The 57,671-nt window shown below is 44.9% G+C and carries 55 protein-coding genes, 1 tRNA gene, 1 other RNA gene and 1 pseudogene (1 of these 58 running past the window's edge); 7 read left to right on the forward strand and 51 right to left on the reverse strand.

Translation table 11 applies throughout. The features are described from left to right. Positions 1 to 748, forward strand: a 748-nt coding sequence (locus GK047_RS26520; RefSeq protein WP_163953410.1) for an IS3 family transposase, incomplete at its 5' end; no start/stop codon positions are given. Between the two features lie 139 nt (positions 749 to 887). Here the strand turns inward: GK047_RS26520 and GK047_RS26525 are convergent. The 5 genes from GK047_RS26525 to GK047_RS26540 form a co-directional block, all read right to left on the reverse strand. Further along, positions 888 to 1,214: a helix-turn-helix domain-containing protein gene (locus GK047_RS26525; RefSeq protein ID WP_163953412.1), complete on the reverse strand. Its 327-nt coding sequence runs from the start codon at positions 1,212 to 1,214 to the stop codon at positions 888 to 890. Positions 1,215 to 1,562: 348 nt separating this feature from the next. Further along, on the reverse strand, positions 1,563 to 3,449 hold the full coding sequence (locus GK047_RS26530; protein ID WP_163953414.1) for a hybrid sensor histidine kinase/response regulator transcription factor: 1,887 nt from the start codon (positions 3,447 to 3,449) through the stop codon (positions 1,563 to 1,565). Positions 3,450 to 3,585: 136 nt separating this feature from the next. Continuing rightward, positions 3,586 to 4,926, reverse strand: a complete 1,341-nt coding sequence (locus GK047_RS26535) for an erythromycin esterase family protein (protein WP_163953416.1) — start codon at positions 4,924 to 4,926, stop codon at positions 3,586 to 3,588. Between the two features lie 394 nt (positions 4,927 to 5,320). Then, a complete protein-coding gene (locus tag GK047_RS29915) occupies positions 5,321 to 5,560 on the reverse strand; it encodes an S-layer homology domain-containing protein (protein ID WP_346010396.1) in 240 nt (79 codons plus the stop codon). Further along, entirely contained in the window at positions 5,539 to 5,955 is a 417-nt protein-coding gene (locus tag GK047_RS26540) for an S-layer homology domain-containing protein (protein WP_240344297.1), read from the reverse strand. Before GK047_RS26540 ends, GK047_RS29915 begins: the two co-directional genes overlap by 22 nt. Before the next feature lie 570 nt (positions 5,956 to 6,525). Here GK047_RS26540 and GK047_RS26545 point away from each other — a divergent pair. After that, positions 6,526 to 8,622, forward strand: a complete 2,097-nt coding sequence (locus GK047_RS26545) for a discoidin domain-containing protein (protein ID WP_163953418.1) — start codon at positions 6,526 to 6,528, stop codon at positions 8,620 to 8,622. Positions 8,623 to 8,783: 161 nt separating this feature from the next. On the opposite strand, the gene GK047_RS26550 is transcribed toward GK047_RS26545, so the two are convergent. Both GK047_RS26550 and GK047_RS26555 read right to left on the reverse strand, forming a co-directional pair. Next, positions 8,784 to 9,362: a hypothetical protein gene (locus tag GK047_RS26550; protein WP_163953419.1), complete on the reverse strand. Its 579-nt coding sequence runs from the start codon at positions 9,360 to 9,362 to the stop codon at positions 8,784 to 8,786. A gap of 64 nt (positions 9,363 to 9,426) precedes the next feature. Further along, positions 9,427 to 9,897, reverse strand: coding sequence for an ATP-binding protein (locus GK047_RS26555; protein ID WP_163953421.1), 471 nt, complete (start codon positions 9,895 to 9,897; stop codon positions 9,427 to 9,429). Between the two features lie 498 nt (positions 9,898 to 10,395). On the opposite strand from GK047_RS26555, the pseudogene tnpC reads away from it, so the two are divergent. Then, a pseudogene (gene tnpC, locus GK047_RS26560) lies at positions 10,396 to 10,989 on the forward strand (IS66 family transposase); the annotation flags it as partial. 20 nt (positions 10,990 to 11,009) lie between these two features. Here the strand turns inward: tnpC and GK047_RS30775 are convergent. The 4 genes from GK047_RS30775 to GK047_RS26580 all read right to left on the reverse strand — a co-directional run bounded on the left by GK047_RS30775 (position 11,010) and on the right by GK047_RS26580 (position 13,607). Continuing rightward, positions 11,010 to 11,381 carry an IS3 family transposase gene (locus tag GK047_RS30775; RefSeq protein WP_481856061.1) on the reverse strand — a complete coding sequence of 124 codons (372 nt, stop codon included), beginning with the start codon at positions 11,379 to 11,381 and terminating at the stop codon, positions 11,010 to 11,012. 173 nt (positions 11,382 to 11,554) lie between these two features. Then, entirely contained in the window at positions 11,555 to 11,875 is a 321-nt protein-coding gene (locus GK047_RS26570) for a helix-turn-helix domain-containing protein (protein WP_163953424.1), read from the reverse strand. Next, positions 11,802 to 11,990, reverse strand: a complete 189-nt coding sequence (locus GK047_RS30780; protein WP_163953426.1) for a helix-turn-helix domain-containing protein — start codon at positions 11,988 to 11,990, stop codon at positions 11,802 to 11,804. Before GK047_RS30780 ends, GK047_RS26570 begins: the two co-directional genes overlap by 74 nt. Before the next feature lie 114 nt (positions 11,991 to 12,104). Beyond that, positions 12,105 to 13,607: an alpha/beta hydrolase family protein gene (locus GK047_RS26580; protein WP_163953428.1), complete on the reverse strand. Its 1,503-nt coding sequence runs from the start codon at positions 13,605 to 13,607 to the stop codon at positions 12,105 to 12,107. A gap of 296 nt (positions 13,608 to 13,903) precedes the next feature. On the opposite strand from GK047_RS26580, the gene GK047_RS26585 reads away from it, so the two are divergent. Beyond that, positions 13,904 to 14,209, forward strand: a complete 306-nt coding sequence (locus GK047_RS26585; protein WP_163953430.1) for a response regulator — start codon at positions 13,904 to 13,906, stop codon at positions 14,207 to 14,209. Positions 14,210 to 14,379: 170 nt separating this feature from the next. Beyond that, the gene (locus GK047_RS26590) at positions 14,380 to 14,832 is read left to right on the forward strand and encodes a hypothetical protein (RefSeq protein ID WP_163953432.1); all 453 of its coding nucleotides are present in this window, start codon (positions 14,380 to 14,382) and stop codon (positions 14,830 to 14,832) included. A 309-nt stretch (positions 14,833 to 15,141) separates the two neighbouring features. Here GK047_RS26590 and GK047_RS26595 read toward each other — a convergent pair whose 3' ends face one another. The 19 genes from GK047_RS26595 to GK047_RS26685 form a co-directional block, all read right to left on the reverse strand. Further along, positions 15,142 to 15,384, reverse strand: coding sequence for a helix-turn-helix domain-containing protein (locus GK047_RS26595; RefSeq protein ID WP_163953434.1), 243 nt, complete (start codon positions 15,382 to 15,384; stop codon positions 15,142 to 15,144). Between the two features lie 464 nt (positions 15,385 to 15,848). After that, positions 15,849 to 17,531, reverse strand: a complete 1,683-nt coding sequence (locus tag GK047_RS26600) for a glycoside hydrolase family 13 protein (protein ID WP_163953436.1) — start codon at positions 17,529 to 17,531, stop codon at positions 15,849 to 15,851. 36 nt (positions 17,532 to 17,567) lie between these two features. Further along, positions 17,568 to 18,386, reverse strand: coding sequence for a carbohydrate ABC transporter permease (locus tag GK047_RS26605; protein ID WP_163953438.1), 819 nt, complete (start codon positions 18,384 to 18,386; stop codon positions 17,568 to 17,570). After that, a complete protein-coding gene (locus GK047_RS26610) occupies positions 18,386 to 19,252 on the reverse strand; it encodes a carbohydrate ABC transporter permease (RefSeq protein ID WP_163953440.1) in 867 nt (288 codons plus the stop codon). Before GK047_RS26610 ends, GK047_RS26605 begins: the two co-directional genes overlap by 1 nt. 62 nt (positions 19,253 to 19,314) lie before the next feature. Continuing rightward, the gene (locus tag GK047_RS26615; protein WP_163953442.1) at positions 19,315 to 20,589 is read right to left on the reverse strand and encodes an ABC transporter substrate-binding protein; all 1,275 of its coding nucleotides are present in this window, start codon (positions 20,587 to 20,589) and stop codon (positions 19,315 to 19,317) included. A 318-nt stretch (positions 20,590 to 20,907) separates the two neighbouring features. Continuing rightward, positions 20,908 to 21,915, reverse strand: coding sequence for a LacI family DNA-binding transcriptional regulator (locus GK047_RS26620; protein WP_163953444.1), 1,008 nt, complete (start codon positions 21,913 to 21,915; stop codon positions 20,908 to 20,910). 477 nt (positions 21,916 to 22,392) lie between these two features. After that, positions 22,393 to 23,073 (reverse strand): hypothetical protein, encoded by a 681-nt coding sequence (locus tag GK047_RS26625; RefSeq protein ID WP_163953446.1) that lies wholly within the window; start codon positions 23,071 to 23,073, stop codon positions 22,393 to 22,395. A 121-nt stretch (positions 23,074 to 23,194) separates the two neighbouring features. Further along, positions 23,195 to 23,560, reverse strand: a transfer-messenger RNA (tmRNA) gene (gene ssrA / locus GK047_RS26630). A gap of 173 nt (positions 23,561 to 23,733) precedes the next feature. Beyond that, entirely contained in the window at positions 23,734 to 24,216 is a 483-nt protein-coding gene (gene smpB, locus GK047_RS26635; protein WP_163953448.1) for an SsrA-binding protein SmpB, read from the reverse strand. A 90-nt stretch (positions 24,217 to 24,306) separates the two neighbouring features. Continuing rightward, positions 24,307 to 27,321 carry a ribonuclease R gene (gene rnr, locus GK047_RS26640; RefSeq protein ID WP_163953450.1) on the reverse strand — a complete coding sequence of 1,005 codons (3,015 nt, stop codon included), beginning with the start codon at positions 27,319 to 27,321 and terminating at the stop codon, positions 24,307 to 24,309. A gap of 33 nt (positions 27,322 to 27,354) precedes the next feature. Continuing rightward, the gene (locus tag GK047_RS26645; RefSeq protein ID WP_275901721.1) at positions 27,355 to 28,161 is read right to left on the reverse strand and encodes an alpha/beta hydrolase; all 807 of its coding nucleotides are present in this window, start codon (positions 28,159 to 28,161) and stop codon (positions 27,355 to 27,357) included. A gap of 115 nt (positions 28,162 to 28,276) precedes the next feature. Continuing rightward, positions 28,277 to 28,513, reverse strand: coding sequence for a preprotein translocase subunit SecG (gene secG / locus GK047_RS26650; RefSeq protein ID WP_163953454.1), 237 nt, complete (start codon positions 28,511 to 28,513; stop codon positions 28,277 to 28,279). A gap of 119 nt (positions 28,514 to 28,632) precedes the next feature. Then, the gene (locus GK047_RS26655; RefSeq protein WP_163953456.1) at positions 28,633 to 29,349 is read right to left on the reverse strand and encodes a M50 family metallopeptidase; all 717 of its coding nucleotides are present in this window, start codon (positions 29,347 to 29,349) and stop codon (positions 28,633 to 28,635) included. Positions 29,350 to 29,395: 46 nt separating this feature from the next. Further along, complete coding sequence (eno, locus tag GK047_RS26660) at positions 29,396 to 30,688, reverse strand: phosphopyruvate hydratase (protein WP_163953471.1); 1,293 nt, start codon at positions 30,686 to 30,688, stop codon at positions 29,396 to 29,398. Positions 30,689 to 30,722: 34 nt separating this feature from the next. Continuing rightward, positions 30,723 to 32,261: a 2,3-bisphosphoglycerate-independent phosphoglycerate mutase gene (gene gpmI / locus GK047_RS26665; RefSeq protein WP_163953473.1), complete on the reverse strand. Its 1,539-nt coding sequence runs from the start codon at positions 32,259 to 32,261 to the stop codon at positions 30,723 to 30,725. Position 32,262: 1 nt separating this feature from the next. Next, positions 32,263 to 33,015 (reverse strand): triose-phosphate isomerase, encoded by a 753-nt coding sequence (gene tpiA, locus GK047_RS26670; protein WP_163953476.1) that lies wholly within the window; start codon positions 33,013 to 33,015, stop codon positions 32,263 to 32,265. Positions 33,016 to 33,105: 90 nt separating this feature from the next. Further along, positions 33,106 to 34,287, reverse strand: a complete 1,182-nt coding sequence (locus GK047_RS26675; protein WP_163953478.1) for a phosphoglycerate kinase — start codon at positions 34,285 to 34,287, stop codon at positions 33,106 to 33,108. 115 nt (positions 34,288 to 34,402) lie between these two features. Next, complete coding sequence (gap, locus tag GK047_RS26680; RefSeq protein ID WP_163953480.1) at positions 34,403 to 35,407, reverse strand: type I glyceraldehyde-3-phosphate dehydrogenase; 1,005 nt, start codon at positions 35,405 to 35,407, stop codon at positions 34,403 to 34,405. A gap of 74 nt (positions 35,408 to 35,481) precedes the next feature. Beyond that, positions 35,482 to 36,504 (reverse strand): sugar-binding transcriptional regulator, encoded by a 1,023-nt coding sequence (locus GK047_RS26685; protein WP_163953482.1) that lies wholly within the window; start codon positions 36,502 to 36,504, stop codon positions 35,482 to 35,484. 239 nt (positions 36,505 to 36,743) lie between these two features. Here GK047_RS26685 and GK047_RS26690 point away from each other — a divergent pair. Beyond that, a tRNA-Arg gene (locus GK047_RS26690) sits at positions 36,744 to 36,815 on the forward strand. Positions 36,816 to 36,979: 164 nt separating this feature from the next. After that, positions 36,980 to 37,561 carry an ATP-dependent Clp endopeptidase proteolytic subunit ClpP gene (gene clpP / locus GK047_RS26695; protein ID WP_163953484.1) on the forward strand — a complete coding sequence of 194 codons (582 nt, stop codon included), beginning with the start codon at positions 36,980 to 36,982 and terminating at the stop codon, positions 37,559 to 37,561. Between the two features lie 77 nt (positions 37,562 to 37,638). Here clpP and GK047_RS26700 read toward each other — a convergent pair whose 3' ends face one another. The 21 genes from GK047_RS26700 to lgt all read right to left on the reverse strand — a co-directional run. Continuing rightward, entirely contained in the window at positions 37,639 to 39,402 is a 1,764-nt protein-coding gene (locus GK047_RS26700; protein ID WP_163953486.1) for a copper amine oxidase N-terminal domain-containing protein, read from the reverse strand. Between the two features lie 351 nt (positions 39,403 to 39,753). Further along, positions 39,754 to 40,023, reverse strand: a complete 270-nt coding sequence (locus GK047_RS26705; protein ID WP_028555561.1) for an HPr family phosphocarrier protein — start codon at positions 40,021 to 40,023, stop codon at positions 39,754 to 39,756. Between the two features lie 151 nt (positions 40,024 to 40,174). Beyond that, on the reverse strand, positions 40,175 to 41,104 hold the full coding sequence (gene whiA, locus GK047_RS26710; protein ID WP_163953488.1) for a DNA-binding protein WhiA: 930 nt from the start codon (positions 41,102 to 41,104) through the stop codon (positions 40,175 to 40,177). 5 nt (positions 41,105 to 41,109) lie between these two features. Further along, the gene (locus tag GK047_RS26715) at positions 41,110 to 42,093 is read right to left on the reverse strand and encodes a gluconeogenesis factor YvcK family protein (protein WP_163953489.1); all 984 of its coding nucleotides are present in this window, start codon (positions 42,091 to 42,093) and stop codon (positions 41,110 to 41,112) included. A 31-nt stretch (positions 42,094 to 42,124) separates the two neighbouring features. After that, entirely contained in the window at positions 42,125 to 43,012 is an 888-nt protein-coding gene (rapZ, locus tag GK047_RS26720; RefSeq protein ID WP_163953491.1) for an RNase adapter RapZ, read from the reverse strand. 80 nt (positions 43,013 to 43,092) lie between these two features. Further along, positions 43,093 to 44,040 (reverse strand): ROK family glucokinase, encoded by a 948-nt coding sequence (locus GK047_RS26725; protein ID WP_163953493.1) that lies wholly within the window; start codon positions 44,038 to 44,040, stop codon positions 43,093 to 43,095. 165 nt (positions 44,041 to 44,205) lie between these two features. Next, positions 44,206 to 45,153 carry a thioredoxin-disulfide reductase gene (gene trxB, locus GK047_RS26730; RefSeq protein WP_163953495.1) on the reverse strand — a complete coding sequence of 316 codons (948 nt, stop codon included), beginning with the start codon at positions 45,151 to 45,153 and terminating at the stop codon, positions 44,206 to 44,208. A gap of 97 nt (positions 45,154 to 45,250) precedes the next feature. Next, positions 45,251 to 46,987 carry a tetratricopeptide repeat protein gene (locus tag GK047_RS26735; protein ID WP_163953497.1) on the reverse strand — a complete coding sequence of 579 codons (1,737 nt, stop codon included), beginning with the start codon at positions 46,985 to 46,987 and terminating at the stop codon, positions 45,251 to 45,253. Positions 46,988 to 47,077: 90 nt separating this feature from the next. Continuing rightward, positions 47,078 to 48,028, reverse strand: coding sequence for a ribose-phosphate diphosphokinase (locus tag GK047_RS26740; RefSeq protein ID WP_163953499.1), 951 nt, complete (start codon positions 48,026 to 48,028; stop codon positions 47,078 to 47,080). Between the two features lie 83 nt (positions 48,029 to 48,111). Further along, positions 48,112 to 48,918, reverse strand: coding sequence for a histidinol-phosphatase HisJ (gene hisJ, locus GK047_RS26745; protein ID WP_163953501.1), 807 nt, complete (start codon positions 48,916 to 48,918; stop codon positions 48,112 to 48,114). A gap of 26 nt (positions 48,919 to 48,944) precedes the next feature. Further along, positions 48,945 to 49,634, reverse strand: a complete 690-nt coding sequence (hisIE, locus tag GK047_RS26750; RefSeq protein ID WP_163953503.1) for a bifunctional phosphoribosyl-AMP cyclohydrolase/phosphoribosyl-ATP diphosphatase HisIE — start codon at positions 49,632 to 49,634, stop codon at positions 48,945 to 48,947. Beyond that, positions 49,631 to 50,389 carry an imidazole glycerol phosphate synthase subunit HisF gene (gene hisF, locus GK047_RS26755; RefSeq protein ID WP_163953505.1) on the reverse strand — a complete coding sequence of 253 codons (759 nt, stop codon included), beginning with the start codon at positions 50,387 to 50,389 and terminating at the stop codon, positions 49,631 to 49,633. The genes hisIE and hisF overlap by 4 nt, the downstream gene beginning before the upstream one ends. A gap of 72 nt (positions 50,390 to 50,461) precedes the next feature. Next, positions 50,462 to 51,196 (reverse strand): 1-(5-phosphoribosyl)-5-[(5-phosphoribosylamino)methylideneamino]imidazole-4-carboxamide isomerase, encoded by a 735-nt coding sequence (hisA, locus tag GK047_RS26760; RefSeq protein WP_163953507.1) that lies wholly within the window; start codon positions 51,194 to 51,196, stop codon positions 50,462 to 50,464. Between the two features lie 18 nt (positions 51,197 to 51,214). Next, positions 51,215 to 51,820 (reverse strand): imidazole glycerol phosphate synthase subunit HisH, encoded by a 606-nt coding sequence (gene hisH, locus GK047_RS26765; RefSeq protein WP_163953509.1) that lies wholly within the window; start codon positions 51,818 to 51,820, stop codon positions 51,215 to 51,217. Continuing rightward, on the reverse strand, positions 51,821 to 52,429 hold the full coding sequence (hisB, locus tag GK047_RS26770) for an imidazoleglycerol-phosphate dehydratase HisB (RefSeq protein ID WP_163953511.1): 609 nt from the start codon (positions 52,427 to 52,429) through the stop codon (positions 51,821 to 51,823). After that, the gene (gene hisD / locus GK047_RS26775; protein ID WP_163953542.1) at positions 52,422 to 53,717 is read right to left on the reverse strand and encodes a histidinol dehydrogenase; all 1,296 of its coding nucleotides are present in this window, start codon (positions 53,715 to 53,717) and stop codon (positions 52,422 to 52,424) included. The genes hisB and hisD overlap by 8 nt, the downstream gene beginning before the upstream one ends. Positions 53,718 to 53,768: 51 nt before the next feature. Then, on the reverse strand, positions 53,769 to 54,407 hold the full coding sequence (hisG, locus tag GK047_RS26780) for an ATP phosphoribosyltransferase (RefSeq protein WP_163953514.1): 639 nt from the start codon (positions 54,405 to 54,407) through the stop codon (positions 53,769 to 53,771). A gap of 78 nt (positions 54,408 to 54,485) precedes the next feature. Continuing rightward, entirely contained in the window at positions 54,486 to 55,691 is a 1,206-nt protein-coding gene (locus tag GK047_RS26785; protein WP_163953515.1) for an ATP phosphoribosyltransferase regulatory subunit, read from the reverse strand. A 226-nt stretch (positions 55,692 to 55,917) separates the two neighbouring features. Then, the gene (locus GK047_RS26790) at positions 55,918 to 56,412 is read right to left on the reverse strand and encodes an acyltransferase (RefSeq protein ID WP_163953517.1); all 495 of its coding nucleotides are present in this window, start codon (positions 56,410 to 56,412) and stop codon (positions 55,918 to 55,920) included. Further along, positions 56,409 to 57,068, reverse strand: coding sequence for a pyrophosphatase PpaX (gene ppaX, locus GK047_RS26795; protein WP_163953519.1), 660 nt, complete (start codon positions 57,066 to 57,068; stop codon positions 56,409 to 56,411). Before ppaX ends, GK047_RS26790 begins: the two co-directional genes overlap by 4 nt. Then, on the reverse strand, positions 57,046 to 57,671 hold the 3' portion of the coding sequence (gene lgt, locus GK047_RS26800) for a prolipoprotein diacylglyceryl transferase (RefSeq protein WP_163953522.1). Its footprint extends 349 nt past the window's final position; 626 of the gene's 975 nt are visible here — the last part of the coding sequence; its start codon lies beyond the right edge, outside the window; the stop codon is at positions 57,046 to 57,048. Before lgt ends, ppaX begins: the two co-directional genes overlap by 23 nt.

Here is a 57,671-nt window from a genome sequence, read left to right on the forward strand (position 1 = left end):
ACCTAGTGCTCGTGAGATGGAGAATGAGCAGCTGGTACAGGTGATGATGACCATCTACGAGAAAGTTGAGCGTATCTTTGGCTATCGTCAATTAACCCTGCATATGCGCAAACAAACCGGAAAAGTCATCAACCATAAGCGTGTGTACCGGCTTATGAAGGTGAAGGGAATCCAGTCCGTGATACGTAGAAAGAAAAAGAAATATGTGCACTCCACACCGCAGCAGGTAGCCGATAACCTGTTAAATCGTAAGTTTCAAGCAGCAGTACCTAATGAAAAGTGGGTAACAGATGTAACAGAATTCAAGTACGGCAATGGTCAGAAAGCGTATCTAAGCGCAATTCTTGATCTTCATGATAAATCCATCGTCTCCTACGTATTGGGACATTCCAACAACAATCCACTGGTATTCCAGACATTGAAACTAGCCTTGCAAGCTGCTCCAGGAAGTCAGCCGATGCTTCATAGCGACAGAGGATTTCAATACACGTCGCTGGACTTCAAAGCGCTCTTGGACGAGAACAAGCTGTCTCAGAGCATGTCTCGAGTTGGGTGGTGCATCGATAATGGCCCCATGGAATCTTTCTGGGGGACACTAAAATGCGAGAAGTATTATTTACACACGTACCATACCTTTGAGGAACTCGAGAAGGACGTAACTCCCTATATCCACTTTTACAATACCGAACGATTACAAGCAAAACTAAACGGCCTCAGTCCGAAGGAATTCAGGACCAAGGCCGCTTAATTAATTTTTATTTTTTGTACTGTCTACTTGACGGGGTGCAGTTCATACACCAGCTGCCGCTCTTTATGTTCGGTCAGTAATCTCCTGTTGTTCATTAGAAAAATCTTTTAAAAAAGCGAACTGAAATATTCCCCGTAACTTATTTATCTTTTTTTACTCTTAATATTTTGAACTCCAAGAACTCCAATACTTCATTTCTTATTAAAGGATCAAGATTCCGAAACTTTTGTAATAATTCATATTCTATGGAATTATGCTCCTCATAAATATCGCCCATAATAAGCCAGTCTAAATCAATATCAAAATGTTTCTTTATTTCATAAATCATATCAAATGAAGGCTTTGCTTTCCCTGCTTCAATTTCACTTAAAGTTCCTTGGGCAATACCCATTGCACTGGAGAATTCAATTTGGGTCATGTTATTGGTTTTTCGAATAAGCTTAATTCTTTGACCAATGTTATTCACTTCACAACTTCTCCTTATGTACAATAACTGATATACAAAAAAAGCCCCTTCAGAGGGACTTTTTTTGTATGGGTACCTTCTACGCACACATTAAAGCAAATGTTTGCCACGAGTTTATTAAAGCAAATGTTTGCCATAGCGGCAAAGTTATGCTTTAACTCTCATGACATAATAAGCCCCTTTCAAAAGGAATTGTTGTAGCAATTATAGCAAAAATCCACAACCTCAAGGTTGTGGATTTGCTGTATGGAGGTGAGCCGTGGTGTGCCACATCCACATTTCGCCTCAGATTGCTACTACGGTTGTTCGAGGGTGTTGCATAGACGACTGCTACTAATCCATGTTGGACTAGGTACGAATATGCCCGACATTGAACTCGCTTGCCTTGCCAAGCAGCCCCTCTTCTTTCGCTTTGTTTATTGCATCATCCCTGTTATTGACGCCAAGCTTCGAATAAAGGATCGATACATAGTTACGAATCGTGCCTTCCGAGAGGATCATGTTGGCAGCGATGGTTTTGTAACGGAGTCCCTGGTAAAGCTGCTCCAATATGTCCAACTCGCGTTTTGTTAATCCGTACGGATTAGTTCCTTCAGATCCTCCTCCCTCCATTAGACGCAACCTTTGCTGCTTCATCTCCTCAAACACCTGTTCCGCGATTTCTTGTGTGATAGACGTACCCCCCATATGTATGAGCCGGATCGTTTCTATTAATTCTTTAGGCTGGATCGACTTCAGCAAATAGCCGACTGCTCCGTTCTGAAGAGAGGTCACCGCTTGTTCTACCTCACTGAATGTGCTCATGATAATAACTCGAAGATCGGGCCACTTGTCTTTTATCACTTGTAAAGCTTCAATTCCATCCATTTCAGGCATTCGGACATCCATTAAGATGACATCGGGATGAGCTTGTTCGCACAAGTCGATCGCAGCTTTCCCATTTTCCGCCGTACCTACAACCTGCAAATCCTCTTGATCATCCAGTATCATCTTAAGGCTGTCTACAATTAACTTTTGATCGTCTACGAGCACAATCCGAATCTTGCTCTGCAGATGTTTATGTCTTGGCACTGTACACAGGACGACAGTCCCTTCATCAAGATGAGAATGGACAGACATTTGACCTGACAGCTCTAGCATCCTTTCCTTCATTGTAGAAAGTCCGAAGCCTGGCAGAAGCTGTTCAGTGCCTTTCCCATTATCTTGAATTTGAAGCCGCAATTGATTATTTTCGAAGTGAAGATGAACCTGAATAGACGATGCTTGCCCGTGACGAGCCGCGTTCGTTAACGCTTCCTGAAGACAGCGGTACAGCGCCAGTTTAATTTGATTAGGCACGGAATATTCATCGCCCAATGTACGAAACTTGACTTCTACGCCCGTTGTATCCTGAAATTTGTTCACCAGCTTTTGCAGTGATGAGGTAAAAGATGCATGGAGGCTGGGCATCGACATCTGATGCAGATGTTTCCGAACCTCATCAAGTCCATTGCGGGAAGAGTGCAGGAGGGCGTCCAATCGCTCCGAGTATTCGCCTGTGACCGCTGGACGTACCGACTCCATCCCCATAATAATGGAAGTCAGCGTATGGCCGATCGTATCATGCAACTCCTTCGATAGCCGATTACGTTCTTCGATTAACGTCATCTGCTCGATTTGGACCACGTGTTGCTCCAGAATGCGATTCTGCTCCCTAATGATTCTCCCTTGGCTGTGAGCGAGAATAGATAATTGAAACGCATAGCCTAATGCAAAAACGATCCCGTGGTTCAGCATGACATTAAAGAGAATTTCCGTCCAGTCCTTGCCGGTTACGGAGCAGACGATAAACGGGACGACCCCAATGGACAAAATCGCTGTCCATCGATAGGACTTGTTGATGCTTAATATGCCGATAACAAAGCCAATCGGGATAAACCCCCATACACTCGATAAAGAATAAATGTTTAAGAAAACAACGAAACCACCCGATAAAACAATCTCTGAAATCAAATACCATCGCAGATGAAATTGTTGAAGCAAGAACGGTATAGAGAAAGGAACAAAGGAAAGCGCAATAGCTGCCCAAAGAGGCATAGGAATATTCGTTTGATTCATGCACAAGCCGATAACTTGCGTGATCCACCATACGATACGTATGCCAAATATGACCCAGTCCGGCCACGTCCAGCGAGTAATCAATTGTTTCATAGAAGTCCTCAATCCTTCACCTGATTTGTTATCAGATTGTATCATATTCTGTCCCCTAATAGGATCATAATGAACAAAGTTATTATTACATGATCATCCGTGTACACAAGCCGTGTTGAAACGAAGTGAGAGGGAACAATCCCGTTCCTGGTTGACCAAGAAAGGGATTGTCGTCATGCTCTTATTTGATATGGGACGGGCTTGTTTTGCGAATTTGGTAAACAATGTCGAACTGCTCTAACAGGGACGCATCAAAGTAAACCGGCGCGTTCGGGATGAGTTGTCCCCCAAGGCTCAGCAACGGTCGCTTTTCTCTGACCCATTGATTAGCCTGTCCCTTAAGATGGCGGTTATCCAACAAGAACATATCATATGAGACTTTTCCAAGCGTATAATTGGTACTGTTCACATCCTGTGGAATCGTTTCCGCCGAAGTCTTGCCAGAAGCGAAATCGCTGAATAAGGTAAACTGGCCCTCCGCCGTTGTGCTGCCAACGACGACATAATCATCACCTAAACGTTCTTTCAAAAATCTTCCTGATCCATCAGGGTATAAACTTTTATCGATAATGCCTTTGGCTACGTGGATATTGTGTGCCCATAACATCGTTTTACCGCCTAATGCCTCTTGGGCCCATATTAAATGATCGGCCATAAATTGTTCATGCAGCTTCAACAAACTTGGATAGTCACTAGGCACCATCATGGTTGTGAAGTTCTCTATCGCCTTCGCTGTTGCTTTCGCCCAGATCAGCTCAGATGAATCTTTCTCTGTATTTGCCTGTTTGGTCTTGCCATCGAGCAATCGGACCACTTTCTCAGCGTTAGCCTTGAACTTTTCTTTCGCCTCTGGAGTTAGCTTCATATAATCCTGCAAGCTTCCAGTCACAGCCGACATATCTTTATAGCTTTTTTCCACTTCTGCCAGTGCATCAGGCTGATGCTTCTTCACATAATCAATCACTTGATTATAGGTGTTTTGATCCATCCCCTTCAAATCAAGCCCGATAAATTGGATTTTCTTCTTGTTTGATGGATCGGCATTATAATCCTTCATCCAATTTAGCATGGCTATAATTTCATCGGTCGGATACAATAGTTTCAAAAATTCTCTTGGATTTCCTTTTCCTGTTTGGATGTATTCATTCAGCTTTAAACCGTCTCCCCAATCCAATTCCATTCCGATATTCGTAAAGCCCATCTGGGTGACCATATATTTCACAAGGCGAAACTTCATGGTGAAAATTTCGGAGCTTCCGTGCGTATTCTCCCCCAATCCCACATAATGTGCACTCCCAATCATGTTCTCAAACGGCTTTAGATCATCGATTGGTTGTGTCGGGTCTATCGTCTTCAACGGCTTCGCCTGTGATTCAATGGATTTGACGATATTATTTTCGCTCGGTTGAGCTGATTGGGCGACGTCTACCGGACGAGCTCCCTTGTCCCCGGCGCATCCTGCAGCTAGTATGGCTGCACTGGCCAAGACAATCATTCCACCGTACATCTTTTTCTTATTCATCTTCATTGTTTCCACCCCATCGAGTTATTTAAGCAAGATTGATCCGCAAGCTGACACAATGCATCAATTGCTTTAATCCGATTGTCACGCACGCACCATCACTTTTCATAGTAACGAACTATCATGAAATATTTTGACAAGTATCATGAGAATATGATTACTTTTCCTCACCATCGGAGATGACAGCCCGTAAATGATAATGACCTCATCAAATCGAAAACTGAGTAAATTATATGAAGAAACAATTTTTGATGAGATCGTACACAGAACCCCTCCGAACCGCTTAGATCCATAACAATAAAATCCCTTCCCCAGAGAGTATCCTCTTGGGAAGGGATTTTAGGTGATGTTTCAGTTTCTCATGGATATTGTTCTAATTACCACAGATCTCTACTTAAATCAGTCCAGACTTCTGTAATAGTCTCTGAATAATGGTTACAACCTCAGCCCTGGTCATGTAATCCTTCGGCGCAAGCTCAGAAGCGCTTCTTCCAGATATAATGCCAGCCTGGACACTGTTCGCAACGCTGCTTTGCGCCCACGCGGATACTCCAGCTGCATCTACAAACGGACGAAGTGTTCCCTCTATCGATTGAGCGGACGCCTTGCCATTCAGTCCGGTAATCGTCCTAATCCGCGAACGAGGATAGCGGCAAACTCGGCCCGGGTAATTTCCCGGTCGGGACTGAACATGCCGTTGCCCGTGCCATCGATGATCATACGAGACCCCAGGTCACCAATTGTGCGTTTCACCCAATGGTTCGTCACATCGCCAAATTCGACCGGATGCCATACGACCGAGTACACGCTGTTGGTCATACTACTTATTTTCGCGTAAGATTTGCCATTGATAATGACGACCTTAGTCGGCACAGGGCGCACTGTTCCGTCCGGTTCAATAACAACGCCTGTCATGATTTTGTTCGGATCGGTTCCGCCTGAAAGAGCCATAGTTCGTTCCACGTAGGCGTTGAATTTCGATACCTCGATTGTCTTATCTTCGTTGATGGCTCTCACCGTAAAGTCCATTGGTGACACAACTATCGTAAACTTGCCTTTCTCTCCCGCGTTCGCGATTTAAATTTGTACAAAGTATTTTATAATGTCACGTGCAAATAAGCCTAATTCCCCGACAAACATTGATAGGACTTAGGCTTGGAAATTTTCTTTATTGAACTTTATTAAATATATCTCAGTACTCCCCCAAATTTGTATATATGGAAACCCTATAAGCATCATTTATCCAGCTAACGTTCGTTGTACTTATTCTCTGCTTCCTTTATAAACATGTTCTTTAGATAGTCCTCAAATTGTATATTTTCCATCCCTCAGTTTGAGTTAATTCCTGCTTTACTGCTTCAATAATTGGCTTGACTTCTCCTCCAAATACCGGTACTACTTTATGTAGCTCGAGCCTTATATGTCTCACGGATCCGTTGCACCTCGATAGACAATGCTTCTGCTCAATTCCCTTGTGAGAAAGAGCAACGCTTGTAACGAAGAAAGTCTTATTTTTATTATATTTCTATTACATTAATACCCATTGCTATCCGATATATAATCTTTATAGAAAAAACCTAAAAAAAGAGGAGTTTAACTTTGAAAACAAAAACCGCACTATTACTCTCTATTTATGTATGTCTTATGGTTTTATTAGTACCTTCTGTTAGTGCATCTTCACTTCCTAGCATGCAAGGTGAAGCAGTGCCTAGCGGCACTGTAGTAACCGGGGAATCCTATTCAGGTAGCCCGGCAACTAACGCGATCGACGGAGATCTAACAACTTATTGGAATTCTGGGAGTTCAAGTGGAACCATTCAACTTAACTTCACATCGCCCACTCCAATTTCTGGCGTCCAAATTGCAGCTAATGCTTTTCCTGAAACAAGCGAGGTCTATACCATATATGGATTATCAAATGATAAATGGACTCGAATTAGTCCACCAACTACACTCAGTGTTAAATGGAATTCACAATACAAACCAACGATTCTTGACCCTATCTCTGTGACTCCTGGTTTTTACAGTGGCATTAAAATTCAAGTAAACGCAGCAGGCTACTCTTGGGTAGCTATCTCTGAGATCTCAATATTACGTGCTAATATATGTTCAGGATTAGATGGTGAAATGCCTCCAAAAGGTACAACAATCACAGGTACTTCCTATCCGGGCACTGAGGCTGTCAATGCAATTGATTGTAACTTATTGAGTTACTGGAATTCAGGTAGTTCAAATGGCATGCTACAATTAAATTTCCCTTCGGCTACTGCAGTGTCCTCTATCAATATTGCAGCAAACGCTTATCCCGAAACAGATGTGGTTTATACCATTTATGGCCTATTACATGGTAGCTGGAACCAAATTAGCACTTCTACAAGATATTTTGTTAATTGGAGTCCGCAATATAACCCTACTTTGTTGACCCCTATTTCTGTCACTCCTGATTATTATGATGGGCTTAGAATCCAAGTAAATGCAACAGGAACTTCTTGGGCAGCTATTTCTGAAATTACATTGTCTTCAAGCCTAGTAACTGGATTACCATCTGATAGTAAGGCAAATATTATTCCGCCAATGTCTAGCAATAATTTTCCAAGTGGACTAGTTGAGTCTAGTAACGCTAATCTTGGTGATGGTTATCAAGCATTTGATCGACAAGATAATACACAAGGATGGACTCCAAACAGTGTGCAAAATCAGTGGCTTTCCTATAAATTTGCAAGTCCTGTAGTGCTAGTAAAATACACGATAAAACCCGTAAATCATACAGTTGGACCCTCAAGAGCACCGAAAAATTGGAAATTCGAAGGATACGATGGAACTAAATGGGTAACACTCGACACGAGAACAGGAATAACTGACTGGAAAGCAACTGTAGCAAAAGATTTCTCATTTGTTAATAATACTGCTTACGATAAGTATCGAATATTTGTTAATGATAACAACGGTGATCCTCAATATCTTACAATTGGTGAAATGGAAATGATGGGGTTTGACTTGAATATTGTAAAAAACCTTGTCGCTACTCCTGGTGATCATTCAATTACTTTAAGCTGGAACCCTCTAAATACAGCCACTGGCTACAATATCTATCAAGATGGCGTTAAAATAAATCAATCTAGCGTTACAACAAATACTTATAAAATAACTGGTTTGACAAATTCTAATACTTATCATCTTGGCGTATCCGCACTTTTGTTAAGCGGAGAGTCAGCTACAACTTTGGTAATTGGCATCCCAACTCCTAGTGATTTCAATATAATCCCAAAAATGTCTAGCAATACATCTCCAAGTGGATTAGTTGAGTTTAGTAATGCTTATTACGGTGATGGATATCAAGCATTTGATCGACAAGACAATACACAAGGATGGACTCCAAACAGTGTGCAAAATCAGTGGCTTTCCTATAAATTCTCTAGTCCCAAGACCATCGTAAGATACACGATTAAACCCGTAAATCATGTAGTTGGACCTTCAAGGGCACCAAAGGATTGGAAATTGGAAGGATATGATGGAACTAAATGGGTAACACTCGACGCAAGAACAGGAATAATTGACTGGCAAGCAACTTTAGCTAAAGAGTTCACATTTACAAATAGTACCGCTTATGATAAATATCGATTATTTGTTAATAATAATAATGGTGATCCGCAATATCTTACAATCGGTGAAATGGAAATGATCGAAAAAAATTAATACCTAAGAGTCTCATCTAAATTATTGGTGAGGCTTTGTCAGAAAACCGACGAGGAGCTAATGAAACTAAATAAAGATATGCTTTTCTCCTCCATCCCTGCTACCTTTGATAAGGCAGATAAACCCCGAGGTTCCCCCCGGGGCCTATCTGCCTTATCTCTTTACTGTTTGTGAGCTTTTTTCTCCCACTTCACTTTCAAAGCATTTTCAACTTCCGCAAAAACTTGCTCCGTTGTCTTACCTTCCGTGCTAATGCCCAACTTCGCTGCTCGTTTGTTTATTTGCTCAACCTTCTTCGCTTCCTTAGCTTTTGCTAACGCGGCCCGAAGTTGCTTAGCCGTCAAGCTATCTGTAGAAACTCCGACTTTTGCTGCTTTTTCCTGCAATTTAGTAAGGGCAGCAGCTTGGAGTGCGGATCTAAGCTCTTTGCTCGTCTTGCCATCCGAGTTAATACCTAGCTTACTTGCCTTGGTTTGTAATTGAGCTAGTACTGCCGCCTGAATATCGGCTTTGAGCCGATCCGCTGATTTGATCTCGGCTTTAATTTGCTCATTTGTTTTGCCGTCTGTCGTTATACCTAGGCTTTGTGCCTTATCAACTAAAAGCTGTTTACCCGGATGAAAAGAACTGCTCTTCGTTACAACACTCGAAGCTCCTTGCGCAGTTTCAGCAAATGCAGTGACCGGAACAGATAAGGCAATTGCACCTACTAGAGCTAATCCTGTTAATTTTTTCAACATATGTATCTCTCCTCGATTCGTCGTTATCGTTGGCTTACGAACCTTATACTAGCTCATAAATATGTCATAAGTTAGTCATTGGAGAAGTAGGCAAAAAAATTAAAAAGACCGTACCCTTTCCAGTTTGAGAGTCTACCCGTATGGAGCCTCCATGTGCTTCTACGATATGCTTGCAGATGGTTAATCCAAGCCCTGCGCCAGAGCGGTTGCGGCTTTCGTCAACTTTGTAGAAGCGGTCGAACAGGTGTGGAAGTTTTTCCGGCGGAATGCCAGGACCATTGTCCCTTACCTCGATCCAACGCTCCTGTTTGATCCCATTGATTCGAATGCCAGCCGAAGAGCCCTCTGGTATGTGGTTAATTGCATTATCCAACAGATTGATAAGAACCTGCCGCAATCGATCGGCATCCGCCTTTAATTTAAAAGGTTCTTTCTCCTCCGCAACAAGCTCAATTTGCTTCCCTTTGGCTTTCATTTTTATTTGGGTAACTACGAGTGTTATGAGCTCCGCATGATAGCTCCTTTTCGTTTGCACGTTGTAACACCTCGGAGACGGTGTTGCGTGAGCATTGAATACTCGAAGCGATACTGCGCTGGCTCAGCCCCATGCTATTGAGCCTTAAAATTTCTCCCTTGTGAGAAAGAGCACTTAATATAATCTTTATAGAAAAAACCACAAAAAAGAGGAGTTTAACTTGTGGCTTCTCCCTACTTGGGTATACGCTATAAAGATAATCTTTGCCATCAGCAAAGCAATAGCTCTTAATGGATGACTTGAGGTCGGTAAAGCAGGTGGGGCTGAACATTGAAATGAAGTTATCTCGGAGTTCTTTATGTTCCAAGTGAATTTTGCCCAATGCTGGTACTTGGGACTGTATGATATATAGAGAGCGAATCAATCTCATTACCCCACTTAATAAATGCAAAAGGATTAATCCATATTGAACAGGAACAGGGCAAAACTAGCTCCTCCAATGTCACCTATCAACGGGTACAACGGTCAATATGACTAACCCCATTTTTATTCTATATTTCCAATGCGCGGCGTAAATACGATGAAGCGTTGAAAGCAGCCCCGCCAGCGACGAGAGGTAACAAGGATTCGATAGCTAGTCAAGGACTGGCTTACTGCAATGCTCTCTTCGCCATTGAGCGCGAGCTGAAGGATGCTTCGCCAGAAGAACGATATGCCGAGCGAAAGAAGCGAAGCCTTCCGATCCTGGAGGCTTATTCGGTATGGCTCAAGCAGCAGCGCTCTCAAACACTGCCGAAGAGTCTGGTTGGAAAAGCGATTGCTTATAGCCTGAATCAGTGGGAGAAATTGACTGCCTTCCTGAAGGATGGTCGGCTCGAGATCGATAATAATCGCAGTGAGCGCTTGATCAAGCCATTCGTAATCGGGAGAAAGAACTGGTTATTTGCGAGTACGCCTCGCGGCGCGAAGGCAAGTGCGGCGATCTACAGCGTCATCGAGACGGCGAAGGAAAACGGACTTCTTCCATTTCAATATTTAAAGTACCTGTTCGAGCAGCTTTCGCAGCTTCCGGATTCACAAAATCCAGAGGCTCTCGAGCCTTATTTGCCATGGTCATCTATGCTTCCGATTACTTATCGCGTTATGGGATAGGTATCGCAAAACTTTTGGTCTTAGATGGAGATGGAGCTAGTTGTACGTGATGGGACGGTTACCGACCTAATACATACGAGACAATTGTGTTGCCGTGAAGATCCAGAATGGCGTTGGGCACTCCCGTATCTAAATTCCGTTATATCCGTTAACCATTCCTCATTCGGCGCTTCTGCTCGGAACTTACGGTTCAACACATTTTCGGCAGTATGCTGGGGCGTAGAACATGCATATTTCTTTCTCTTTCTACGAATGATCGACTGGATTCCGGCCAACTTCATAAGGCGGTTTACCCGCTTATGGTTAATGGGTTGATTGGTTTGTCGACGCAAGTGAAGAGTCAATCTCCGGTATCCATAAATACCTCCAACCCGCTCGCACAGAAGAAGCATGATTTGACTAAGCCGTTGATTTTCCTGCTGATGCAAACTTGGTTTGTGGCTCAGCCATTTGTAATAACTTGACCGAGGGATCCCCGCCACTTCACAAAGCAGCTTTACGCTGAGCGAGTCTTTCTGTTGAACGGACTCGCTAGCCAGGTAATTATGCTTCTGTCGGTGCCCGCTTAGACTCGCCTCCTTTGCAATTCGTGTAACTTTTTTAGGAAAGCATTCTCCGCTCGAAGTCGCTCATTTTCATACTCCAGCTTCTTCATCTCAAGCTTCTGGCGGTCAGATTCGGTTAACTCTTCTTCTGCTTTTTTCCGTCCCCGACCATCTTGCCAAGCATCCGGACCGTGCTCCTTATACTTCTTGACCCATTGGTACACTTGATGATAGGAAACCTGATACTGTTCCGCTGTCTTCCGGTAGTCATGATCGTGGGCAAGACAGTAAAGAACAATGTCTATTCGTTCCTGATGATTGGTAGACCGCCCCTTGCTCATAGCGATGTCGCCATTTCACTAAGGTGGTAACGCTGAGGTTATGTTTTTTTGCTACTTCCACACGGCTGCTCTGTCCTGCTTTTAACTCCTGTATGATGGCTAGTTTCTCAATCACATTGTATTCGTTTTCTTCTTAGACAAAGGAAAACTCCCCTTCAAGTAGCGGTTTATTTATTAAACCTGTCTACTTGAAGGGGAGCATATCAAAATCGGTAGCCTGTTTCGTAATTTATAATAGCGAGGTTACGAACTTCATCTCCGGAAAGCGGCTATCCGGTCCTTTCATTAAGATTCCGTCTTGATTTTTCAGATACATATCGAAGAAATCCAGCATATAGGCATTGATAACGGAGTTCGCTCTTTCGGGCGCAATCTTTCCTGTAATGCCCAGCATTTTGAAAATCGGAGAAATGAACTGTACGTCGGCAAAATTCAAATGCTCCGTATTTTCGATATAGAGGACTTGTCCCCCTTCGTCGACCGTTTCGCGCATCCGTTCAAGCTCCAACTTTTTATCTTCCATTACTTGATCCATCCACTCTCTTGTTGAGCCCATACGGTTAAGCTCTGCATCCGTGTAGACCCGCTTATCCATCACCATTTTCAATTTTTCGAATTCGCTTTCCGAGTTGATGAACAAAAACGGCTTTCGCAGACCCTCTCTGTCACGCAGTCGATAAAGCCCTCCATCAAAGTCTATTCCAACCGCGATTCGCGGATCGTAAGAAGCGTCATAGGCCGTCGCTCCGCCGATGGAATGACCGAACACCCCGACATGACCGAGATCAATCCTCCCTTTTAGATGACTTGGAATCTGCCCCGATTGGATGAGCTCGAATTGGTCCAGCGCAAACGCCACATCGCCGGTTAAAACTTTTCCCAACTTGTCGCGATTTCCGCTTTCCGTCCGGTAATCATGGTCGGGCGAGAATAAGTCGTTGGTTGAGATGGTCGTGATTCGACCGTCCGGAAACTCGGTTGCAAATGTATTGTAGGTGTGGTCGATCACTGCCACGATATATCCGTGACTCGCGAGATTTTCGACTTGCGACGTGTGGAGGAACCTGGAAGAGCCGAAGCCGGGATTCGCAAGGATCAACGGGTATGAAGTCTGTGCCGAAGAGACTTCGGCCCCCGAATAAGCATGACTGGATACGTACTTCAGGTGTTGCAAAGTAAACCCGGGAAGGCCATAGTTCGCGGCCATATAACGTAAAATCTGGGTATCGGGAATAAAGGGAGCGTACTTGCCGGTGCCAGCTTGAGCCGGATACCATACCTGAACCATCAATTCTCTCTTACCATCTCTGGCTTCGCCGAAAATCTCTTCCCTATTTGTATCCACGAAATGAAAAGTTTGCGTTCCTACCTTAAATTCGCCTGCCGGTTCAGGTAGTTTAAATACAGGAAAAGCATACATGAGACCCGCTGTTACGACCAGCATTATCGCTATAGCGGTATAAGCTGAACCCAACATGAATCGTGGGATTTTTTTTTTGCCGGTTTTTTTAAAATAGCTATAACCTGAAATGGCTAAAAAAATGATCGTTATGCAATATGGGAAAAATAGCTGAACTCTGTATCCTTCCACCGTCCAATGAATGACCAGTAAAAGTGTGGCGATCCCGCTTGCAACGAATACTGGAATTCTACGCCGTCCTTTTTTTAATAGGACTGTTAATGCAAACAAGCCAATGGTTGACAAAAAAAGCAACAGTTCAAACAGCCTCATCTCGATTCTCCTTTTAAAAAATTTCTATTTTCGTTTGTTCCAATCTTATCCTGCCAGGCTGGCCTAAGCTATCGATTTGCCTTACATCTACCTTACAATTTTGTAACTCGATCTTGCGGTATTGGAGGACTCGTAAAACGGTTTCTTTTCAGCTTGAAAGAGTGCCGCTTAAGGTTATAATAGCTTACAACGGAACCTAATCCAGCCTATTCAAACCATAGAAACACAGTAAGTTCCAATCGCTCTTCGGCGAAGGCATGCTGGTGTTTTTTTAATCAGAAAAGGAGCCAAGTCCTATGTTTAGTATCCTGATTGTAGAAGACGATCTTAAGCTGGCGCAGCTGCTTCAATCATATATGGAGAAATACGGGTATCGAGCTGAAGCGGTCCAGGAGTTCGACCGAGTTATGGAGGTGTTCCAGGGCATTCGTCCGGATCTCGTGCTGTTTGCGCTCTACGCTCTGCATAACCTGCTTCATGCGCCGGTGATTCATTCGGCCATTACGGTCTGCATCGTTTTCCTTGCCGCGCAATTCCTGTACTTTCTACTGATCCGTGCCCGTTATTTAAAGCATTTGAAACAATCAGCGGACTTTAACTGACTGCCCCTACTTCTGAAAGGACCGTCGGCTTGGAACCGGATCGCAAGACTTTTCAATGGTCTCATACGACCCCAAAAAGTAACAACCATAAAGACGTCTCTTATCCAACAAGTGATATTGGAAGTTCTTATGATACAGATATCTCATTCTCTGTCGGGGTTTACGATGGTTTGACTCAATCCACGTTCACAAATAAGAAAGATTATATTGATGAGAATACACCAGCTGTATTCTACAACATGAGTATTGTAACAACTTCTTCTTATGGTGGAAAAACCTATACCAATACGACTGACTACACATATGACGAACCAAGGCGCTGGACATCACCTATTGCAACAAAGGTAACTAAGAAAGAATCAGGAAATACCAATAAGTATGTGGTTAATACATCACAGACTTATAACGACTATGGTAGTATCACAAGCGCTGTTGACGTGTTGGGTGTAACAACAACGTACACCTATGATGCAACGTCGCATTTACTTGTTGGTGTCTCGAAACCAATTTCTGCGACTCAAACACAATATACGGAATATGTACGTGATGCAGTTCATGCCAATGTGACAACAATTCGTGTTCGTGTGCAGGGTTTGACGCTTACGTTCTCCGATGTTGTATAGTGATATAAATATTTTGTTGAATCCCGAAGGTCATTTCTGAACACTCTCAAAAAAAACATCCTTCCTGAGGTTTCTACTTTTACTCTACCTTTGCCGTAAAATTAAATAAATCCGTCGTAACGCCACCCCCAGTCTACGTCTTTATTTTCATAATCTAATGGTTTTTTCACACTATGATACTCCGCTCGTAGACTATAAAATGTCTATCGGACCAATACACCAGCTGCCGCTCTTTATGTTCGGTCAGTAATCTCCTGTTGTTCATTAGAAAAATCTTTTAAAAAAGCGAACTGAAATATTCCCCGTAACTTATTTATCTTTTTTTACTCTTAATATTTTGAACTCCAATACTTCATTTCTTATTAAAGGATCAAGATTCCGAAACTTTTGTAATAATTCATATTCTATGGAATTATGCTCCTCATAAATATCGCCCATAATAAGCCAGTCTAAATCAATATCAAAATGTTTCTTTATTTCATAAATCATATCAAATGAAGGCTTTGCTTTCCCTGCTTCAATTTCACTTAAAGTTCCTTGGGCAATACCCATTGCACTGGAGAATCAATTTGGGTCATGTTATTGGTTTTTCGAATAAGCTTAATTCTTTGACCAATGTTATTCACTTCACAACTTCTCCTTATGTACAATAACTGATATACAAAAAAAGCCCCTTCAGAGGGACTTTTTTTTGTATGGGTACCTTCTACGCACACATTAAAGCAAATGTTTGCCATAGCGGCAAAGTTATACTTTAACTCTCAATCTTTAAGGTCCCCGTTGTGGGTTTGTTGTATGGAGGTGAGCCGTGGCTGTATAAATCCACAATTCGCCGACGCATGATACTGAGGTTGAGATACCTTGATCACCGGAAACTGTGGTCAGGGTGTGACGATTAACCCCCCTGAAGAGTCAATCATCCCATGACCAGATAATTAAAAAAGGGCGACATCATTAGGACTTGCGAATATGAAGCATCCCACGAGTAATCGTGTCGGTGAATCTTTTGGGGGAATTTAAATGATTTGATAGACTCGCGCTTCGTACGGGCGCAGCGTAAAGCGGTTGATCCTCTCATCTTCTGGGATATCATAGTTGCTGATTAATAAGGTATGTTTATCAATCGATACATCGGAAGGCAATTCAAAGTCAACTTCAGACTCAAAGAAATTCAATACGATCAGCAATTGTTCATTCCCTAAGGTTCTATTGTAAGCATAGATTCGTTCATTGCTCTCCAGCAATGGAGCATAATCACCATAGACCAAAATAGGGTGCTGTTTCCTCAGCTGAATTAACTTTTTATAATAATGGAAAATAGAATTGGGATCGGCTAAAGCCTGTGCCGCATTAATTTCCGGATAATTAGGATTTACGGCAAGCCATGGATTCCCTTGGGTGAAGCCGCCATGTAAGCTAGAATCCCATTGCATAGGGGTTCTAGCATTATCTCTGCCTTTCGAATAGATCGATTCCATAACATCTTGCGAATTTGCGCCATCTTGATTTACTCTTTCGTCGTACATGTTCAATGTTTCTATATCTTGATAATCATTGATAGAATCAAATTTTACATTCGTCATGCCAATTTCTTCACCTTGATAAATGTAAGGCGTCCCTTGCAGCGTATGCAGGAAGGTTGCCAACATCTTGGCCGATTCAACCCGATAATCGGTGTCATTACCAAATCTCGAAACCATTCGCGGCTGATCGTGGTTGTTCAAATATAAGCTGTTCCAACCTTTCCCCTGAAGCCCCAACTGCCACTTTGTCATGATCCGCTTGAAATCCGTTAGTTTCCATGGTGCAATATCCCATTTGCCACCGGGGCCGGAATCGACATCCATCAGCTCAAATTGGAACACCATATTCAATTCTGCACGGTCTTCGCCGACGTAGAGCGCCGCTTCTTCGGTAGTGACACCAGGTGCTTCCCCGACAGTCATAATGTCATATTTGGACAATACATGCTCATTCATTTCCTGAAGAAACTCATGGATACGTGGCCCATTCATGAAATATTGTCCCCCGAAGACGTAAGTATGTTCATTCTCCGATGGTGCGTCCGGTAATCCTTCGACTTTCGATATTAAATTGATTACATCCATGCGGAAGCCATCAATTCCTTTATCTAACCACCACTTCATCATGCTATAGATCTCTTGGCGCAGCTTCGGATTTTCCCAATTCAAATCCGGCTGTTTCTTTGAAAATAAATGCAGGAAATATTCTTCTGTTTGTTCATCGTACTGCCAGGCTGATCCGCTGAAGAACGAGCTCCAATTGTTCGGTTCCTTCCCATTTTCCCCCATTTTCCATATATAGTAATCACGATAAGGATTATTTTTGGAAGAACGTGACTCTATAAACCACGGATGCTCATCGGAGCTGTGGTTGACCACCAAATCCATGATTAACTTCATGTTCCTGTCATGCAGTCCGTTTAATAACTGCTCCCAATCCTCCAGGGTTCCGAATTCTTCCATAATCCCTTGATAATCGCTAATGTCATATCCATTGTCATCGTTTGGTGACTTATAAACGGGGCTTAGCCATACAACATCTACACCCAATTCATTCAGGTAATCCAGCTTTGAAATAATTCCCTTCAAATCCCCCATTCCATCCCCATTGCTGTCCATGAAACTGCGGGGGTAAATCTGATAAATGACACTCTCTTTCCACCATATTCTCTCCATAACCGAACACTCCTCCATATAAGTATCTTCTCTTGTCTATTTGACCGCGCCTTGCGTGACTCCGTTAATAATCCATTTTTGGGCAAACAGATAAATGGCAACCATAGGAAGCAATGCCATTAAATAAGAGGCAAAAGCAAGATTAAAGTTAGTGCTGAATTGACCTTGGAACACATATTGGACAAGCGGCAGTGTGGCCATTTCCGGTTTGCCTAAAATAATCAAAGGCAGCATGAAGTCATTCCATGCCCAAAGACAAGTTAATATCCCAACCGTGGCATTGATGGGGCCGAGCAGCGGGAAAATAATTTTCCAAAACGTTCCCCAGATCGTCGCTCCGTCCACAATCGCGGCCTCTTCCAGTTCACCAGGTATCGATTTGATATAACCCACATAAACGAAAGTATTAAATGAAAGTCCGTACACAATGTAAAGGATAATCAAACCGGATGGATTATTCATCTGCAAAGCGGTAGTTAGTTTTACAATCGGCAGCATGATGATCGGAAACGGTATAAACATGGCACTAATAAAGTAAAAGTACAAGCCTTTAAAGTACTTTTTGTTCATATTGCGGGCAACGGCATATGCTACCATTGAATTTGTTAATAAAGTTAATACGACCGTAAATATCGTAATAAACGCACTATTTTTAAATGATTGGAAAAAATTTGTAAGCTCGATCGCTTCTGCAAAATTGCTAATATGAAAGCCTGTCGGCAAAGAAAAAATAGACTGAGCCATCTCTTCCGGGTTTTTTAACGCAATAGAGACTGCCATATATAAAGGAAAAAGGATCAGCACGGAACCAAGTGCTATTAAAAGTGTCGATGTCCAATTCGTTGTACGTTTCATTACATATCCATCTCCCGTTTTTGTAAAAATTTAATTTGAAGAAAGGATATTACAATTATGACAATAAAATAAATGACCGAGTTTGCCGATTGATAGGCAAATTCTTGACCTTGGAATCCTCCAGTGTAAATCAAAAGCGCGATAGATTGAGTAACACGCCCCGGGCCTCCCCCGGTAAGAGCAATGACTTGATCAAATACCTGAAGGAAACTTTTCATCGAAAGCACCATATTGATCGTAAAAAACGGTGCAATCAGCGGAAAAGTAATGCTCCAAAATTCTTTCCATTTGCTAGCCCCGTCCAAATTGGATGCTTCGTATATATCTTGGGAAATTGTTTGCAGACCTGCCAGGTACAAGATGCTGTTAAAAGCTATGGACTGCCAAACCACTACGAATACAATTCCGAGCCATGCGTAATTCAAATCTCCAAGCAAATTGCTGGAAAGCACTTCGATACCTAACTTCTCGCCCCATAAAGGGAAAACGTTCGAGAACAAATAGTTGAAAATATATCCGACAATGAGAACACTAAGAACATTCGGAAGAAAATAAACGCCCCTGAAAAAGCTTTTAAGTTTGATCTTTGAATTTAAACCCAAAGCAATCAGAAGACTTAATGCGTTGACTAATATTGTTGTAACAATGGCAAATTTAAACGAAAAAAGATAGGAATTTAATACATTGCTATCTTTGAAAATGTTCATGTAGTTTTTTAATCCGATAAATGCATAACTCTGGCTAAAACCGTCCCAGTTTGTAAACGAATAAAGAATCCCCTGTATAACAGGTATCGTATGAAAAGAAAAAAATAAAATCAAAGCTGGAATGGTCATCAGATAAAAAGCTGATCGTTGCTTTACCATTCTCTATCCTCCTTTTGAAAGGAAGAAGGAAATTGGAATAACCCAATTTCCTTCTTCTTTTTTTATTTACGCGCCTGTACTTTATCCCACTCTGTGTCAAGTTTATTCAAAAATTCACCTACATTTTTCTTGAAAACAAACTCTTGAACGATTGTATCGGCTTTCATCGCACCAGGGATGGAGTGGTCTGCGAAATCAACCAGTTGACCGCTTTGGAAGGCAGCGTTCAAATCCGCTACACTCGGATCGTCCTGGGATATTCCTTTAATTGCAGAGAAAGCTTTTTGTTCTGTAATAAATTGCTTCACATTATCCGGTTGTAGCAAGAAATCGATGAATTTATTCGCTTCTGCTTGATGTTTCGATGTTTTAGAGATAGTTAGCAAGGTATCAACACCGGAAACCACTTTGTTTTTGGATGCATCATTGGACACTGGGTAAGGGAAAGTGCCAAGCTTAATATCAGGATTTGCCTTTACAATTTCCGGAATTGCCCATACTCCCTGCAAATACATGACAGAAGCTCCCTTAGCAAAAGCTGTATTACCATCGGCATAACCCTTACCATTTTGATCTTTATGCCCGAATTCAACCAATTTCAATTGTTTCTCAGCAATTTCTTTATAAGCATCCGCAAACTTTACTTTATTAGCCTTGCGATCTTCAAAGAAAGTATCGCTCTGAAGGTTCGAAGAGAAAGCGTTGAAGGCAGGCATCGTAGTCCAAGAGTCTTTGAATGTGTTATAAAAAGGAACTTTACCGGCGTCTTTAATCTTTTGGGCTGTTGCTACTAATTCATCCCAAGTTTTCGGAATAGTTAATCCAAGCTCTGCAAAGAGTGTTTTGTTGTAAATGATTCCATCGGCATTGGAAGAGAACGGGATTCCGTTAAGCTCTGACGTGCCCCCTTGCTTTTTCACCATATCCAAATAAGCAGGCTGAATATTCTTTATATTTTCGTTATTTGAAAAGTCAATAAATGTTCCGCCTTTGGAAAGGCTGGTAAAAGTATCTGTCGCACCGATACCGATGATATCCGGAACTTCGCTCTTAGATATATTAACTTTTAGAACCGTCTCGGCATCAGGCGGGTTGACTTGAGTCACTTCAATATTCGGATTTGCAGCCTGGAACTTCTTTATTAGAGAATCAAATGAATTTTTCGCTTCCGTTTTGTTTTGGAAGAATTGAAGTTTAACTTTTGCACTGGAAGGAGCAGCATCTGGACTACCAGCAGCTGAAGCAGGACTTGTACCAGGTTTAGCAGTGGAAGCACATCCTGAAATGATAGAAACTGCCATAATACCCGAAATTACTGACATAGAAAGCTTTTTCATTTTTAAATCCCCCTCTATTGGTAATTTTCAATTAAAGCAATATTGCTTACACATTGGCCAAAATAAACAACAAACTATACACAAACCAAATGAAAACTAAACCATCTCCAGACAAGCAGCACCTCCCATTATTAATATAAGTACCATTTCTACGAAACATCTATCAAAAAGACGTAAACGTTTACTCAATCATTAAAAGAAACCAAATGAAGCTAAACCATTTCCAGACAAGCAACACTTCCCATTATTAATATAAGTGCCATTTCTACGAAGCATCTATCAAAATAACGTAAGCGTTTACGTAATCATTAAAAGAAGTTACTCCAGCAAACTTCTCACGGTTTTTCGTTCAATGATGGAGTGAGGCACAATTCGGCTGCCTGTATCTTTTCCTGTTTCAATCATCGTCAGCAATTGTTCTGCAGCAATCCTTCCCATTTCGAAGAGGGGTTGTTCCACTGTCGTTAATGGAGGTACCGTCATTTGAGCAAGTTTTAAATTATCGTAGCCTATGACCGATAACTGTTCCGGTACTCGAATCCCCTGTTTAGAAGCAACAGAAATAGTCGCCGCTGCCATTTCATCGCTTGCTGCAAAAACCGCAGTTGTATCCGGTGCATTCCTTAACAGTTCTTTAACCACCTTACAACCGGAATTAAAATCGAAGCCTCCATAAACCAAACATTCGCTGCGATGCGGGATTCCATAATCATTTAATGCTTGCAAAAATCCTTCGACACGAGGAACCCCTGCGATGAGATCTTCCTTAGTCCCGCTGATCATCCCGATTTGTTTATGACCCTTCTTTATTAAATACTCGGTAGCCTGATAGGAAGCTAATCGATCATCGACCTTCACATAAGGTACAGAAAACCTTTGGGAGATGGTGGATACAAGCACCAACGGAATGGCCATAGACTTTATGGTCTGATAGTATTCATCTTTTAAATTCCCACTAGAAAAGATGATACCATCCACTTGCTTTTCCCCTAAAACCTGCAAATATTTCAGAGTACGCTTTCCGTCCGCATCTGTGTTGCACACAATGACGCTGTAATCATGGTTATGAGCAAATTGTTCGATTCCGTCCAGAATCTCCGAAGAAAACATACTCGACACAGTAGGGAATAACACACCTATAGTTCTAGTCCGCTTATTAATTAACCCGCGAGCAATCGCATTCGGCTGATACCCAGTCTCATTGATAACCTGTAACACTTTTTTCCTGGTTTCTTCAGAATATCCCGGTAAGTTGTTCAATATACGCGATACGGTTGCAATGGATACATTGGCCCGGCGTGCTACATCTTTGATGGTCGGGTTCATTAAATTCCCTCTTTGTTAAGTTATTTCGTAAACGTTTACTCTATTAAGGTTATTGTAACCATTGGCTTAGTTAAACGCTTACTAAGAATATATCCTGATTTGTAAACGTTGTCAATATACGTTGGGAAATTTATAAACGGATCTATTGTTATATGTCACATTATATATTGTTCCTTTGCATAAAGGAATTCATTCTAGTGGAAAATATTAAATATACAATCCACTTCGTCTTCGTATGCTGATGGAGTTTTTCATTTTGGCTTTAAAAAAAGTGTTAACGGCACCGCAGCCTGACGGCATTGGCCTTAAATTGTCTATTAATTGATGAATAATCCGCTATCGTCCTCGTATCTATGTCTTGTTGTTTGATAGGCATTGCTTTTCCCCCTTGTTCAATCAGCATTATGTCCCCTATACCATATCATTGTTGCGAATTGTCGAACGGGCATTTGCGCTACTGTCGCTAAAAAAGAGTTGTTAGGGCCAGACAAGATGCCATGTAAACTGAAAATGAGCCAGGCCGAATTTAATCGGGGCCTGGCTCATTGTTTCAACGATGGAATTTCTCGCAGGAAGTAATTTAAATTGCTCGTCTCGCACCTTGATTGCGTTTGCACGTCTTGTTAAAACATCCTCGGTACTATCGACGGATTTAAATAACAACGAAGATTTCTGTCTCTTTGACTCCCTAGTCTCATCAATCGAGAATAGTTTGTATTCCCGACGTTGCTCTGGATATCTTACGTAAGCCACTTCATCATGAAGTGGAACAAGCCCCATCCGAGATAATTCAACTTTTGTAAATAGAGAATCTGGAGCTGTCTCTGGTAAGTAACGGGTTTTAGAAAGATTAACCTGCTCCACCTTGCTCTCTTGCTCAGGCGATGCTTTGAGAACAATATCTTCAAGATCGACTCGCCCAGGTCGCTTGTTATCCGTGAACTGGACTTTGGCCTTAACCACATTTCCAAAATCATTTCCAATGAAACTTTTAATAACAGCCTGTCTTCCTCTGTGTCTCAGCTTGTTTGGATTATCTGACTGCACAACTACCGTATCTTCAACATGAAAAGTAATTTTGCGTCGAGCTCCATCATGACCTTGATATTCCACTTTTACTTTATCTTCTGTAAGTACATAGATAACATATCTACGCATTTAATTCCTCCTCTTAATGCTTCTTTACTTCATTAAAGTTATTAGCAGTAATGTTTATAGGAAATACATCCATTTTCTCAAAGAAAGCAAAAATCCACAACCTCAAGGTTGTGGATTTGCTGTATGGAGGTGAGGGGAGTCGAACCCCTGTCCGAAAATATCGCCACACAGGCATCTACGGGTGTAGTCACAGTTTTGATGTCACCCGAGCATCGCCCCGTAACCGGCTATGCGTTGGGTCAGCCTGATTGTCTTCCTACGTTCGACCCCAGGCGGAGACCAAACGTCGTATCCCACTATAGTTGAGCCCCTATCCCAGTCACATGGGCGATGCTGAGGAGGAGCACGCTAACAGGTTATTAAGCTGCTAAAGCGTAGTTGTTTTGTGTTTTGCCATTTAATAGGCTTTAGCGTTGTTATAGTGGACGCGTCCCCACTACCCGCAACCCGTGCCCAAACTATCCCCGTCGAATCCAAGAACACCCCCGGATTGCCTTCGTTGCCGTCATAGACGGTGAAGGTAAAAGAAAAGCAGGATAATCAGTTGAGCCAAATTGCTTTCAAATCTTTGCTGCTAAATTAGTATAACACATGCTGCGGCAAAATGAACGACTAGGTTGATGGAAGTAGAGGTGCTGCCTTCCAGTATGGACTCGCCAGCTATCTGGCAATCTTCTGCTTCTCACGCAGAGCACGTTGAATATCTCGCTGTGCATCCTTTTTCGCTGCAGATTCACGCTTGTCGAACTGCTTTTTCCCTTTTCCTATGCCGATCAAAAGCTTCGCGTAACCATTCCGGATATACACTTTCAATGGAACAAGGGTATAACCTTCTTGTTTCGCCTGACCAAGCATCTTAGCAATTTGTACCTTTTTTAAAAGCAGCTTACGCGTACGCGTTGGATCCAACGGATTGCTTCGGTTGCCTTGATCAAAAGGACTAATATGCATATTGTGTACAAAAGCTTCCCCATTTCGAATGGTAGAAAAGCTGTCGCCTAAGTTCGCCTTGCCTGCTCGTAAGGATTTGATCTCCGTGCCGGTCAGGACAATACCGCACTCATACGTTTCTTCAATAAAGTAATCGTGTGACGCTTTTTTGTTCTGGGCGAGCAATTTGCCATCGGCCTTTTTGGTTGCCACGTGAGATCCTCCTCCCGCTCATGCAGGTAAATCTTGCTACAATGTGCAACTCATTGTAGCAATTCTGTAGACGAAAAGCAAGAAGCGGCGTTACTTGCGCCGCTTCTTGCTTTCGCCACTTCCGTCGTCGTTGCGACGGCGACTACCCTTGGCGAGCGCGTTTACGCCGCTCGCCCAATCGCTACCGCCCGCGCTGCGCGAAGCGGACGATGAGCCTCCCGCTTGGGCTTCGCCCCCAAGCGCGATCCCACCGCGGCCTCTCTTGCCGCCGGTAGTACCTTCACCCGCTGCGCTTCCAGTTTCGCTGCGACCAGCGCCCGGTTTACTTCCCCAGCTTCCGTCACCAGCCTTGTTACGCTTCCCACCAGATCGCTTACCGAAGCTTCCACCGCCTGCTCCGCGACCCGCTCTTCCGCCTTCAGCATTGCCTCTCACTTGCTCAGCTCCGCCTTCTCCGCGACCCGCTCTTCCTCCTCCAGCATTGCCTTTCACTTGCTCAGCTCCGCCTTCGCCATGACCCGCTCTTCCTCCTCCAGCATTGCCTCGCCCTCGCTCAGCTCCACCTTCGCCGCGACCCGCACTTCCGCCTCCAACATTGCCTCTCACTTGCTCAGCTCCGGCTCTACCGCGACCTGCTCTTGCGCCTCCAGCGTTGTTGCCACGCTCCTGACCAGCGCCATCTGATCCGGACCTTAAACTACCGCTCTCCGTGCGTCCTGCTCCCACAGCCTCAAGCCTCGTGCTCAAGCTGCTATCAGCTTTCAAAACGCCTCCAGCTCCAGCCTTAGATCCGCCTTTGCGAGCTTTACCTCCAGCAAATCCACCCTTGCCTTTACCGTTTTTACCACCGCTGAAGCCGCCTGGTTTGCCACGTCCGCCTGCATTACGACCGCGATCTCCACCAGCGCTGCCCTGTCCCTTAAAGCCTGGCTTGCCGCCTCCACGCATGAAGTTCGGTTTATTACCGCGAGCTTTCATATCCACCATCTCAAAATCAATCGTGCGCTCATCCAAATTTACGCGAGCAACACGAACTTTGGCGCTATCTCCGATACGATAAATTTTGGATGTACGCTCACCGATCAGAGCATGCTGCATCTCGTGGTAGTGATAATAATCATCAGTCAGATCACTTAGACGGATCAACCCTTCGACGGTATTATCCAGCTCAACAAAAATACCAAAATTCGTAACACTAGAAATAATACCTTCGAATTCCTCGCCCACTTTATCCAACATATATTCAGCTTTCTTCAAAGCTTCCGTTTCGCGTTCCGCTTCAACAGCTACGCGCTCACGCTCCGAAGATTGACGCGCAATATCGTCCATCCGTGAAGCTAGATATTCAATCCGCTTATCGGACAAAGTACCGCTTTCCAGTACCTCACGAATCACTCTATGAATAATCAAATCGGGGTAACGGCGAATAGGCGATGTAAAGTGCGAATAAAACTCAGCAGCTAAACCAAAATGCCCTAAGCTTTGCGCATCATAGCGAGCCTGCTTCATCGAACGAAGCATAACTTTGCTTACCACAGTCTCTTCGGGAGTACCCTTGATCTCTTCCAATAACGTTTGCAAAGCGCGAGGATGAACCGAGTTCCCTTTACCTCTTACTGTATACCCGAAGTTCGTAATAAACTCCATGAAATGCATTAGTTTTTCTGCATCTGGATCTTCATGAACCCGATAAAGGAATGGCACTTTCAACCAGTGGAAGTGCTCAGCAACCGTTTCATTCGCAGCCAACATGAACTCCTCGATCATCATTTCGGCAACCGAACGTTCTCTTTTTACAATATCCGTAGCTTTGCCTTCGGCATCGACGATGATTTTGGACTCCTCAAAGTCAAAATCAATTGCCCCACGCTTCATGCGTCTCGCACGCAGTCTCATCGAGAGCTCTTCCATGAGCTTAAAGTCATCCATCAGATAAGCGTAACGCTCCCGCAGCTCTGGCTCTATCTCTTCATCCTTCAATAACTTACGCACATTTGTATACGTCATTCGCTCACTGGTCTTAATCACACTTGTAAACACATCATGTTTAACGACATTCAACTGCTCGTCAAACTCCATTTCACATGACATCGTCAAACGATCGACGCGTGGATTCAACGAACAAATCCCATTGGAAAGTCGATGCGGCAGCATCGGAATAACACGATCGGTTAAATAGACCGAACATCCGCGGTTATATGCCTCGATATCAAGGGCAGTACCTTCACTCACATAGTAACTAACATCAGCGATATGAACGCCTAATAAGAGATTGCCATTTTCTAATCGTTCTACGTTAACGGCATCGTCCAAGTCCTTTGCATCTTCTCCGTCAATCGTCACAATACGCTTCGAACGAAGGTCTCTGCGCCCTTTTAATTCTTCTTCACTAATCGCGTCAGGAGCCGCCTCAGCTTCCACAACCACTTCTTCTTGAAAAGCTTCAGGCAGTTGGAATTTGCGTACAATCGCTAGAATATCAACACCTGGATCATCTTTATGACCCAGAATCTCGATGACTTCCCCTTCAGCCGCAGCTCGGCCCTCCGGATAGCTAACGAGCTTTACCACGACCTTCTGGCCTGTCACCGCTCCCATGAACGCATGTTGAGGGATGAAAATATCTCTTGAAACGCGCTTATCATCTGGAATGACGAATGCATAAGTTTCTTGGCTCTGAAAAATACCGACAATTTGCGTGTTGGCGCGCTTAATAACGCGAACAACCTCGCCTTCCATCCGGCCGCCGCCTTGGCTCTTCGCCGTAACTCTTACGAAAACGATATCTCCGTTCATCGCTGTATTCAAGTCATTTGCGTTGATATATACGTCTGGATGCTCCCGATCATCAGGAATGAGGAATCCAAAACCTTTAGCATGCGCCTGCAACTTACCGCGCAATAAATTCATCCGTTCTGGAACACCATAGTGTTCATTCCGAGCTTTAAGAATGTAACCATCCTGCTCTAGTTGATTCAATATTTCGAGAAAATGTTTAAAATCAGTCGCGTTTTCGATCCCGAAATGTTTCTCAAGCTCCTGATAGGTCATTGGCTTATAAGCCACTTCTTGCATAAAACTCAATATTTCTTTATCTGTTATCATTGTCTCTTCACCTTCTTGTTGTTGGTTGAGCTTCTACTCCTCTGCTGTACCAGTTCCCATTAATTCATAGTATTGCAATTGCAAGGACTGGATAAACGCGGAAATATCTGCATAGATTCGATCTCTTTCTTGATCCAGCAGCATGCCATGTGAGGACTCTGGATAGTAATGAATTTCTTTCACTTCAGAACGAATCTGCCGATGTAAGTAAGCAGCGCTTTCCTTTAACACGATAGCATCTTTCGTCCCTTGCCCGATCCATGTTGGAGCCTGCACTTGGGGTAGCAATTTTTTAACTTGTTTTACTAGTTTACGCAAACTAACCACGCAACGAATCGGCGTTTTGGTATATGCACATGACTCATCTAACAAAGTGGGAATCTGTTTGGGCTTCTTTTCTACATACTTAATGAAATGCTGGAGCGGTACTGCGAGCATTGTTTTCCTAGTAGCCAGAAAGATCGGTGTTGCAAGCGAAATCACGCCTGCAGTATGACGTTCCACGGCTAGTTTCAATGCAAGTAGCCCCCCCATCGAATGACCCATAACAACTACACGCTTACATACAACTGCAAGCGAATCATAACTCTCCAGCACATGCCCATACCAATCCGTCCATCCGGTGCGAATCATCTCCTCGGGTGTCGTCCCATGTCCAGGAAGCCTCACCGCGTTAACGGTGTACCCCTGGTCCTGCAATTCGTACCCAATTCGCCTGAATTCCGAAGGTGAACCCGTGAATCCGTGAATCATCAGAATACCTGTCTCCTGATTCGCTCCACTCCCTAACCAATAGAACGGGGCTGTCGACCTGTATACCCTAGTCTCAATGACGTCCAACTCCTACCAGATGAATGGCTAAGAAAGCAGCTGGGTTTCCAGCAGCTGATACTTTCTTAATAAAATGAAAAAACAGCAGGAGTAGATTTCCCCTGCTGTTATCGTTTTATGTGTGTTAGCCCTTCACTACGTATGCTACGACAATTGAGAGAATGAAAAATGCAGCAGCAAGCCCCATTGTAAAACGGGACAGGAACAATTCCAAACCGCGTGCTTTTTGCTTACCGAATAAATGTTCAGCACCGCCAGAAATAGCACCGGACAATCCTGCACTTTTACCTTTTTGAAGCAGTACAATTGCAATTAATCCGACCGAAGCTATGATCAACAAAATTTTCATAAAGATTACCATGTTTGCACCCCAATTGCCTGATCTTTGCCTATACAACTAGCATGAATATTTTAACACAGATTGTCCTAGATTACAAGAAAAGGCTGTTCTCATTCTACTACATTATCGACACTAACGAGCTAGTCACGATAGGATGGAGTCGCAGGCTGCGGGCTTGAGGTTTTAACACCCTTATTTCGTCCGAGAAAAGCTTGCACTGCTCCCTTGGCGCACCATAAAGAGAACAGTGTAAATACAAGCGCCCAAAGAACCGCAGGAACACCCGTATGCAGGGCCAAATTGGTTGCATCTCCTGCCCGACGTGAGCTTTGCACCGCATAAACAATCAAGGAAAACGGCCCAAAAACCGATTCCTCCAAGCAGATGAAAGCAACGAGCAGATAGTAAAAGTCTCGTAACCATTTTGGCGTCAACGTCAACACAAGAATCGTCAGCACCACAAAGCCTACTAGCCAGGTCACGCCGAACATATTGCGTACGAACAGCACTAACGACAAGACAGCAAGTGCGATCATCACCTGCAGCCCGAATCTTTGCTTCCCTCTTGCATAAGCGGAGAAAAGAAACCAAGCGAACAAAGAGGCTGTAAAATATCCGGCAAGCGAGACCGGAATAAGCGCCCATGCTTTCGTTATCGAGGAATAAGTCACCCCGCTGTGATCCGCATACAACTCAATGTACATCACTTTGCCAGAGAGCGCCAATGTCATAGCCGCATGCCCAAACTCATGAACCATTGTGTCTAGATTTCGAAAAAAAGAAGAGGGGATCAGCGGCATGTGTGTAAGCAGTGCTGATCCTATTATAAATAAAATAGTTTTCAACCAATTGCTCATGCTGTAATCCCCTCACGGTTTATTTAGTTATACATTACGCAGAAACTTACTTGAAGTTTCTCAAGTTGTAAAAAGCTTTTTTACCAGCGTATTGAGCTACAGTGAACAGCTCATCTTCGATGCGAAGAAGTTGGTTGTATTTAGCAACGCGATCTGTACGGGACGGAGCGCCTGTTTTAATTTGGCCAGCGTTTGTAGCTACTGCGATATCAGCGATTGTGCTGTCTTCGCTTTCGCCGGAACGGTGGGAGATAACTGCAGTGTAACCAGCGCGTTTCGCCATTTCGATCGCGTCGAAAGTTTCAGTAAGCGTACCGATTTGGTTTACTTTTACCAAGATGGAGTTACCGATGTTTTCCTCGATGCCTCTGGATAGACGCTCAGTGTTCGTAACGAACAAGTCATCGCCAACGAGTTGAACTTTGTTGCCCAATTTCTCAGTAAGCAATTTCCAACCTTCCCAATCGTCTTCGGAACAGCCGTCTTCCACGGTGATGATTGGGTATTTATCAACCCATGCAGCAAGGAAATCAACCCATTCAGCGGATGTGAAAGATTTGCCTTCGCCTTCAAGGTGGTACTTACCATCTTTGAAGAACTCTGTGGAAGCAACGTCCATACCTAGGAATACGTCAACGCCTGGTTTGTAACCTGCTTTTTCAATTGCAGTAAGAATGGTTGTGATCGCTTCTTCGTTAGACGTGAAGTTAGGTGCGAAGCCGCCTTCATCGCCTACTGCCGTGTTCAAGCCTTTGTCTTTCAGTACGGATTTCAAGCTATGGAAAATCTCAGCGCCAATGCGAAGAGCTTCTTTGAAAGTTGGAGCGCCTACTGGCAGAACCATGAACTCTTGAACGTCAACATTGTTGTCGGCATGCGCGCCGCCATTGATGATGTTCATCATAGGAACTGGCAATGTTTTTGCGTTGAATCCGCCAAGGTATACATACAAAGGCACATCCAAAGCGTCAGCAGCTGCGCGAGCTACAGCCATGGATACAGCAAGGATTGCGTTAGCGCCCAATTTAGCTTTGTTAGGCGTGCCATCTAGTTCGATCATTTTGTGATCGATGCCAACTTGGTCCAAAGCGTCTAAACCAATGATTTCCGGAGCGATAATTTCGTTAACATTCTCAACAGCTTTCAGAACGCCTTTACCAAGGTAACGACCTTTGTCACCATCGCGAAGCTCAACCGCTTCGTATGCACCTGTGGAAGCGCCTGAAGGAACGATTGCACGGCCGAAAGCGCCGGATTCAAGGTATACTTCTACTTCAACAGTCGGATTACCGCGGGAGTCCAAAACTTCACGTGCATAAACATCAGAAATAATAGTCATTGTTAGAAACACTCCTTTTATAATAGGTTGATAATTACCGTTTAATGATGGTAGCTCCGGTCATTTGTACCGGTTGTTGCACATGCAAGAAGTCGAGCATCGTTGGTGCAATATCTGCCAAAACTCCACCGTCTCTTAGTGTAACAGATTTGTCCGTCACAATAAAAGGCACCGGATTGGTTGTATGTGCTGTATTGCGCGTTCCATCGGCATTTGTAACCAGATCCGCGTTACCATGGTCAGCTGTGATACAAACCACGCCACCTTTGGCAATAATCGCATCAACGACTTTACCTAAGCATTCGTCTGTCGCTTCGATGGCTTTGACTGTCGGCTCCAGCAGGCCAGAGTGACCAACCATGTCAGGATTAGCAAAATTCAAAATAATAACATCTTGACGCTCATCTTCAATCTCTTGTACAACAGCATCTGCCAGCTCATAAGCGCTCATCTCAGGCTTAAGATCGTAGGTAGCTACTTTCGGCGAAGGAATGAGAAGGCGGGTTTCACCCGGTAATTCCGCATCACGACCACCACTGAAAAAGAAAGTAACGTGTGGATATTTCTCTGTTTCTGCGGCGCGAAGCTGCTTGAGATTGTTCTGAGCCAGCACCTCGCCGAGCGTGTTATCCAGATCCTTAGGCTTGTACGCAACGAAGCCGTCTACGGATTCACTAAACAATGTCAAACATACATAGTACAAGTTCTTAGGCACGTTCTCGCCACGGTCGAACCCGCGGAAATCTTCGTTCGTGAACACTTGTGAAAGTTGAATTGCACGGTCAGGACGGAAGTTAAAAAAGATAACCGAATCGCCTGATTCTACGAGACCTACCGGCTTGCCATCCTCGCCAACAATAACGGTTGGCATGACGAACTCGTCAAAGACGGATTTCTCGTAGGACTCGACGATTGCTTTCATCGGATCGGTATATTGGGGAGCATCGCCATAAACCATGGCACGGTAGGATTTCTCCGTCCGTTCCCAGCGTTTATCGCGATCCATCGCATAATAGCGTCCTTGAACGGTCGCGATTTTACCTACGCCGACTTCTGCGATTTTGTTCAGCAAGCTTTCCATGTAGCCCTTCGCAGAATCCGGAGCCACATCGCGGCCGTCGAGGAAAGCATGGATATACACGTCATCAAACTGCTCTTTTTTGGCCAGTTCAAGCAAAGCGAACAAATGTTGAATGTGACTATGTACGCCACCATCGGAAAGCAGCCCGTATAAGTGCAGCTTCTTTCCGTTCTCTTTCGCGTGACGAACTGCGCCAAGAATCGTTTCGTTATCGTAGAATTCGCCATCACGAATCGATTTGGAAATCCGAGTAAGGTCCTGATAAACGATACGGCCTGCGCCAATATTCAAATGTCCTACCTCAGAATTCCCCATCTGGCCTTCTGGCAAACCTACGGCTTCACCGCAAGCTGTTAAGGTAGTATGTGGATAAGTCGACCAGTAACGGTCGTAGTTTGGTTTTTTGGCATGAGCAACCGCATTCCCCTGCTCTTCCGAGCGAAGTCCGAAGCCATCGAGAATGATGAGTGCTACCGGTTTCGGTCTAGACATGTTATTTCGCCCCCTGGACGAGTTGAATGTAGGAAACTGGCTCTAAGCTCGCTCCGCCTACAAGTGCGCCGTCAATGTCAGGCTGTGCCATATATTCAGCAATGTTATTAGGCTTCACGCTGCCGCCATATTGGATACGAACCGCATCAGCAACGGATGCGCCATAAAGACCGCTCACAAGCTGACGGATATAGCCAATAACATCTTGTGCATCTTCAGCTGTAGATGATTTACCTGTGCCAATCGCCCAGATAGGCTCATATGCGATTACGACTTGTGCAGCTTGTTCAGCGCTAAGCCCTTGGAAAGCCGCTTCCGTTTGCACTTTGCAAACGTCTTTGGTTTGTCCCGCTTCACGCTCTTCGAGCTTCTCGCCTACGCAGAGAATCGGAGTTAAGCCGTGTTTGAATGCAGCAACAACCTTCTTATTCACGATCTCATCAGTTTCAGCGAAATAAGCTCTACGCTCCGAGTGTCCGATAATGACATACTTCACGCCCAGATCTTTCAGCATAACGCCGCTGATTTCGCCTGTGAACGCGCCATTGTCTTCAAAATGCAGGTTTTGTGCGCCTACATGAACGGATGTACCTTTCGCAGCTTCAACCAGAGCAGGCAGGTTCGTGAACGGAGAACAAATTACGCTCTCAACGCCTTCTACAGCACTACCTTTCACTTCATTCACGAAGCTAACGGCTTCAGAAACCGTTTTGAACATTTTCCAGTTACCCGCGATAATGGGTTTTCTACTCATTCGGTACGCCTCCTAAAATTTTTCTTTAGAAAAATTGGCTTCGTAAGCATGGCGAAAATCTTCGCCAGAAACTGGCCGTCTAAGCATTATTTATTTATCGTTCAAGGCAACTAGGCCTGGCAATGCTTTACCTTCCATGAATTCCAAGGAAGCTCCGCCACCTGTGGAAATATGGTCCATTTGATCTGCCAAGTGGAATTTCTCTGCTGCTGCTGCGGAATCTCCTCCGCCGATAACTGTATAACCGGTAGTTGTTGCACAAGCCTGAGCTACAGCGCGAGTTCCATGGGAGAAAGGCTCGATTTCAAATACGCCCATCGGTCCATTCCAAACAACGAGCTTGGACTTCGCGATCACGTCCGCGTAGATTTCACGCGTTTTCGGCCCGATGTCAATGCCTTCCCAGTCTGCGGGAATGCCGTCAACGCCTACGATTTGTGTATTCGCATCTGCGCCGAATTTATCAGCAACAACGATATCAACAGGAAGCAGGAAGTTCACGCCTTTTTCTTTGGCTTTAGCAATAAAGCTAAGCGCTAGATCAAGTTTTTCGTTATCCACAAGGGATTTACCAATTTCGTTACCTTGCGCTTTTAAGAATGTATAGGACAGACCGCCGCCAATGATCACGTTGTCTGCAATGTTCAGGAGGTTGTTGATGACGTCAATTTTGTCTTTCACTTTCGCGCCACCGATGATCGCTGTGAAAGGACGCTCTGGATGATTCAACGCTCTGCCGAGTACATCCAGCTCTTTTTCCATCAATAGACCAGCTACAGCAGGCAGATGATGAGCGATGCCTTCTGTAGACGCATGTGCACGGTGAGCCGCGCCGAATGCATCGTTAACGTAGAGATCAGCTAGTTCAGCGAAAGCTTGCGCTAAAGCTGGATCATTTTTCTCTTCGCCTTCGTAGAAGCGAACATTTTCAAGCAAGAGAACGTCTCCGTTTTCTAAGGCCGCTACTTGCGCTTTAACCGTTTCACCGATCGCTTCATCTGCTTTTATAACGGATTGCCCAAGCAGTTCAGCAAGTTTTGCTGCTACTGGTGTCAAGCGAAGCTCCTCGGCAACTTGGCCTTTTGGACGTCCGAGATGGCTCGCCAAAATGACTTTTGCGCCTTTCTCAACAAGAAACTTGATCGTAGGCAGTGTTTCTCTGATGCGTGTGTCATCTGTAATATGACCGTTTTCCAAAGGTACGTTGAAATCAACGCGAACAAATACTCTTTTACCTGCTACTTCAACATCGCGAACACTTTTCTTATTCATTGGTCATAGCCTCCTGAACATGTAATAGTTCGTACACCCTCATATATGGAAAATCACACATAAAGAGGAGAATCGCTTCTCCTCTTTATGTGTACACCTGTGTGTTAGTTATGAATTATAGACCTTTTTTAGCGATGAAATCTACCAAGTCAACGACACGGTTGGAGTAACCCCACTCGTTATCGTACCAAGAAACCACTTTCAGCATATTGTCGCCAACTACCATTGTGGATAGAGCATCGATTGTGGAAGAAGCCGGATCGCCATTGAAGTCGCTGGATACAAGCGCATCTTCAGTGTAGTTCAAGATGCCTTTCAACGGACCTTCGGAAGCTGATTTCAAAGCTGCGTTAACTTCGTCAACAGTTACGTTAACTTTCAATTCAACAACCAAATCTGTAACGGATACGTTAGGCGTAGGAACACGCATAGCCATACCGTTTAGTTTGCCTTTAAGCTCAGGAAGAACCAGACCGATTGCTTTCGCTGCGCCAGTGCTGGAAGGAATGATGTTCTCAGCTGCTGCACGAGCACGACGAAGGTCTTTATGAGGAACGTCCAGAACGGATTGGTCATTTGTGTAAGAGTGAACTGTTGTCATCATACCTTTTACGATACCAAAGCTATCGTTGATAACTTTTGCAAAAGGAGCCAGACAGTTTGTTGTACAGGAAGCGTTGGAGATAATTGTGTGTGCAGCTGGATCGTATTTATCTTCGTTAACGCCCAGAACGATTGTGATATCTTCGTCGGAAGCAGGAGCGGAAATGATAACTTTCTTAGCTCCACCTTTCAAGTGAAGGGATGCTTTTTCTTTCGCTGTGAAAATACCAGTGGATTCAATAACGATTTCAGCGCCTACAGATGCCCAAGGCAAGTTCCCAGGGTCACGCTCAGCAAATACCTTGATGGAACGACCGTTAACGATCAATTCGCCTTCGCCAGCTTCAACTGTAGCGTCTAGTTTACCGTGAGTTGTGTCGTATTTGAGCAAGTGCGCCAAAGTTTTAACGTCTGTCAAATCGTTTACTGCAACGATTTGTACTTCTGAGTTGTTCAAAGCTGCGCGAAACACGTTACGTCCAATACGTCCGAAACCGTTAATACCTACTTTTACCATAGCGAATTCCTCCTAAGATTAAAAAAATAATTATATTTCAAGACGGGTCTATAAGACACGCGTCATGATGGCTTTCATACATGTTTCATAATCTCTAAGGCAGCTGCTTCATCCGTCACGAGCACATCTTCTTGCCCATGTCGAAGTACAGAAACAATCGCTTCCCCTTTACTCTTACCGCCGGCCACGCCGATAACAACTTCTGTCAACTGGAGATCCTCCAGCCGAAGTCCTACGGTCGGCATCTTGTGAACCACATTACCTTCTCGGTCGAAATAGTACCCGAACGCTTCAGCTAAAGCCCCTTCGGCTTGTAGGCTACGCGTCGTCTCGCTATCGACTTTACGTCTTCGCGCCATGACCATAGCATCCCCGATTCCGTGTACTACGATGCGACAACTGCGCACCGCCTCTACAACCTCCCGAATCTGAGGGTCTTGGATAAGCGTCTGATACGCTTCTTCACCAAGGTGATCTGGAACATGCAGCAGTCTATATTTCCCGCCTGTCTTCTTGGCCATAATGGAGGCAATCGTATTCGCCTGCATATCCACGCTTTCGCCAAGTCCACCGCGCGCCGGAACGAACCAGCTCCCTTTCATTCGAGACGATATGGCTAGGTTGTTCGCAATTTGCGCCATCGTCGACCCGCCGGTTACAGCGATAATATCGTCTTTGGTCACATTTTTGCGTAATGCTGCCGCTCCCGCTCGCCCTAGTTCCTTCTTCGTAAAGTCCGAAGTATCAGAGTCTCCAGGGACTACAATTACTTGTGACATCCCGAATGCTTGACGTATGCTCTCTTCCAAATCCGTCAGACCAAAAGCCAGCTTAATAATCGGTTCCATCGCTTCTAACAATTGACGGCCAGATTCACTGATTTTCATCCCCGTAACATCGGTCTCAAGCAGGCCTTGCTCCTTAAGGAAGTCTACCTCGCCGCGAAGCACGCGCTCCGTCATATCCAGCGAAGAGGCTAACGTTCTTCGTCCCACCACACCGGAAGCCAAAATATGCTGTAGGATCGAGTAGCGTTTCTTCATAATGTCCATTAGATCCGGTAAGAGCTGTTTTTGAATGTCAAGAATTTCTCTCATAATGACGAATTACAACGCTCCCGCTCCAGTTAATGGACGTTTTGTGTCCCGGGTATGCATTTTGCGTCCCACCCGGGCGAAAAAAAAGTTCCTTACACGCTTTATTATAACCAATTATCTTGTGAGATTCAACAATTGTTCTAATATTTTCTCTATTCTAGACTGAAAGGGCTTACGGTCTTGCTTTTTCATTACAACTATCTTATAATAACCCTTGCTTCACTTTTTATATAAGACATGCGCCCGTGGTCCAATGGATATGACGTAGGCCTCCGAAGCCTGAGATCAAGGTTCGATTCCTTGCGGGCGCGTTCATGTAAGCAGGAAATCAGTTGAAAAACTGATTTTTTTTATTGTTAGTTTGACCTTCCTTGACCTTTGGAGGTTTTTTCGTTATCATACTTGTAGATACTGTTAGTAGTATGTACCAGCATCAACCATTTGAACCATGTACCCTTTGAAGGAGGTAATTCTCATGAGTTTTATCCCTATGGTCGTCGAACAGGACGCGCGCGGTGAAAGAGGATATGATATTTACTCCCGCTTGCTGAAAGACCGCATTATTTTCCTAGGCACGGGTGTCAACGATGTTGTAGCGAATTCCATCATTGCTCAGCTACTTTTCTTGGCCGCACAAGATCCTGATAAAGATATCTCGCTCTACATCAACAGCCCAGGCGGCTCCATTACTGCCGGTATGGCCATCTTTGACACGATGCAGTTCATTAAACCAGACGTGTCCACGATCTGCGTGGGTATGGCTGCTTCCATGGGCGCATTCTTGCTCACAGCCGGAGCCAAAGGCAAGCGTTATGCGCTGCCTAACAGCGAAGTCATGATTCACCAACCACTCGGCGGTGCTGAGGGTCAAGCTTCTGACATCGAGATTCGCGCAAAGCGCATCTTGAAAATGAGAGACAACCTGAACACCATCCTTGCGGAGCGCACAGGACAAACGTTTGAACGTATCGAAAAAGATACAGACCGCGATAACTTCATGAGCGCTGCAGAAGCAGCCGCATACGGACTCATCGACAAAGTCATTGAACGCGTGTAAATTGTAAACAAAACAAAAACCAGCCTGCATGACACGCTCACGAGCGGTCATCGGCTGGTTTTTGTTTTCTCAACTACTTATTTCTTTTCATCTAGCGGATAGAAAATCAGATCGATGGGGAAAGCCGAGCCTGCCGGAGGCGTAAACTCGATATCCAGTGCATTTTCCGTTCCTGTCGTACGCGCAAGAACCTCCATACCGTCGAAAGCGGTTATGACACCTGAGGCTGGGACTGGCACAATCTCGCCATTGATCTTGAACGGCCCTTTGAAGACGCCGCCTTTAGCCATAATCATCAAAGCCATTTTACGCGGTTTGTTCGCGTGAATCTTATAAACAACCCCGTAGTTACCGCCATTCTCCACATTCATCTTGCGCATTACGTCATACCCTTTGACGAATGGATCTGTTTTGTTATCACCAATCGTCAATACAGAAGTTTTCGTAAAGCTCGTCGCATCTATATCCCACTTAATCTCAGAAATCGGGAATGTCCCGCGCACATGACCTGTGAAACCCAATAGAGGCAGCTCCTGTGCTGTAGTTGGCGTCAATTTCAAATCGGTAACCCCAAACGAGATTTGGAGCTCCCCATCCGTTTCAACGTCATAGAACAAGTTTACACCTTGACCTGGGTAGAAATCCGGCAGCTTCGCATACACATAGGTTTGGTGCGGCGGTACGGTCAGTTTTTCGTTATATACGTTATTTAACAAGAAATCGACTGACGCTTCACTACCAATTAGATTGGCGTAAACAGATGGGTAAACCTCACCTTTATTCGTCGTTTGAATCATAACCGGCTTATCTGTATTATTCGTAGCGAAAATCGCCATCGTCATTTTTTGCTGCGTGCCATTGATATGATCTGCGTACAATCTAGCTTTACCGTTAATGTTATCTTGATACAAAATTCCCTTCTCTGTAAACTCCTCCGGACTATCTGAGACTAGCAGTCTACGATCAGTGACTTCTGTTACTTTCTTAGGCAAGTTGGGCATTTCGTTAAAATGGGACCAAATCGTTCCCCAATCTGACTTGATGAACCCGCCTACAGGCTTCGTATAGATCGGATATTCCACTTCATTCAAATAAGTTTCGTCTACTACCGTGACAAAGCCCTTAAACACTGGACTTACATGTCCGTGTCGATCAGACACCTGTAGTGTTACCGGGTATTTCCCAGCCTTAAAGAACACTTCTTTATTCCCTACCCATTCGTAGGAAACAAGTCCTTCCGCATCCGGATCATAACTTAAATCGATATACTTCACAGGCTCCCCAAGTCGATATGTAGGCTTAGCCGTTGTGAACTTGGCAACTGGTCGGGAATTGCTGTCCTGATCGACATAGATGCCTTCTGGCGTTGGCAAATGAACGATTTCTACACGTCGCAATTCACTGTTGTACGTATATTTCGCACCCATGTAGTCAGCCAACCAGGTCAGCTTCACGAGCAGCTTACCATTTACAATCGCCGCAACAGATTTAAAAGCTGTATCTACGCCATTCGTAGTTACTCTCTTGTTATCAGCATCTAGAACAATATCGTACCCTGGAGGCGTCATTTGAATGGTCCGTGTCGCATCGCTCCATTCTACCTTGAAACGCATTGCGTCTCCGAGGAATTTGGCCGGAACGTACGTACTGCCATTAATAATGGTAGCTGGTGCATCCAAATGAATTTGTTCTTCATTCATGAAAGCTTCGGACTTATCGATATACAATAAAATAAAGGACGAACTAGCTGAGACAGCGTGAGCGGCGGGTGCAGTTATTGTGCTGGCTAGAAAGACGAAAAGCGCTAGCAGCAGAGTCATTTCTTTTCTTTTGAATTTCATTCGCTTACTCCTTTGAATTTCGGATAAATGTGGACGATGACGGCAGAGCGGAAATCGTTGTTGTACACGGCAAATAGCCCTTTCCATTGTTGACCACGATACTTAGACGTAGTCTTAAGGAAAAGGTTTCTGGTTCTCCCTAGTTGTTAACAAATTTGCCATAATTTCAGCTTAAAATAAAAAATAACGATCTGCTCGGTCTCCCACCACTTAGATTACACACTCTACACGTGATGACGTCTAAAATCAACTTTTATGAACAGACCTCTCTCTCATAATTGCAATATCATTTCATTCCCAACCTAAAATTTTCAAGAAAAAAAGCTTCCTCAAGAGGAAGCTTTTGACGAATTATTGGTTCTCCAATTCTTCCTTGCTTACCAATGTGACTAAAGCGTTTACAGCCTGCTCGGCGTCCGATCCTTCTGCGCTTATGAAGACTTCGGTCCCTGTGCTGATCGCAAGGCTCATAATTCCCATGATGCTTTTCGCATTCACTTTCTTTTCATCTTTTTCAACGAAGATTTCTGATGAAAATTTATTTGCCTCTTGAACAAACAATGCCGCAGGTCTGGCATGAAGTCCTGTTCTCAACTTCACAACGACTGGCCGTCTGGACATGGAACTAATTCCCCCTACTCAAGTAGCTTATACGGACTACTATTGATGACAGTGCAGATACCCTATGTTTTAACATTATAGCATTTTTCCCTCAAGTACACTAGAAAAAATGAGAAAAACTTACGCACACGATGAACCAAGGCTCCAAAACTTAAGAATTTCGCTGTTTTTCGGCCATTTCATCAATTTTCCTTAACCGATGATTAACGCCCGATTTACTAACGTTTCCTTTGAGCATGTCGCCTACTTCCTTGAGATTCAAGTCGGGATGCTGAAGCCGGATTTCAGCTACTTCTCTTAGCTTATCCGGCAAGCTCTCAAGACCCACCTCTCTTTGTAAAAGACGGATATTCTCGATCTGTCTAAACGCTGCGCCGATGGTTTTATTTAAATTTGCCGTCTCGCAATTCACAATGCGATTCACAGAGTTCCGCATATCCTTCATAATGCGAACGTCTTCAAAACGCAGCAGCGCCTGATGAGCCCCGATGATACTCAAAAACTCCGTGATTTTCTCGCCTTCCTTGATGTAAAGCACAAACCCTTTCTTGCGTTCAATGGAGCGTGCATTCAAATCAAATTTGTTAGCAAGCTGCGATAAGGCTTGGCAATGTTCCTCGTAAATAGAAGCTATTTCTAGATGGTATGAAGAACCCTCCGGGCTATTCACAGATCCCCCTGCCAAAAATGCCCCACGTAAATAAGCTCGTTTACAGCAGTTCCCGCGAATGATTTCTTTCTCTATCCCAGGCGTAAACATAAAGCCCTCGGAGACGATTTTCAAATCGCTTAATAGCTCCTGAACACCTACTGGAACCCTAACCATGTAAACATTATTCTTTTTCAACCGCATTTTTTTACGTACGAGCAGCTCGATATGTAGCCGGTATGTCTTTTTGAGGAGGGTGTAGATTCTCCTTGCAATGGCGGCATTTTCGGTAGATATATCGAGAATAACCCGCTGATTTGACAGCTGAACGGATCCATTCATACGAATTAATGCAGATAATTCTGCTTTTTCGCAGCATGCTTCTGTCTCAATCATCGTTAATTCTTTTTTGGTTGTTGCCGCAAAGGACAAAGGTCTCACCTCTTCCTTAACATCCAGCTTTCAACGAGCTGATAAATATGTTCACTTAGCTTCTCAGCATCGTGCCGCAGATAGGTTCGGAACAACACGAGCCGGTCAGCAATGACCTGGTATCCCCTCTTCATCACTTCATCCAAATCTAGATGAACTGCTTTGGAGCCCTTTTCTGCGTATTTCGCTTGGACTTGAGGAGGAATATCACCGTTATTCACGATAACATAATCGAATAAATGATGCCCTAGGTGATCATGGATCGCAGCCAAATGATCGCTAACCGAATAGTCGTCAGTTTCACCAGGCTGTGTCATTACATTACAGATAAATATCTTGACTGCTTCTGATTTCATAATTTCTTGAGCGATCTTGGGGACGAGTAAATTGGGAAGAACACTGGTGTATAAACTACCCGGACCACATAGAATGGCATCCGCTTCCTTTATAGCCTGAATTGCTTCTGCAAGTGGCGTCACATTGGCCGGTTCTATGAATACCCGCTTAATCCGCCCTTCTGCTTTAGGAATTTTGGATTCACCTATTACCAAGGTGCCATCCTCCATCTCCGCCTTCAGTACAATCGCTTGACTCGACGCCGGCAGCACTCTGCCTCTAACTGCAAATACACGATTCATTTCTTGAACAGCTGTCACGAAATCGCCCGTAATATCCGTAAGTGCAGCCAAGATTAGATTCCCCAAACTATGCCCAGCCAATCCAGTTCCTGACTGAAAACGATATTGAAGAATAAGCGCCATTAGAGGCTCTACATCAGCAAGTGCGGTTAGCACGTTGCGTATGTCGCCAGGAGGCGGCATTTGCAGCTCGTTTCTGAGAATACCAGAGCTGCCTCCATCATCAGCTACGGTAACAATTGCAGTGATATCGACCGGTTTTTCCTTGAGGCCTCTTAGCATCACAGAGAGACCTGTTCCACCGCCTATAACGACTATTTTGGGAGTGCGTTGTGAGTCATCACGATCCATTCATCCTTCACCCTCTTAATCGTAAGACCGCCTATACGCGATCCCGCTCCGCATCTCGATGACTTACACGTACAGCTTCGGTTTCACTATTGCCCATCACCTTACCAAGATATTCGGCAATTGCAACAGACCGATGCTTACCTCCTGTACACCCAATACCTACGACCACTTGGCTCTTGCCTTCCTTCTTGTACTGTGGCATCAAGAAAAGCAGCATATCGAGCAGCTTCGTGAGGAATTCTTGCGTCTCGTTCCATTTCATCACATAATCATATACGTCTGCATCTTGACCTGTCTGAGGACGAAGCTGCTCTACATAATGAGGATTGGGCAAAAATCTCACGTCAAAGATCAAATCAGCATCAATTGGCATCCCATACTTAAATCCGAAGGAGATTACGTTTATAGATATGCGGTTAGACTCCAAATTGGTAAACCGAGAAATAATTCTTTCTTTCAACTGTAGCGGCTTAAGCGTGCTCGTATCAATGGCTTGCGTAGCCAAGCCTTTTAGTTCTTCTAGCAGCTTGCGCTCCATAGCGATGCCTTCCAAAGGCGCTCCATTGGGTGCAAGCGGGTGACGGCGACGACTTTCTTTATAGCGTTGAACGAGAGTCGAGTCTGTAGCATCCAGAAATAAAATTTCGTAAGAAAGCGTGTAATTCTCTTGGATATAACGCAGCGATTCTTGAAGTGACGTAAAAAATTCACGCCCTCGCAAATCGATCACCAAGGCCACTTTCCCGATTTTACCCATAGATTGCACAATCAGCTCAGCAAATTTAGGAATGAGAACAGGGGGTAAATTATCCACACAAAAGAAGCCAAGATCCTCAAGGCTTTGCACAGCGATCGTCTTACCAGCACCCGACATTCCTGTGATAATAACTAGTTTCGCTAAAGGGTGGATTTCTTCCATCGATTGCACCTTCCTTTGGCGTGCGTTTCATAAGTGAGGGGGCGCCCCCCACTCACTGCACGAACTTCAATTCTACTTCATTAGCGCAAGTTTAAACCGGCAGCGCCTACTATCCCTGCGTCGTTTCCTAGTGTCGCTGCAACAATCTCCACACCTTCTTGCGCAGTTTCTGGTGTATATTTCTTGAATGTTTCACGAATTGGATTAAATAAAATCTCGCCAGCTCTTGAAACGCCACCCCCGATAATAAAGCGCTTCGGATTGATTACGACAGCCATAGCAGCCATTGAACGGCCAAGGTAATAAGCAGCACGATTAACAATACGTAGAGCCACTTCATCTCCAGTTTTTGCAGCGTCGAATACGTGCTTAGCTTCGATTTTCTCATGTAAAGCAAGTGATGTATGCTCACCACGCTCAACCGCATCTTTCGCCATGCGAACGATACCTGTTGCTGAGGAAACGGTTTCTAGGCAACCCACCTGACCGCAACCGCAATTAATCGCTTCGATATCGGGCACGATTGACATATGTCCAAGCTCGCCTGCCATACCGGCGGAGCCTTGATAAATTTTACCATTAATAATAATTCCGCCACCAACGCCTGTTCCTAGTGTGTAGCATACGATATTCGGAATGCCTGCTCCTGCTCCCGCCCAAGCCTCGCCTAACGCGGCAACGTTGGCATCGTTATCGATTTTCACAGTTTTACCAAGTAAAGCTTCAAGCGTTTTTTTCGCAGGGACATTGCGCCATTGCAAGTTAGGAGAGAATTTAATAAGGCCTTCAGGGATATCCATAAAACCCGCGAGCCCAGCGCCAATACCGGCCACTTGCTCCCATTCAAACGGAGAATCTTCGACAATTTGACGCACATACTGGGCAATTCGCTCAAGCACGGCGTCAGCGCCATGTTCTGCGCCTGTTGGTCCTTCAAATGTGTGCAGCAGCTTCCCCTGCTCATCACAGATACCGACCTTAATATTGGTACCACCTAAATCTACACCGATATAAATCTGATTTAACATTGCAAGGTCACCTCTACGAATAATCATATAATTTTTCGGGCAAAAGCTCCTGTTCCAACTATAAGACAAGGTTGTATACAGGTCAAGAATGAACTAACTCCCTATACAATGAGAAAACGCGGAAAGCATAGCCCTCCACGTTTGCTGTAAATAGATTCAGACGTATTACAGCGTCTGGCTCCAGTCGTGTACAATGTTACCTTCAAGGAACTTCTCTGCTTCCAGCGCTGCCGCACAGCCGCTTCCAGCAGCTGTAATCGCTTGGCGATATTTCGTATCCTGCACGTCACCACAAGCGAATACGCCTGGGATATTCGTTTCTGTTGTACCTGGTTTCACTACAATGTAACCATGGTCGTCCGTGTCGATTTGTCCACCGAGGAATTTCGTATTCGGCGTATGACCGATGGCTACGAAAATACCATCCGTTTCAATAATCTCATCTTCGCCCGTCACATTGTTTTTCACTTTCAGACCAGTCACGCCTTTTTCACCTGCCACAACTTCCAGTGGCGTGTTGTTCAGCGACCATTTCACTTTCTCATTACCGCGAGCGCGGTCCTGCATAATCTTGGAGGCACGCAGCTCATCGCGACGATGCACCAGACGAACCTCGGAAGCAAAACGCGTCAAGAAGTTTGCTTCTTCCATCGCAGAGTCGCCACCGCCGACAACAATAATCTTTTTACCGCGGAAGAAGAATCCATCGCACGTTGCGCAAGTGCTTACGCCACGACCGATATTTTCTCTTTCGTTCGTAATACCGAGCAGGCGAGCCGAAGCTCCTGTGGAAATAATAAGTGTTTCTGTTTCAATCTCGCCAAGACCTTCAACTTGAAGCTTAAACGGACGGTTCGTGAGTTCAACCGAGTTTACCCAACCAGTTTTGAACTCAGCGCCGAAGCGCTCTGCCTGTTTACGCATATTTTCCATCAATTCGGGACCCATGATGCCCTCAGGGAATCCCGGGAAATTTTCAACTTCGGTAGTAGTGGTCAATTGACCACCTGGTTCCGGGCCTTCAATAACGAGTGGGCTCAAGTTGGCACGAGCTAAATAGATGGCTGCTGTTAGACCGGATGGTCCTGTTCCTACAACGACTGATTTGTACATATGGTTTCCCTCCAATACGATTCGTTCTCTGCAGACAGCTTGAGCTGCCCATAATTTATGTATGAAAACGGGCGTTCCCCGTAGAGAAGCCCGACTATCAAATGCTAGGAAATTTAGGGAAAATAGCTTCCATTTTCTCACGCAAACCACAAGCCTCATCGATAAGCTTCACATTGCGACTCACGGTCGAAACGGTGACGCCATATCGAGTGGATACTTCTTGATACGAGATGGCACGACGATGCATTTTGGCGATCAGATACTCCAGCGCTGCAGCCCAACCTTCGGACTTCTGAATCTTAGGCACGCTAGGATAGATCTTAGTCAAAAATTCAACCCATAATATTTCCAAATCATACTGCTGGATCATATCGTAACGTTTGTGCATATGTGAAATCGCCGTTTCCATGACACGTTGCCACTTGGCATCCCAAATCGGCAATTGCGGGGAATAAGGCGATGCCTCTACCATAGTGTCCTTATTTTCAAGAAAGGCAGGTAACGGATCGCGAATTCCCATACTCCGAAGCACGAAAATGGCGACTTTTTTCAAATAATCGTCCTCTTGGCGCTCTCGAATGAAATCCTGTAAAGCATCTCGGACTTCAGCGTCTGCTATAAGACCAAAGGCTTGAATAACCTGTAATTTGGTATCCGTATCACCATGTCGCAACGCCCAGAAGAAGGACGAGCGAACAAGCGGATCTTTCTTCAATTGGTCTGGAATCCCTTGTGTTGATTTCTCCAAAACCCGGAATTGCTCTTCGAAAGGCAAGTGATAGTGATAGCTCCAGGTCGGTTGCGTTTCACTCGTTGTACGAGTACGGAGCTGATCCAGATAGAATTTCGATATCTCTGTACCCGGATCGAGCTTCTCAACCTGCTTCCATAGCCTATGCGCCTCAGCAAATCGGCCGATATGACACGCCGCAACAGCTGCATAGTGATAGAGGCAAGGATCAGACGTGCCTTCGCCGGCTTTCAACAAACGCTTGAATAGGTGATACGCCTTCTCGTGTTCAGAAAGTATACCCATGGTCGTAGCTAACTTAAACACGTGGTCATGCTGATAGGGGAACGTCTTGCGCAGCAGAGCAGCTAGCTCTGCCAGCTCCGCTTTGTTGCCGAAGTGCTGATGGAATATCGCCAAATTACAAAGCCCATGCAGATTCCCTGAATCGATCTCCAAAACCTCATGAATCGTTTCCATCGCCTTTTCGAATTGGCCCATATAGTAATATGCTAAGGCAAGGTTATTGCGCGCAGCCGTGAACTCTGGATTCTTCTTAACTATCTGCTCCAACTGTCTCACAGCCTCGGCAAATTTCCCTTCTTCTAACAAAGCACGGGCTTTATCATGCTCGAAGAGCCCTTCTCTACTCTTAATGCTAGTGAGAGGGGCGGGGCGCTCGAGTTCGTAGCTCAGCATTTCCATCATTTCTTCGGATTCATCCATAAACTGTCCGACTGGATCATTCTCCAAATATCGAACGACTGCTTGCTCCGCCAACTCAAAACTGTCCATGTTGGCGTAATTGTTAGCCATATAAAAATAACATTCCGTCATCGTTGGATCGATGACATCAAGAACATGCTGCAAAATTCGGTTCGACTCTTCGTAATTACCCATCTCGGAGAGAACACCCGCGAGGTTGCAATGATTCACAGGATTATCCTGTTCATACTCTGCAGCTCTACGGAAATATTTCAATGCCTTATCATAGTGAAATCGATCCAATGATTGAACCGCTCTCTCGAAAAAGAATGCGGCATCCATGTTTATTGAAATGACTTTAGGCTTAGGTGATTCGGACACACGCTTCATCTTTTCCATAGTAAGACACCTCCGGTAATTTGATTACGATCAAATTATACCATAGATCTACCGGAAGCCAAAAATATTAACCAAAAGCTAAGCAGAAATTTAAACGCCGCCGTATTTAAAGAGTGAAGATAGGGATCCACCATCGTTAATAATTCGAATCGCATCCGACAATAACGGAGCTACTGAAAGCACACGGAATTTATCCGAATGGTCATCAGGAATCGCGATAGAATCCGTAATAATAACCTCTTTAATATTAGGGTGATCCAAGCGCTGCAGAGCTGGACCCGAGAACACTGGATGTGTCGCGCAGATGTAAACATCATGCGCTCCTCTTTCTTTGAGGCCTTCTACAACGTTCACAATAGTTGTTCCTGTATCAATCAAGTCCTCGATAATAATTGGCGTACGACCAGCTACGTCACCAATCACGTGCGTAATGACGGATTCGTTGTGAGCAGGGCGCTTCTTAATCATCATAGCGAATGGCGCATCGAGAATGTTAGCCATTTTCTCAGCTGTTGTTGCACGTCCCGCATCAGGAGAGACAATAATCGGATCAGGCAGGTTTTTCTTTTTGATGCAATCACTGATAACATCTAACGCTGTCAGATGATCAACTGGAATATTGAAGAAGCCTTGTATTGCAGGCGCATGCAGGTCAATCGTCACAACACGAGTAGCACCCGCTGCACTGAATAAGTCAGCTACTAATTTAGCAGAAATCGGCTCACGCGGAGCAGCTTTGCGTTCTTGACGGGAGTAACCATAGTAAGGAATGACAAGGTTGATCGTTTTTGCGGAAGCCCTTTTCGCCGCATCCATCATGACCAACAGTTCCATCATGTGTTCATTAATGGGATGTGAGAACGTTTGTACCAGAAATACGTCACAATTACGAATCGTTTCTTCGTACAGACAGTAAATTTCACCGCTTTTGAAACGGGACAACTTGATTTTTCCAAGCGGCTGGCCGAGCTCATTACAAATACGTTCCGCAAGCTTCGGATTCGAAGATCCGGAAAAGATTTTAACATTGTCGCTATGCATGGTTAATGGCTACCTCCGAAGGTTCATTAAATAGATTATCGTACCTTTCTAATCATACCTATTATACATGAAACTTGTCGAATTTAAAAAGTAACAAGACGACGTTTTCTTGCAGAAAATGTGGCTATTTCGTTAAATCCGAGCATTTTCAATAGATCGCGAGCTTGGTCCAAATACTGGGATAGACGAACTGGTTGGTGTGCGTCCGAGCCAATTGTCAACGGAATCCCCACCTTATGGCAATACTCTAACATACGACGACTTGGAAACATCTCCTCACAAGGCATTCGTAATCCTGAAGCATTCAGTTCGATGGCCAGATTATGCTCTTTCACTGTATCTAAAGCAGCCTTTTCCAGTTCCCAAGGATCCCGGTCCGGTTTGTAGCCGAATCGTTTGATCACATCAATATGTCCGATATAATCGTAAAATCCTGTACGAACCGCTTTTTTTACTGCTTCGTAGTATTGCGTATAAACCTCATAAATATCCTTACCTTCCCAACCCGCCACTTGTCTAAAATCAGAAATATCCCACTCGCCTAAGAAATGAACCGAACCGATCACATAGTCCCATGGGTATGCCTTGATAATTGCTGCGATCTCCGATTCGTAGCCTTCGATATAGTCGCCTTCAAGCCCGACGCGGATATCGATCTGATCCTTATACTTATCCTTCAGATGGAAACATTCCTCCACATAACGCGGTAATTCATCCATCGGCATAGCCATCTCAGGCCAATATGTCGCAGGGTCCACGTGCAAAAGCGGCATATGATCTGACAGCCCTAATTGCGTGAGCCCGATCTCGATGCCGCGTTTGACGTATTCCTCTAGTTCCCCAGAGGCGTGACCGCAGCGTGCATGATGTGTATGATAATCAATCAACATCGTGGTTTCACTCCAGGTCATTGTATTTATTTTTTCACGTGTCTAATCGCTAATTCTTTCATGATGTCATCCAACGGCAGCTTATTGTTACGCAGCAAGACCATCAAGTGAAAAATCAGATCGCTTGCTTCGTAACGAAGCTCGTCGTTATCTTTATTTTTGGCAGCAATGATAACTTCGGCGGCCTCTTCGCCCACTTTCTTCAAAATCTTATCCACACCTTTTTCGAAAAGGTAGGTCGTATACGCCCCCTCAGGACGCTCTGCATCTCTCGAAGCAATTACGGATTCTAATTCCGAAAGAATTGCGAAACGATTACCTGTCGCAATGGAAGCCTGGGAATACTCAGAAGTGTTATTCGAGGTATTCGCCGCAGTAGTTCCTTCGGCCTCCAATGGGATGTTCGTTGTAAAACAACTGTACGTTCCATTGTGGCAGGCTGGGCCCAATTGCTCGACAAGCACAAGCAATGTATCTGCATCGCAGTCATAGCGCAAGGCTTTTACTTTTTGCGTGTGGCCCGAGGTTGCTCCTTTATTCCATAGTTCTTGACGGGATCGGCTCCAGAACCAGGTATCCCCTGTTTGAATCGTGCGTTGTAAGGAGTCGCTGTTCATATATGCAAGCATAAGCACTTCTTTGCTAACGGCATCCTGCACAACAACGGGAACTAGCCCCTGCGCATCATATTTAATCGTATCTACTGCGAATGTCATCGGATTTCAACTCCTTTACTTTTGAGGTCATCCTTGACCCCTTGGATCGTTAATTCTTTATAATGAAAAATAGTAGCTGCCAGTCCGGCATCAGCTTTACCTTCCGTAAAAACATCGTAGAAATGATCAGCTTTCCCCGCTCCGCCTGAGGCAATAACCGGAATGCTGAGAAGCTCAGATACCGCACGCGTAAGCTTCAAATCGAAGCCGTCTTTCGTACCATCCGCATCCATGCTAGTTAGCAATATTTCCCCTGCTCCCAGCTGTTCCATGCGTTTCGCCCATTCGAGCGTCCTTATCCCCGTTGCATTACGACCCCCATGGGTAAATACTTCCCACTCGCCCCACTCTACATTGAACTTTGCATCAATGGCAACCACGATACACTGAGAACCGAACTTACGGGCTCCGTCGGAGACGAGTTGTGGGTTAAGAACTGCCGCTGTATTAATGCCAATTTTATCGGCACCAGCGCGAAGCAGCCGCTTCATATCATCGACACTGGAAATGCCCCCGCCTACTGTGAAGGGGATCGTAATCTCTCCCGCAGTTTGACGAACGACTTCCACCATGGTAGCTCGACCCTCCACGGAAGCCGATATGTCTAGAAACACAAGTTCATCTGCGCCTTCTTTATCATAAATCGCAGCAAGCTCCACGGGGTCCCCCGCATCGCGCAAGTTGACGAAATTAACGCCTTTGACCACCCTACCATCCTTCACGTCAAGGCAAGGGATAATTCTTTTGGCTAACATGATGGGCACCTCCATCTGGGTTATCGTGCTTTATCTACCGAAGCCTGTCAAGGCTGCTTGCCCTCGGTCATGTTATCGAGAGATCAGCTTAATTGCTTCATCTAAGTTAATACTGCCCGTGTAGAGCGCCTTGCCCACAATCGCTCCGCCTACACCATTATCTGCTTGATCCGCAAGGCGAACCAAGTCATCCATCTTGCTAACGCCACCAGACGCAATAACCGTCTGCCCCGATATTTGGGCTAGCTGTGTAATTGCCTGCGTGTTAGGCCCTTCCATCATACCATCACGAGAAATATCCGTGAAAATGAATGTTTTTGCGCCTCTCTCGGCTAGCTCAACTGCCAAATCCTCGGCTTTCACCTGCGACGTTTCGAGCCAACCACGTGTAGCTACAAAGCCATCTCGGGCATCGATGCCAATCGCAATTTTTTCTCCATGCTTAGCAAGCAAATTATAAACAAATTCACGATTTTCAATTGCTGCAGTGCCAATAATGACACGAGATACACCTAAGGAAAGCATATGATCAATATCTTGCTCCGTACGCAGTCCGCCACCCATCTGCACAGGTACTTTAACTGTCTGAGCAATTTGTCCAATCAACTTGTCGTTAACGGGATAGCCAGCTTTAGCTCCATCCAGATCTACAAGGTGAATCCAAGACGCGCCCTGCGCTTCCCAAGCTTGAGCAACTTCAAGAGGGTTCGTATTGTACACCGTCTCCTGATTGTAATCGCCCTGAACCAGACGGACGCATTTCCCGTCGCGAATATCAATTGCCGGATAAATAATGAATGAAGACATGATTCCCGTTCCGCTCCCTTACTTACACATTTTCAAAAAGTTATCGAGCAGTTGCATGCCGATATCACCGCTTTTTTCCGGGTGAAACTGCATGCCGTACACATTGTTTTTACCTACAATAGCTGTAACAGGCTGATGGTAGTCGGTCACCGCTAGCAGTTCGTTCTCACGTTCGGGCTTCGCATAGTACGAGTGCACGAAATACACGTGCCCTTCATCAATACCACTGAAAAGTGGGCTATCCTTTTGCCTGTAAATAAGACGGTTCCACCCCATATGCGGCACCTTGTAGTCGCCTCGAAAGCGAACAATCGCACCGGGGAGGAGTCCTAGACCCTCGTGATCGCCATACTCTTCGCTGCTCGCGAACAGCAACTGCATCCCCAGACATATACCGAGCAGCGGTTTACCCGAATCTGCATAGCGGATAACTACATCATTCAACCCAGACTCACGCAAATGCTCCATCGCGTCGCCGAAAGCACCCACTCCAGGAAGAATCGCTCCGTCAGCGGCTAGAATCTGCTCCGCATCTCCAGTCACGATCGTTTCGTATCCGAGACGCTCCACAGCTTTGCTTACGCTATGTAAATTGCCCATTCCATAGTCAATAATTGCAATCATTTATAGCACTCCCTTGGTCGAAGGAACCCCCTGCACGCGAGGATCGATCGATGTGGCTTCATCCAGCGCACGACCTAGCGCTTTGAACACCGCTTCTATCATATGATGCGTGTTTTGTCCGTAGTGTACAATAACATGTAGAGTAATACGCGCTTCAAGCGCCAATTTCCACAGAAACTCATGAACAAGTTGTGTATCAAAACTGCCCACCGTCTGTGAAGGATATTGTGCGCGATATTCAAAATGTGGACGATTGCTAATATCGATTACAACCTGTGCAAGTGCTTCATCCATAGGAACGAACACACTCGCATAGCGTTTAATGCCTCTCTTGTCGCCAAGTGCTTCACGAAGCGTCTGCCCAAGGCAAATACCGATATCTTCAACCGTGTGATGATCATCAATTTCGATGTCACCTTTAGCGACCACATTCAGATTGAATTGACCGTGTTTCGTAAACAAGTCGAGCATATGATTAAGGAAAGGTACATCCGTTTGGATCTCAGAGACTCCTGTCCCATCTACTTGAAACGTCAGTGCAATGTCTGTTTCATTCGTTTTGCGCGCTACACTCGCTGTACGAGCTAGCTGATTAGCTTGTTCACTCATGCTGCTTCAACTTCCCTTCCTTCTTAAGTCGTACCTCAACCGCTCTAGCATGCCCTTCCAGCCCTTCATTCCTAGCCAATGTCATAATCATTTCGCCATTTGCCAATAAGGCTTCCTTGCTATAGTGAATAACGCTTGATTTTTTCATAAAATCATCCACGTTCAGCGGAGATGAAAACCGTGCCGTGCCGTTTGTCGGCAGAACATGATTGGGTCCAGCAAAATAATCGCCTACTGGCTCCGTACTGTACGCACCGAGGAAAATAGCACCTGCATTCTCAATACGCGGCAGCAGGTTAAATGGCTCCTGAACAAGCAGCTCGCAATGCTCTGGCGCCAAGCGGTTTACGACATCCACACCCTCATCCAAATTATCCACAAGGAGTATAGCGCCCTTAGTAGCCGTTGATACAGCGGCGATCGCTTTCTTCGGTAACACATCTAGCTGCCTCCAGAGCTCTAGCCTCACTGATTCGGCAAGCTCTTTGGAAGGTGTCACCAGAATCGACGGTGACATCTCATCATGCTCCGCCTGTGCAAGCAGGTCAGCGGCCACGTACTCAGGATCAGCGAATTCATCCGCCAAAATGACGATGTCCGTCGGACCGGCGATCATGTCGATATCGACGACGCCGAACACGAAGCGTTTGGCCAACGCAACGTAAATATTGCCCGGGCCAACAATCTTATCTACAGCCGGGATTGATTCGCTGCCGTAGGCTAACGCTGCTATCGCCTGCGCGCCGCCAACGCGGTAGATCTCTTTCACACCCGCTTCGGCTGCTGCCACGAGGATATGCGGGTTAATGCCTTCCTCACCCGCGGTGGCCGGAGGCGTCACCATCGCGATCTCCGGCACCCCCGCTACGATAGCGGGGATGGCATTCATGAGCACGGAGGAAGGATACGCCGCCTTCCCTCCGGGTACGTACAATCCGACCCGCTTCAGCGGTCGGATGATCTGTCCCAGCAGGCTGCCATCGGCCTGCAGGTCCATCCACGACGTGCGTTTCTGCTTCTCATGGAACGCGCGGATGTTAGCGGCGGCTTGACGCAGCGCCGCTATGAACGCGGCGTCCACCTGGGCGTACGCCGCCTGAATTTCCTCCTCGCTAACGCGAAGATCAGCGACGGTGACACGGTCATATTGCTGTGCCATACGACGCAGCGCAGCATCTCCGTCCTGCCGCACCTCATCGATGATGCGGCGGACGGTCTCATTTTGTTCCGGTGAGCCATATTCAACCTCACGGTTCAACTGAAATTCCGAGGCGGGAATAATTCGCATCTTCTTCATCCCTTCTATAGTAGACCCTTTACTCAGGCTATTTTTCAATCCCTATACTTTCATCGAAGCAGGCAGTACAACCTGTAACATATCGCATAAACGCTGAATCGATTCGTTCTTCATACGATAGCTAACCCTATTGGCAATTAAACGACTTGTAATCTGGAATATCTCCTCTTGCTCGACAAGTCCGTTCTCCTTTAGCGTCTGTCCGGTCTCGACCATATCGACAATCCGGTCTGCTAATCCAATAAGCGGAGCCAGCTCGATGGAACCATTTAGCTTAATAACCTCCACTTGCTGACCCTTCTCTCGGAAATATTGAGAAGCAACATTGGGATACTTCGTTGCCACCCGCGGATTAATGACAGGCTGCCAATCCGGTAGTCCGATGACAGACATCCGGCAACGCGCAATCCCCAAATCGAGCAGCTCGTAAACGTTTCGGTTCTCCTCCATCAGCACATCTTTGCCGACAATACCGATATCGGCAACGCCATACTCAACGTAGGTAGGAACATCTACCGGTTTAGCTAGAATAAATTCCATTCTCGCTTCAGGAACGGGAATGATGAGTCTACGCCCTTCTTCCAAATCTTCGGGTATAGGCAATCCCGCTTTATGAAAAAGCTTTGCTGCTTGCTTATAAATACGGCCCTTAGGCATTGCTACTCTTAATATCTCTTCCATGGTGTTAAGCCTCCTTCAAGCTTTCGATTTTCGGAACCGAACGCTTCGCTCGTAAGCACGACTTAATAACGAGCTCTATTAAAGAATCAGTGTGATAACATCGTTATACCTGGTTCCACGGATCTCATACTGTCCGTTTGCTTGTTTTTGTAGATTCTTAAACAACCCTACAGGTTCTGCCACCAATTGTGTGATTACAACAACGTCTTCACGGCTACGCATCTCTTTGGCCAGTTGAAGAGCCTCTTCGCGATGCTTCTCATCGTAAGCGATGAATACGCGGTCAGGCTGCGCAACGGCTTCTTTACCTATAACCTCTAGAATTCGATTCGTCTTGAGTGCAAAGCCTGTTGCTGGAGCCGGACGACCGAACTGACTCAGCAGATTGTCATAACGCCCGCCGCTGCATACCGGGAATCCCAAATCTGCAGCATATCCTTCAAAGGTCATTCCTGTATAATAGGAGAAATCTCCAATCATTGTTAAATCAATCACTACATGCTCACTGACGCCATAGGCTTGCAACACATCCCAAACTTCACAAAGATGACGAATTGCATCCTGCGCAATTGGATGCTGAGATACCATACGGGCTTGCTCGCATATCTCATCCCCACCCCTGAGCCTTAGCACACCATTGAGCTCGCGCTCAACCTCAGGTGTCAGGACCAGAGACTTGATTGCTTCCCGATATCCCACATAATCGCGGTTTAAAAGCTGCTCTTTCAGCAGCAACTGTGCATCCGCGCGCCCTTCCAGGGTTTCCTGAAATAACCCATTCAGAAACCCTACATGACCTAATGCAATTTTAAATGTGTTCACACCAGCAGCCTGCAGAGAAGCTATGGCTAGAGCTACCACTTCCGCATCTGCTTCTGAAGAAGCATCTCCAACAAGCTCTACACCCGTTTGGAAAAATTCAGAATCCCGCCCCGCCTCTTCCTCAATCGCTCTGAACACATTTGAGTGATACGATAGGCGCAAAGGAAAAGCATTTTCTTTCAACAAGGATGAAGCCACACGCGCAATTGGCGCGGTTAATTCGGAACGTAAAACAAGTGTCTTGCCTTTACGATCCAACAGTTTAAATAATTTCTTGTCTTCTGTGGAACTAGCCACTCCAACTGTATCGTAATATTCCAGCGTCGGCGTAATAATCTGACTGTATCCCCAGCGTTCCATACACGCCAATACACGGAATTCAATATTTCGCAGCTTCGCTACTGCCTCGGGCAAGTAATCCTTGACACCAATCGGTTTTTCGAAAACTTTTGGCTTTGACACTGTCTCACCTCAATCATTAAAAATTATACTTTCTTCTATTCATATGAATTATATATACCGTCAAATTACTTTAGTTCACTAACGTGCTACCATGCTACCAAAATAAAGAATGTACGGTTATTCTATCATGGAACCCTATGACCGTCAATTGTGAATGGACCGATCTATACCCGGATTGCGCCTATAAGCGTAAAGAAAAAGAGCTGTACCACACTGCGTACAACTCTTACTTTTCACTATGTCCTTCGCGAATAATTTGCAGCGGATTCCCTGCAACAAAGCTATAAGGCGCCACGTCTTTATGTACAACGGAACCCGCTCCAATGATGGCATAATCACCGATCGTGACGCCAGGTAAGATAATTGTATTGGCACCCACCATCACGTTCGATCCAATATGCACTTCACCAAGTCGATATTCCCGCGTCAAATACTCATGGGCTAGGATTGTTGTATTATAACCAATAATGGTATTATCCCCAACATGAATCTTTTCTGGGAAAAACACATCCACCATTACCATCAAGGCAAAAGCCGTATGCTCCCCAACCGTCATCCCAAGTATATGCCGATATATCCAATTCTTCACACGCAACGAAGGGGAATACCGACTAATTTGGATAAACACAAAATTACGTATCGCCTTCCACTTGCTAACCGTATGATAGATTTGCCATAAAGCATTAGGTCCGTCGACCGGATACTTGTCTGTCCTTCTCAATCCTTAACCACATCCGTTGCCAATCCTACAATTGGCAGCAGCTCGAGCATATCGTCAATGAGGTAGCTTGGCTTATATCCTTCTAAATAAGAACGCCCTTTCCATGACCAGGACACACCTACAGAAGTTACTCCCGCATTATGCGCTGCCTCGATATCATAGTGGCTGTCTCCTACCATAATGGCTTCTTCCGCTTTACTGCCTAATTGTTCCAAAGCAGCGAAAATACCTTCTGGATTTGGCTTGGCTTCTTTCACATCTTCCACGGTCACGATCGTGCTAATGAAAGTGTCTAATCCACAAAGTTTCAACCCCATCAGGGTTGTTTTACGGATTTTGCTTGTAACAATTCCGATTTTATAGCCTTTTTCATGCAGTTTAGACATAACCGCATGTACATTCGGGAATTCTTTTACTAGCTCATCGTGCTTGGATAAATTAAACGTACGGTATTTATTAATAAGGTCTTCCACTTCTGTCCTGCCTGAAAAAAATTCCATTTGTTCTACAAGTGGCCGCCCCATATTGGGAATAATCATTTCTCTAGTAACAGGCTCAGGCGATTCCCCTTCTAAGCTGTGCAGAAACGATTGTACAATTAGTTCATTCGTGTCTACAATCGTCCCATCCAAATCAAACAGTACGGTTTGAATCATAGTCGGCTCCTTTTGTGTCTAACTCTTCTTGTGAATTTGCGCTTGCTGCCGATGCTTTTGTAGAAACAATTGGATCTGCATAATGCTCGCTAGCATATCCCTTTTTCCTTCTAATCACAATAATAATGATTGCTGCAATGACAATCAGCAGAGCAAGTAATTGAGAAAACCTTACATTTCCACCATATGTCAGTACACCTGGTTCAAATACAATAGTCATTGGAGACCAAAGTACATTCATAAATGATGCTAGCCAAGTAGGTCCGATAAAATCAAGACTATCCGTCCGCACGCCTTCTATAAAGAAACGGCCAACGGAATACCAAATGAAATAACTAAAGAATAGCTCACCAGAACGAAGGAAGGGTCTCCGACGCAACCAGAGAAGGAACAATAGACCTAAGAGATTCCAGACCGATTCATAAAGAAATGCGGGATGATAGTAAATCCCCTCTATGTTCATCTGATTCACAATAAAATTTGGCAAATGCAGCGTATTTCTTAAGAAAGCTTCTCCTACAGGTCCACCGTGTGCCTCTTGATTCATAAAATTGCCCCAACGACCAATTGCCTGCCCTACGATTAAACCAGGAGCACAAATAT

Source organism: Paenibacillus sp. SYP-B3998, assembly GCF_010820665.1.
Classification (GTDB): domain Bacteria; phylum Bacillota; class Bacilli; order Paenibacillales; family NBRC-103111; genus Paenibacillus_E.

Excerpts from the sequence above, each read along its gene's own strand:
- GK047_RS26530 (WP_163953414.1), bottom strand. The coding sequence starts at position 3,449 with ATGATACAATCTGATAACAAATCAGGTGAAGGATTGAGGACTTCTATG.
- GK047_RS26535 (WP_163953416.1), bottom strand. The coding sequence starts at position 4,926 with ATGAATAAGAAAAAGATGTACGGTGGAATGATTGTCTTGGCCAGTGCA.
- GK047_RS26540 (WP_240344297.1), bottom strand. The coding sequence starts at position 5,955 with ATGGACTTTACGGTGAGAGCCATCAACGAAGATAAGACAATCGAGGTA.
- GK047_RS26550 (WP_163953419.1), bottom strand. The coding sequence starts at position 9,362 with ATGTTGAAAAAATTAACAGGATTAGCTCTAGTAGGTGCAATTGCCTTA.
- GK047_RS30775 (WP_481856061.1), bottom strand. The coding sequence starts at position 11,381 with ATGCTTCTTCTGTGCGAGCGGGTTGGAGGTATTTATGGATACCGGAGA.
- GK047_RS26570 (WP_163953424.1), bottom strand. The coding sequence starts at position 11,875 with ATGAGCAAGGGGCGGTCTACCAATCATCAGGAACGAATAGACATTGTT.
- GK047_RS26580 (WP_163953428.1), bottom strand. The coding sequence starts at position 13,607 with ATGAGGCTGTTTGAACTGTTGCTTTTTTTGTCAACCATTGGCTTGTTT.
- GK047_RS26585 (WP_163953430.1), top strand. The coding sequence starts at position 13,904 with ATGTTTAGTATCCTGATTGTAGAAGACGATCTTAAGCTGGCGCAGCTG.
- GK047_RS26595 (WP_163953434.1), bottom strand. The coding sequence starts at position 15,384 with ATGGGTATTGCCCAAGGAACTTTAAGTGAAATTGAAGCAGGGAAAGCA.
- GK047_RS26600 (WP_163953436.1), bottom strand. The coding sequence starts at position 17,531 with ATGGAGAGAATATGGTGGAAAGAGAGTGTCATTTATCAGATTTACCCC.
- GK047_RS26605 (WP_163953438.1), bottom strand. The coding sequence starts at position 18,386 with ATGAAACGTACAACGAATTGGACATCGACACTTTTAATAGCACTTGGT.
- GK047_RS26610 (WP_163953440.1), bottom strand. The coding sequence starts at position 19,252 with ATGGTAAAGCAACGATCAGCTTTTTATCTGATGACCATTCCAGCTTTG.
- GK047_RS26615 (WP_163953442.1), bottom strand. The coding sequence starts at position 20,589 with ATGAAAAAGCTTTCTATGTCAGTAATTTCGGGTATTATGGCAGTTTCT.
- GK047_RS26620 (WP_163953444.1), bottom strand. The coding sequence starts at position 21,915 with ATGAACCCGACCATCAAAGATGTAGCACGCCGGGCCAATGTATCCATT.
- GK047_RS26625 (WP_163953446.1), bottom strand. The coding sequence starts at position 23,073 with ATGCGTAGATATGTTATCTATGTACTTACAGAAGATAAAGTAAAAGTG.
- rnr (WP_163953450.1), bottom strand. The coding sequence starts at position 27,321 with ATGATAACAGATAAAGAAATATTGAGTTTTATGCAAGAAGTGGCTTAT.
- secG (WP_163953454.1), bottom strand. The coding sequence starts at position 28,513 with ATGGTAATCTTTATGAAAATTTTGTTGATCATAGCTTCGGTCGGATTA.
- GK047_RS26655 (WP_163953456.1), bottom strand. The coding sequence starts at position 29,349 with ATGAGCAATTGGTTGAAAACTATTTTATTTATAATAGGATCAGCACTG.
- eno (WP_163953471.1), bottom strand. The coding sequence starts at position 30,688 with ATGACTATTATTTCTGATGTTTATGCACGTGAAGTTTTGGACTCCCGC.
- gpmI (WP_163953473.1), bottom strand. The coding sequence starts at position 32,261 with ATGTCTAGACCGAAACCGGTAGCACTCATCATTCTCGATGGCTTCGGA.
- tpiA (WP_163953476.1), bottom strand. The coding sequence starts at position 33,015 with ATGAGTAGAAAACCCATTATCGCGGGTAACTGGAAAATGTTCAAAACG.
- GK047_RS26675 (WP_163953478.1), bottom strand. The coding sequence starts at position 34,287 with ATGAATAAGAAAAGTGTTCGCGATGTTGAAGTAGCAGGTAAAAGAGTA.
- gap (WP_163953480.1), bottom strand. The coding sequence starts at position 35,407 with ATGGTAAAAGTAGGTATTAACGGTTTCGGACGTATTGGACGTAACGTG.
- GK047_RS26685 (WP_163953482.1), bottom strand. The coding sequence starts at position 36,504 with ATGAGAGAAATTCTTGACATTCAAAAACAGCTCTTACCGGATCTAATG.
- clpP (WP_163953484.1), top strand. The coding sequence starts at position 36,980 with ATGAGTTTTATCCCTATGGTCGTCGAACAGGACGCGCGCGGTGAAAGA.
- GK047_RS26700 (WP_163953486.1), bottom strand. The coding sequence starts at position 39,402 with ATGAAATTCAAAAGAAAAGAAATGACTCTGCTGCTAGCGCTTTTCGTC.
- GK047_RS26705 (WP_028555561.1), bottom strand. The coding sequence starts at position 40,023 with ATGTCCAGACGGCCAGTCGTTGTGAAGTTGAGAACAGGACTTCATGCC.
- GK047_RS26715 (WP_163953489.1), bottom strand. The coding sequence starts at position 42,093 with ATGGATCGTGATGACTCACAACGCACTCCCAAAATAGTCGTTATAGGC.
- rapZ (WP_163953491.1), bottom strand. The coding sequence starts at position 43,012 with ATGGAAGAAATCCACCCTTTAGCGAAACTAGTTATTATCACAGGAATG.
- GK047_RS26725 (WP_163953493.1), bottom strand. The coding sequence starts at position 44,040 with ATGTTAAATCAGATTTATATCGGTGTAGATTTAGGTGGTACCAATATT.
- trxB (WP_163953495.1), bottom strand. The coding sequence starts at position 45,153 with ATGTACAAATCAGTCGTTGTAGGAACAGGACCATCCGGTCTAACAGCA.
- GK047_RS26735 (WP_163953497.1), bottom strand. The coding sequence starts at position 46,987 with ATGGAAAAGATGAAGCGTGTGTCCGAATCACCTAAGCCTAAAGTCATT.
- GK047_RS26740 (WP_163953499.1), bottom strand. The coding sequence starts at position 48,028 with ATGCATAGCGACAATGTTAAAATCTTTTCCGGATCTTCGAATCCGAAG.
- hisJ (WP_163953501.1), bottom strand. The coding sequence starts at position 48,918 with ATGTTGATTGATTATCATACACATCATGCACGCTGCGGTCACGCCTCT.
- hisIE (WP_163953503.1), bottom strand. The coding sequence starts at position 49,634 with ATGACATTCGCAGTAGATACGATTAAATATGATGCGCAGGGGCTAGTT.
- hisF (WP_163953505.1), bottom strand. The coding sequence starts at position 50,389 with ATGTTAGCCAAAAGAATTATCCCTTGCCTTGACGTGAAGGATGGTAGG.
- hisA (WP_163953507.1), bottom strand. The coding sequence starts at position 51,196 with ATGTCTTCATTCATTATTTATCCGGCAATTGATATTCGCGACGGGAAA.
- hisH (WP_163953509.1), bottom strand. The coding sequence starts at position 51,820 with ATGATTGCAATTATTGACTATGGAATGGGCAATTTACATAGCGTAAGC.
- hisB (WP_163953511.1), bottom strand. The coding sequence starts at position 52,429 with ATGAGTGAACAAGCTAATCAGCTAGCTCGTACAGCGAGTGTAGCGCGC.
- hisD (WP_163953542.1), bottom strand. The coding sequence starts at position 53,717 with ATGCGAATTATTCCCGCCTCGGAATTTCAGTTGAACCGTGAGGTTGAA.
- hisG (WP_163953514.1), bottom strand. The coding sequence starts at position 54,407 with ATGGAAGAGATATTAAGAGTAGCAATGCCTAAGGGCCGTATTTATAAG.
- ppaX (WP_163953519.1), bottom strand. The coding sequence starts at position 57,068 with ATGATTCAAACCGTACTGTTTGATTTGGATGGGACGATTGTAGACACG.